Origin of the sequence: Phytohabitans sp. LJ34 (genome assembly GCF_052068095.1) — a bacterium.
Classification (GTDB): domain Bacteria; phylum Actinomycetota; class Actinomycetes; order Mycobacteriales; family Micromonosporaceae; genus Phytohabitans.
On the sequence record NZ_JBQHDG010000022.1, the window covers coordinates 57,672 to 113,421 of the forward strand.

Consider the following 55,750-nt stretch of genomic DNA (forward strand, 5'->3'; position numbering starts at 1 on the left):
CTCGACCGGCACCTTCACGGTGCCGGCGCGCAGCGTCGCGGTGTTCGTGCGTTCGTAGCCGGAGCGGTGCCTACGGGAGGCGGGGTCCGCCCGCCTCCCGCTGGGCGGCCAGCCACGTCTCGACGTCGGCCGAGCGCCTCGGCAGGCCGTCGGAGAGGACGACCGCGCCCTCCGCGGTGACCAGCACGTCGTCTTCGATGCGGACGGCGATGCCGCGCAGCTCGGCGGGCACGAGTTCGTCTTCGGGCTGGAAGTACAGACCGGGCTCGACGGTCAGCACGTTGCCCTCGTCGAGCTCGCCCTCGCGGTACTTCTCCTTGCGGGCCCGCGCGCAGTCGTGCACGTCGATGCCGAGCATGTGCCCGAAGCCGTGCAGCGACCACCGGCGGTAGAGCGTCGAGTCCTTGTCCATCGCCTCGTCGACGCTCACCGGCAGTACGCCCAGCGCGTGCAGGCCCTCGGCGAGCACCCGCATGCAGGTCAGGTGTACGTCACGGAAGGCGACGCCGGGCTTGATGAACTCGATGCCGGCCTGCTGCGACGCGTACACGATGTCGTAGACCTGCCGCTGGAGCGGGGTGAACGTGCCGGAGACCGGGACCACGCGGGTGACGTCGGCCGTGTAGAGGTGGTGGCCCTCCACGCCCATGTCCATCAGCAGCAGCTCGCCGGGGACGGTGGTGCCGTGGTTGCGGATCCAGTGCAGGATCGTGCCGTTCGCGCCGGCACCGACGATCGAGCTGTAGCCGACGCCGTTGCCGTCGTGGCGGGCGCGCAGGCCGAAGACGCCCTCGACGAGCCGCTCCGAGACGCCCCGGTCGGCCGGGAGGATCCGGGCGACGTCTTCGAAGCCGCGGACGGTCGCGTCGATCGCCGCGCGCAGCTGGGCGATCTCCCACTCGTCCTTGACCAGCTTGAGCTCGGAGATCACCCGGCCCAGCTCGGCGTCGCGGGCGCCGGCCTCCTCGGTGTCGTACGGCAGGACCGCCGCGTCCACCACCGGGTCGAAGCCGCGCAGCACGCGGGTGCGCCCCGGCGGGCAGTCGGCCAGCGCGGCCGTCAGCTCGGACAAGGGCGCGGTGCGGATGCCCAGCTCGGTGGCCTTCTCGTCGAGCGTCTGGCGGCGCCCGACCCACAGCTCGCCGTCGCGGCTGCGGAAGAACTCGTCGCTTTCCCGAGGTGCGCGGATCTTGGTGTAGAGGACCGCGTCGCCGCTCGGGTGCAGGATCAGCACGCTGCCGGGGTCGTAGTCGCCGGTCAGGTAGGCGAAGTCGCTGCCAGGCCGGAAGGGGTAGTTGCTGTCGTTCGCCCGCACCCGCTCGGGGCCGGTCGGCACGACGATGATCTCGCCGGGGAAGGCCGCGGAGACGGCGGCCCGGCGGCGGGCGTGGTGGGCGGCTTGTGGCCGCTCGGGTACCGGCACGGCGTCGTCGCGCCAGCCGGTGCGCATGAACTCCAGGAGCTGTTCCGGATAGTCCGGGTCGTGTGATTCCGTCCTCGGCTTCTCGTCGCTCATCTCTTGACTCTCCCGTAATCCCGGATTCCCAGCGTCTGACGTTACCCGGTGCCAGAATGGTGCATATGTGTGGAATTCTGGCCTTCTTCTCCACCCGGGGCGATGCGGGCGCCCACCGGGACGCTGTCGCGGGCGCGCTGGAGTGCCTACACCATCGCGGGCCGGACGAGACCGGCGTCCAGGTCGTGGACGACGACGCCGTCTTCGCCCACAAGCGCCTGTCGATCATCGACGTGGAGTCGAGCCACGAGCCGCTTCCGTACGCCGACGGCCGCTACCTGCTGACCTTCAACGGCGAGATCTACAACTACCTGGAACTGCGCGAGGAGCTGATCCGCGACTGCGGCGCGATCTTCAAGACCCAGGGCGACGCCGAGGTGGTCGTCGCCGGCTACCACCACTGGGGCGAGCGGGTGCTGACCCGCCTGCGCGGCATGTTCGCGTTCGTGATCTGGGACCGCCTGGCCGGGAAGGCGTTCGGCGCCCGCGACTACTTCGGCATCAAGCCGATGTACTACATGGACACTCCGGACGGCGTCTACCTGGCCTCGGAGAAGAAGGCGCTGCTGGAGCTGGCCGGCCCGCTCCCCGTCGACGCGGCCAGCCTCTCGCACTACCTCACGCTCCAGTACGTGCCCGAGCCGCGCACCCTGCACGAGGGCATCCAGCGGCTCGGCTCCGGCGAGCTGTTCCGCTTCACGGCGGCCGGTGGCGTCGAGGTGGAGCGCTGGTACCGGCCGGTGTTCCGCCCGGCGCCGGTCGACGAGGAGCAGAAGGTGTACGACCGGATCCGCGAGACGCTGCGCGACAGCGTGCGGGTGCACATGCGGGCCGACGTGCCGGTCGGCGCGTTCCTGTCCAGCGGCATCGACTCGACCGCGATCGTGGCGCTGGCCCGCGAGTTCAACCCGAACATCCTGACCTTCACCGTGGGCTTCGACGTGGACGGGTACTCGGAGATCGGCGTGGCCCAGGACTCGGCCCACCACCTCGGTGTCACCACGATCCCGACGGTGATCGGGCCACAGGACATGATGGACGCGCTACCCAAGATCGTCTGGCATCTGGACGACCCGGTCGCGGACCCGTCGCTGGTGCCGCTCTACTTCGTCGCGAAGAAGGCGGCCGAGCACGTCACGGTGGTGCTTTCCGGCGAGGGGTCGGACGAGTTCTTCGGCGGATACACGATCTACCGCGAGCCGCTGTCGCTCAACTCGGTCCAGCGGCTGCCCGACCCGATGCAGCGTGGCCTGCGCGCGGTGTCCCGGGTGATCCCGCAGGGGGTCAAAGGCAAGAGCTTCCTGGAACGCGGGACGACGCGGATCGAGGACCGGTACTACGGAAACGCCCGGATGTTCGCCGAGGCGGAAAAACGCGAGCTCATGCGCCGTAACGACGGCTCGGTGCGGTACACGGACGTGACGGCGCCGATCTACGCCGAGTGCACCGACCTCGACGACGTGACCAAGATGCAATACGTCGACCTGCACACCTGGCTACGCGGAGACATCCTGGTCAAGGCGGATCGGATCTCCATGGCGCATTCGCTGGAGGTGCGCGTGCCGTTCCTCGACAAGGAGGTCTTCGAGGTCGCGTCCACGCTGCCGGTCGAGCTCAAGCTGCCGCCGCGCTCCACCGCCACGAAGTACGCGCTGCGCCGCGCGCTCGACGGCGTCGTGCCGCCGCCCATCGTCAACCGGCGCAAGCTCGGTTTCCCCACGCCGACCCGGGTGTGGCTGCGCGGCGAGATGTACGAGTGGGCCCGGCACCTGCTGGCCACCTCCGGCGCGGGCGAGCTGCTTGATCTTGGCTACGCGCAGAACCTGCTGGAAGAACACCGCCGCGGCGAGGCCGACCACTCCCGCAAGGTGTGGACGGTGCTGGTCTTCTGCGTCTGGCATGGCGTCTTCGTCGATCGGTCCATCGACCCGGGCATCGAGCGGAACCCGTCCGCCCTCCTCGCGAAACCCGCCCTTCGAGCGACGGTCTAGGGGCGTGTGCTTAGCTCCGTCTGGCTCAGACCGCAATTTGGCGGGTTCTGAGGTTTCATCTCCAGGTAGTACGGTGAAAGTTTCCCTAGGTTCCCATAGAGGAGAGTCGAGTATGGAGGCACCGGCGGTTCGCCGTGCCGAGGACCGGACCTTGATCAATTCAGGGTCCACCACGGACGACCAGACGCGGGTCAGCAACAGCGAAGCGCCGTGGGACGAGTTCGACGCCGACGCATATTGGGAAAACAACTACAGCACGCTTCGTGACGACGACGAAGACATCCTCAAGCGGGTCGCGGCCTACTTCGCGGCGAACCCGCCGGTGGGTGCCCGGCTCGGGCCGGTTACGCGACTCTGGCACCGGCTCCGCCGCCGCCCGGCTCCGGTCACGGCCGTCGGCCTCGACGTCGGTCCCGGCACCAACCTCTACCCCGCCCTCGCGATGTTGCCGTACTGCCGGCGCATCACTCTGTGGGAGTACTCCGCCGCCAACGTGCGGTGGCTCCGCAGGGAGCTGCGATCGTTCCGGTCCACCTGGGACGTCTTCTGGAAGCACGCGATCCGCACGCGCCGGCCGTCCGGCGGCGCCGGGCCGGTCCCCGTCGTCGACGACCCGCGCTCCGCGCTCACCCGGCGGGTCGACGTCCACAAAGGCAGCATCTTTGATCTGCCCAAGGCGCGCTTCGACGTCGGCACCATGTTCTTCGTCGCCGAGTCGCTGACCACCGACCAGCGCGAGTTCGAGCAGGCGACGCGGGCATTCCTCACAAGCCTCAAACCCGGCGCGCCGTTCGCCGCCGCCTTCATGGAGGGTTCTGTCGGCTACCAGGTAGGCGCATGTCATTTTCCCGCGGTTCCCGTTACCATCGGACAAGTCAAGGAGTTCTTGACCGGCCTGGCTCCTGACCTCGAGCTGCATCAGGTTCTCAGTGAAAAGCCGCTGCGTGAGGGCTATCACGGCACGATGATCCTTGCTCTGGGTACGGCGTCGAAAAGCTGACGGATACGCCCTGCGGGACGGTGGTCGCGACATATGAGGATGCAGCCGCGGCAGCAGCTACTTGAGGTGTGGCGGGCGACCGCGCGATCGTCCCTCCAGGACGGTAAGTGGACATGGGGCGGTCGTGACCGGGCCAATTCGATCAGCGACGCGGAGCAGTTGCTCTGCCTGATGACACCGGCCACCTCGGTCGAGTCGTTCGGCATCGACCAGCCCAACGCGACCGACGATGACGTCGCCACGGCGCTGCGCCTGCTCGGCGACCCGGTCGAGGTCCCGCAGCGGCTGGTCCGTGTCCTGACCGACTACATGGAGCGCTATACCGATCCGGCCGGCACGCCCATCTTCTCCGGTGACAGCTACTTCCGCAGCTCGGCGCCGGACCAGGAGCCGACCCACGCGCAGGCGGCCCTCGACGTGGTCGACTCGTTCGCCATGTCGGTGACCCTGGCGTTGGCCACGATCGGTTTCCTCCGGGTGTTCCGTGCCGAGTTGCTGCGCCGGGAGGATATCCGCGGCGAGGTCGACGCGCTGGAAAAGCTGGCCAGCACGCGGCTGACCGCCGCGATGGTGGGGTTGTTGCGCAGCTTCACCGTTTCGGTGTTCGACGCCGACTCCAGGGCCGGCCGTGCACTGGTCCGCACGGCCAACCAGACGGGCCTTCCCAGCCGCCAGGTCGTCGACTCGGTGCGGCGAGCCCTCCGCCAGGTCAGCGCCACACTGCGCGAGGTCACGATCGGTTCCGGTGCCCAGCAGGTGCTCGACCTCGACAACCCCAACCGTCTCTTCGAGTGCGGCTGGTCCTGGGGCATCGTCGCCAACGCGCCGAAGATCAAGCTTGACGATCCCGACGTAGACATCGGCGAGCAGGCCGACGGCGTCGCACAGGAGGCCCCCTACCTCTACTTCACGGTGGTCGCCCTCGACGGCATCGCGGCCCTCTTCTCCGAGCGCACCCGCATCCTGGGCCTGCTCAACGAAGAGCAGCAGCGGCTGTCCCGGGCGCTACAGATCCGGTGGGACCTCACCCAGCAGTACTGGGCGACGATCGCGTCGTTCGATCCGGTGCGCTGGCCGCTGGAGGACATCCCGTGGCGCACCACGGACGAGATGGAAAACGACTACCTGAGTCTCCTGGTAAGCGCGGTGACGGTCCAGGAGCTGGAGAGCCGGCGGGGGTCCGATGTGGATCTCGAGCGGGTCGGCCGGGTCCTGGAGGAGTTGGCCAACCGGGGTCGTGTCACGCGACGGCCGCTGGCGCGCGATGCGGCGGTCAGCCTGCACGCACCAGGCTTCACCTTCGAGCTGGAGGGGAGCGAGGAGCTGGGCGGGCCCCGGCTCACCTGGCTCGCGTCCGACTACTCGCCGCTGCTGCTCAAGCGCACGCTCCAGGTGGCTGGTCTGGTCCGCGACCCCGACCTGCGTGGACGGCTGCTGGCCCAGGCCGACATGGTCTGGGATCACCTGGTCAAGCGGCGCCTCACCGACGGCAACGGCCGTGACCTGTGGGACCGGCCGGCCGGGGCGTTCGAGTCGGTCACCGGCGGCGACGACGCCCCTTCGTGGTACTACACGGAGCGCGTCGTCGAGTGCTTGGTCACCGCGGCCAACCTCGTCAGTCGTTCACCGCTGCGCAGTGAGCGGCTCACCGAGTTGGCAGGTGAGCTGCTCAACGAAGCAGACCACCTCTTCGACCAGGAGCTCATGGGTGGTGGCGGTGACGCCGGCCCCGCGTTGCGGCACGCACTGCAAAACGCCCGGGCCAGCCTGCGCCGGGCCCGCCAGCTGCTCAGTGACCGGCCGGGCACGGCGTACGTGCTCGCCAGCGACGTGCTGCGCGAGCTCGACCGACTCGCGGCCGCGCGGCAAAACGTGTTCGAGGCGGACTGAGTGCTTGTCTTCGCGACCTCCGACAAGGGCGGCACCGGGCGGTCGGTGACCAGCAGCAACGTCGTGTACCGGCGTTCGCTGCAAGGCAGTGACGTCTGCTACCTCGACTTCGACTTCGGCTCGCCCACCGCCGGCACCATCTTCAACGTCGACGGCGCCATGCGCGGGGTGCGGACCGGAAACGGGCTCCACTCGTACATGCTGGGTCGTGTCTCGGACCCGCTGGCGCTCGACATCTGGACCGACTCCGACCGGCCCAGCCTCCGGCACCGCCCGCCCGGCGCGGGGCGGTTGGTGCTCTACCCCGGTGACGCCGGCGGCAGCGAGTTCTCGATCGACGGCGACGTCGTCAAGCGGTGCATCCGGCTGCTCCGCCGGCTCGACGAGGAGTTCGACCTCTGCCTGCTCGACCTGAGCGCCGGCCGGTCGTACGCGACGGAGATGGTGCTCGCCGCGACGGCGGCGCCGGAGATGCAGTCGGTGACCGCCCGCTGGCTGGTCTTCCACCGCTGGACTCGGCAGCACATCATCGCGGCCAACGGCCTCGTCCACGGGCAGCGGGGGATCATCGAGGTGGGGCGCGACCGGGGCCACGACCCGCAGCGGCTCAGCGACGCGATCCGCTACGTCCGCACGGCCGTCGTCGATCCCAACTCCGAGGAGCTCGCCGGCCTCCGTTCTTCCCAGGTGGCCTGGCTCCGCGACTGCAACCGCGACCTTCAGGAGTTGGCCAGCGCGCGCAAGGTCGGACGCACCACGATGCTCGGCGCGATCCCGCTGGATCCGGTGCTTCAGTGGCGCGAGCAGCTGATCTCCGACAACGACGTGTACGCCCGGCAGATCGCCAACCGGGATACCGTCGACGCGTTCGAGACACTCGCGAAGCGCCTGACCGAAGATGCGGCTTGGGTGACACTCTGATGTCCGCCGACGCCATCTTCCGGGAGGCAGCGGCGGAGCGGCGGGTCAAGCGGGTGCCTCTCTCGCACCTCTCGATCGAGCTCGGTCACCTCTACATGGAAGACTTCGTGCAGGGGCCGGAGCGGCTGCGCGAGCTTTTCCGCCGCGTCGTCCCGTGGACCGCCGCCGCGCGCCAGACCTGCGCCGACAGCCTGCCCGGCAAGCGACCCCGGATCAGCACCTGCTTCCTCGTCGACGACTATTTCACCCGGTTCAGGTCGCCGGCGGCCGTCGTGCCGGATGTGCTCGAGCTGGCCAGGGAGAGCGGCCTCGAGATCGACTACCTGGCGCGCGAGTCAGGCTGCGCCAAGGCCGACGGCGTGCCGCTCGCGCGCCTGGTCGAGGGGCGAATCGTGCCCGATCCGCCGCCGGACACCAACGGTGCCCGGCCCCCCATGACCGAGTCGGGCTGGCTTTCCAACGGTCAACGGTCGCCGGTCAGCGGCTCGCCGGAGGCCATGGGGAGCGTCATGAAGTGGCATCCGCCGGTGCAAAACGCGGCCAACCGCCATTCGGTCTTCGTCGACATCGAGCTGTGGGACGAGGGCCGGGGCGGTCGCACGTGGTCGTGCTCGTTCCTCGCGGCGGTGTGGCAGCTGCTGCGTCTCGGCATGCTCCGCAACGAGGGCGAGCCGGTCGCCGTGCCGCAGCCGTGGACCGAGGAGTGGCCGGACGACTGGGACGAGCTGCCCGCGGTGATCAAGGTCAATCCGACCGCGGCGCCGTTCAGCGCCTACGCGACCATGTCGGTCCTGTCCAGTCGCTTCCTGCCGATCGAGATTGGCGTGCGGACCATCCTCAGCCAGGTGTGGCCGGATCAGGACGTCATCCGGCAGCTGCGCGAGTCGGCGGAGCGAGACGGCGTGCGGCTACCCGCCAACCTGGTCGACCGCCTCTCCTACGCCTTCACGTGACCGGCTCGGCCGCCAGCCACAGCTCCTCGAACTGCTTGATCAGGTCGTTGACCCGGCTGACCCGGCGCACCAGCCGGGTGTTGACGATCGTCGGCTTGGAGTCGCCCTCCATGCGTGAGGCGGGCGTCGTCTCGTAGCTGATCACCCGGTCGAAGAGGACGAAGTCGAACAGGGAGCTCTTGCGCAGCCGCGGGTTGGCCGACGGGTCGAGGATCCGCACCTGGATGCCGATCTCCTCCTGGCGGGCACACACGGTCCGGAGACCTGAGTCCTTGGTCAGGCCGGGTTGGTCGACGATGAAGACCCGGCGAACCGCCACGTCGCGGCGGATCGCGTCGCGCTGCGCCTCCAGGTAGCGCTGGCCCAGGTCGCTGTGCCAGAGGCCGTCGTCGGTGAACCGGGCGCCCCCGGCGTCCACTGTGGTCAGGCTTGTGGCATCGATCGTGGAGTTGGCGGTGCGGGCCAGGCCGAGCAGCCAGTCGCGGTCCTCCCCGTCGTATGTGACGTCGGAGCCGGCACCGAACTCCCGCAGGAACGCCGACATCCGCGCGATCTCCGACTGGGCGAACTCGTAGACGATCGCCGGGGAGGTGACGTCGATTCGTGTGGAGTGGCGCACCAGTTGCGTCACGAGGTCGGTGCGGATAGCGGACGCCTCGACAAGGCCGAATAGCTCGGTCGCTTCGTTGATCTTGGTGAACTTCTCCTCGACCGTCCGCGCGACCGCGGTGAACCGCTCGCGGACCGACGACTCGGTCTCGGACGCGTGGCGGGTCAGCCCCGCCTCGACCGCGGAGAGCCGGTTGTCGAACTCGACCAGGAAGTCGACGACGAGGGTGACCCCACCTACGAACGCGCCCAGCAGCACCGCGTAGATGTCCGGCTGGTCGGCGAGGTTGGTCACGAAGTAGGCGATGCCACTGGTGAGCAGCGTGAGCCCCACTTTGCGCAGGATCCGCCCCCGGACGTCGCCCCTCGTCATGAGCTACCCGCGCCCGCCACCGATTCGCTCAGCATGACTATCGTGCCGGCCGCCAGCTGGTCGCGGATGCGGTTGACCGAGGCCACCCACTGCCGGGTCATCCCCGGTCGTCGCTCCAGTGCCTCCCAGACGTCGCGATCGACCCGCGCGGCCGGCATCCACAGGTGGAGCAGGTGGTCGATGGCCGGGCCGAACTTGCGGACCACCTGGGCCCGGTCGACCGCGCCGATGTCGCTCCCTTCGATCAGCGACTGGAGGCAGGTCAGGAGCCAGTCGTGTAGCGCGATGTCCGCACACACCTCGGCGATCGCGGCGGTGTCGCGGCTGTCGCCGCGCAGGCGCAGGGTGCGCAGGCCACGCTCCTCGATCGCGAACAGGACCAGGTGCTCGTCGTCACCGTCGATCGCGGCCCAGCGCAGGTGCGTTCGCTGCGTGCGAAGCGGCGCCTTCTGGTCCAGTTCGGACGATGTCTGCACCTGATGCATGACCTCGGTGCACATCGCGCCAAGGTCGAGGCTGTCCGGCGGATACGCCTCCGAGAGGAAGCCGTCGGCCAGGTCGGTGGAGTCCACTTTGCCCAGCGCCTCCACGATGCCGGGGCGGGTCAGGTAGTGCGGCCACGAAAGGCGGCGGTCGGTCTCGCTGCAAATCACCCTGGTGAACGCGGAGCCTTGCAGCACGTGCCCCCCGGTGATCGCGGCGCGGGTGACCACGGTGCCGATCGCGCGGTGTCGGGCCTTGGACGCGGCCACGAGCTTGCAATCCACGCCGCGAAGCACGTCGGGAGAGACCGCGTACGGCAAGGGGCGGGCCGATCGTCGGACGCGCTCGCCCTCCACGAGGCGGAGCACGTGGGCGGATCGGCCTGGCGATACCGAAGTGGAGTTTCGCAAGAATCCGGTGTGGACTTCGCCGAGGGTCAGCATCGCGCCTCCAGCGACCGGGGGACGATGCATCGATTGGACCGCACGTTGTGCGGTTTGCGCAACCTAATGGGCACTCTGCGTATTCCTCGATCGAGAGATGACGGTTAATGTCGAACGGTGACCCCACGCCAGGCAGACGTCCTCGTTATCGGCGCCGGCGTCTCGGGCCTGACGACCGCCGTGTGTCTGGCCGAGGCCGGCTACATGGTCCGGGTCCGCGCCACCCGGCCCCCGCTGCACACCACCTCTTGCTCCGCGGGGGCGCTCTGGGGACCGTACCTCGTGGAGGACGACCGGGTCCTCACCTGGTGCGAGGAGACCCGGCGAGCGATGGAGCGGCTGGCGGGGGAGGAGACCGGCATCCGCATCGCCACCGGCGTCGAGGCATCGAAGACCACAATGGACCCTCCGGCCTGGGCGCGGGCCCTCGACGGCTTCGCGATATGCGGGCCCGATGACCTTCCCGAGGGCTACCTGACCGGGTGGCGATACACGGCGCCGACCGTGGACATGCCTACCTACATGGCCTACCTCACCCGGCGTTTCCTGGAATCCGGTCGCGGCGCGCTGGAGACCGGTGTGCTTCGCTCGCTCGCCGACGCGGCCACGCTGGCGGAGGTCGCGGTCAACTGCACAGGTTACGGCGCGCATCAGCTCGTGCCGGACGCCCAGGTCACGCCAGTTCGTGGCCAACTCCTCGTCGTCGACAACCCGGGCATCGAGCGGTTTTTCGCCGAAGCCGAGGTGGCGGTCGACGGTGCCGACCCCACCGAGCTGACCTACATCCTCCCGCATGGCGACCACGTGGTGCTCGGGGGCACGGCGGTCCCGGGGCGGCACGACGTCAGCGAGGACGAGGCGGCCGCCGAAGGCATCCTGCGGCGGTGCGTGGCGGTGGAGCCTGCCCTGGCGGGAGCGACTGTCCGCGCCAGCCGGGTGGGCATCAGGCCGAGCCGCCGGCACGTAAGGGTCGAGCGGGTCGACGTCGACGGGGCACACGTAGTGCACAACTACGGGCACGGCGGGTCGGGTGTCACCCTCTCCTGGGGATGTGCCGCCGAAGTGCTGCGCCTGGTTCGGGAGGTCGACCGCAAACCGGGCCCGGTGCCGAACTCGGCGCCGGGCCCGGACGGTGAAGCGGTGGTTACGCCACCGAACAGCTGAGTGTCGGTGCCGTGTTGGGCCCGTTGGCGGTGAAGCCGAACGTCGTCGACGCGCTCGCGTTCAGCGCGCCGTTGTAGTTGGCGTTCCGCACCGTCAGGTTTGGTGCCGTGCCGGACAGCGAGCCGTTCCAGACGCTCTGGACGCTCTGGCCCGACGCGGTCGTCATGCCGACGGACCAGCCGGAGATGTTGGCCGTGCCGCTGTTGCGGACGGTGACCTCACCCTGGAAGCCGCCGTTCCACGAGCTGACCGAGCGGAACGTCGCCGAGCAGGCGCCGGTACCCGGACCGGGGCCGGGGTTACTGGTGGTCGGGCCGGGCGTCGGGGTGTCCGGCGGGCCGGTGGTGCCCTGGCCGGGGCCGATGCCGGTGACCTGGCCGTTGCCGCCGTCGAAGGTGACGTCGGAGCAACCGAAGAAGTTTTCGGCGCTGTCCGAGCGGACCCAACGCGAGTAGATGATGTGGCGGCCGCTCTTACCCGACGGCAGGTTGCCGGAGAAGTAGTAATGACCGTCGTTGGTGCCCACCGCACCGCGCTGGGGCGGGTTGGTGACCGTCAGGAACGGCGTGGACTCCAGGTCGCTCCAGGCCAGCGGACGCGTGGGGCTCCAGTTGTTGTTGGTCACGTAGAAGTAGAACGTGCCCGGGTGGTGCGCCCAGTTGCTGTACCGGAACTCGATGTTCGCGCCCGCGGTCAGGTGGGTCAGCGGCCAGTCGTTACGCGCCAGGTTGTACGCCGAGAAGGTGGAGTTGCCACCACTGCACAGCTGCCCGTCCGGCACGAAGCCGGTCGTGCGGCCGGCCGCGTCGGAGCGCAGGACGCTGAACCAGTTGTACAGCGGGTTGGCGCCACCCTGGTTGACCGCGGCGGTACAGGCCGGGTTGTTGGGGATGATCTGGCCTGTGGACGAGAGGCCGTCCTTCCAGCACAGGAAGGTACGACTGCCGGGCACCATCGCGGCGCCGTGCGCCTGAGCCGCGCCGGGCGTGATAACTGTGACGATGCCAGCGGCAACCACAGCGACGGCGGCGGCAGCCGCTGCCCTGCGTAGAAGTTTCACCTTGGTCTCCCTTTCATTGCGGGTTCCGGTGACGCGTGGTGGCGGGCACCGGATTCGGGAGAGATGCAGACGGAACGCGCGGCAGGTCGGCTCGACGCACCCGTCCGATCTCGGACGCACACGCGCCTCTCACATGACCCAACCCGGCAACCGGCCCGGCGCGTGTCAGCCCTGCGCCGCCCGGCATCGACATTGCACCATGAATCGATATCCAGGGCAATAGCCGCCCGTCGATGTCGTCGCCGCTAGGCTCCCGGGTGGGCGGCCGCGGCCGCGCGGACCAGCTCGGCCACCGTGGCGAGGTCTACGTCGGACAGGCGCTTGATGCGGACGCAGCTGCGGCCGATGTCCGCCTTCGGGAGGCGGTCGCGGTAGGTCTCGGCCAGGTAGCGGTCGCCGTCGGAGGCGCTGACGTAGAGCGAGATGTAGGCGCGGCGGCCGGCCAGCCCCACCACGAACCAGTCGCCCTCGCGGCCGCTGTCGTAGCGGTAGTGGTAGGTGCCGTAGCCGACCATGCCCGACTGCATGTGTGGCTCGAGCTCGGGCGCCTCGCGGCGGATCAGCTCGTGCAGCACCCGCACCTCGTCCCGGCGTGACTCCGGGAGCGTGGCGATGTATTCCTCGGGTGTCTTGACCTCGGCGTCCATGGCACTCGCGCCCATTCTGTCAGACCCTGCTGCCACTCTGTGTGCCATGACGAGGTCACACGATGCGGTGATGGCTTACTGGGCGGCGGCCGAGGCGCGCGACTGGGCGGGCTTCGCCGAGCTGCTCGCCGCCGACGTGGTCTACGAGCTGCCGCAGACGCGGGAGCGCATCGTCGGCCGGGAGCGCTACCTCCAGTTCAATGTGGAGTACCCGGGGGATTGGCACCTCACGGTGGAGATGGCGGTCGGTGAGGAGCGGCACGCGGCGACGTGGGCGCGGTTCACGGTGGGCGGGGAGGAGCAGCAGGCGCTTTCATTCTTCGAGTTCGACGACGCGGGCCTGATCACGAAGGTCACCGACTTCTGGCCCGAGCCCTACGAGCCGCCGGCCGGGCGCGAGCACCTGGTGGAGCGTTACTGAGCGCGGCCCGACAGCTCGGCGTAGCCGCGGCGTACGGCGACGCGGGCGGCGTCCGGGCCGAAGGGGGCCTTGGCGGCGACCGACGCCACCGGGGCCCCGTCGCGGTGGCCGTCGCGGATCAGCCAGTCGAGCGCGGTCAGCTCTTCGTGCTGGCCCTTCACGAAGTGGGGGCCGACCGGGGCGCCGTGGCCGGGCACGACCACGGTCTCGGGGGTGGTGAGCCGCAGCAGCGCGGCCAGTGCCTCCGGCCACTCCAGGGGGTAGGCGTCGCCGAAGGACGGGGGTGCGCCCTCCTCGACCAGGTCGCCGGCCACGATCACGTCGGCGTCGGGTACGTGCACGACCAGGTCGCCGGCGGTGTGGCCGCGGCCCAGGTGGCGCAGCACGACCCTGCGGCCGCCCAGGTCCACGGTGGACTCCTGGTGCACGGCGCGGTTGGGCGCGAGGATAGGCGCCTCGGCCAGCTCGCCGGCCAGGTCGGGGGCGAGCCGCAGCGCCTCCTCGTACGCTTCGCGCCGCACCGCCTCGGGGCGCGAGCGCAGCAGCGACACCGTCTCCTCGTGCGCCCAGATGTCGCACGGCGCGTCGCCGGCCAGGGTCGCGTTGCCGAAGGTGTGGTCGAAGTGGTGGTGGGTGTTGACCAGCGCCCACGGCGCGGCGGTCACCTGGCGGGCGGCGGCGGCCAGCTCGGCGGCCTGCGCGGGCGTGGCGAGGGTGTCGACGATCAGGGCCACGCCGTCGCCGAGTATCAGGGTCGCGTTGACGTCGAGCACCGGGTAACGGAGCACGAAGACGTCGTCGGCGACCTCCGCGAAGCTACTCACCTGGCCCACCTCTGGCTCACTCGCTACGCTCGCTCACTCACCGAAGGCGCGCTCCACGAACTTGTGCCGGTCGACGAGCACCCGCTCGACGCGGCCCTCGGCGACGGTGGTCGAGCCGTCGGTCACGGTCACCTCGAAGAGCAGGCGGCGACCGTCGACCTTGGCCAGCTGGGCCTGTGCCACGACCGTGCGGCCGACCGGAGTCGGCGCCTTGTGGTCGAGCTCGACCCGCGTGCCGACCGTGGTCATGCCGGCCCGCATCCGCTGGGCCGTCGCCACCACCGTGGCGGCCTCGACCAGTGCGAGCACGCGGGGCGTGCCGAGCACCGGCACGTCGCCCGAGCCCAGCGCCTGCGCGGTGTCGGAGTCGGTGACGGTCAGCTCCACCCGGGCGGTCAGCCCCGGTGCGAACCCGGGGCCGAGCTGGTCGGCGCTCGCTCCGCTCACGCTGGGACCCGGGGGACGGCTCCCGCCGTCCTCGTCGCTTCGCTCCTCGGGCCGGCGGTCGCCCGCCCCAGGGTCCGGCTGCTGCTCCATGCCGCATAGCGTAGGCGCTCCGGAACCGGACAGACCACGTATCCGCGTACCGAACGCGCCCACCGGCCATTCGGCGTACCACCATGGTTAACCTGGAACCCGATGGCCGTGACGATCTCTCCCGCGCCCGCCGATTCCCCGCCTCCCGTGCGCGACCGGCGGCGCCAAGTGATCGCGATGGGCCTCTGGGCGGTGCTCTTCGTGGCCGGCTGGCTCGTCATCGGCCTGCCGACCGACCCGCTGTACGCGTTCGGCTGGCTCTGGACCGCCACGATCGCCTGGCGGATCGAGCGGCCGTGGCGCTCCCACCTGGGCTTCGCCCGCGACTGGCTGCCGGTGGTGCTGCTGCTCGTCGGGTACAACCTGTCCCGCGGCTTCGCCGACAACGGCGCCACCCCGCACGTGCTCGAGCTCGTCGCGGCCGACCGGTGGATGTTCGGCTGGGCGACCGGCGGCGAGGTGCCCACGGTCTGGCTCCAGCAGCACCTCTACGACCCCGATCGGGTCCACTGGTACGACGTGCTGGTCAGCTGGGTGTACTTCTCCCACTTCGTCGTCTCGCTCACCGTCGCGGTGGTGCTGTGGCTGATCGCGCGGCCGCGGTGGGCGGCGTTCATGCGGCGGTGGGTGTTCCTCTCGCTGGCCGGCCTCGCCACCTACTTCCTCTACCCGGCCGCGCCGCCGTGGTGGGCCGCCCGCTACGGCCTCATCGAAGACGTCGTCCGCATCTCCACCCGGGGCTGGAAGGCGATCGGCATGCACGGCGCCGGCAACATGCTCAACGTGGGCCAGGTCGCCGCCAACCCGGTGGCCGCGATGCCGTCGCTGCACACCGCGTTCGCGCTCTTCGTGGTGGCCTTCTTCCTCAACTCGGTGCGCAAGCGCTGGTGGCCGCTGCTGCTCGCGTACCCGCTCGCGATGACCTTCACCCTCGTGTACTCGGGCGAGCACTACGTGATCGACGTGCTGGTCGGCTGGGCGTACGTGGGGCTCACGTTTCTGGCGGTGGGGCTGGGTGAGCGGTGGTGGGCGCGGCGGAAGGCTGCCGAGCCGCCCGCGAACGCTCCGCCAGTGTCGCCGCCAGCTCCCACGCCTCACTGACGTCCCGGTCACGGGCGGCGGCACTCGGCCCGCCGGCGGTGTCCGCGTAGACGGTGGCGAGGCCGAGGCGCCGCTGGAGTGGCCCGCGCACCACGCGCACGCTCTGGATCCGGGCGAATGGCACGACGAGCACCTCGCGGGTCAGCAGCCCTTCCCGGTGCGCGACCACCCGATCGGTCAGCGCGGAGCCGAGCACCCGCCAGGCGAGCGGGTGCAGCCAACGGGCCCGCCGCGAGGGCGGCGTGAACGGGATCTCGTCGAGCGCGACGCCGGGCAGTGCCTCCGCGAGCACGGACCTGGCGGTCTCCGGGGTGCCGACCGGCAGCAGCCGCCCGCCGCCGGACTCGTCGCCCGAGGTGGGCGCGGCGACGCCGGCCACGTGCGGGCGCAGCCGCAGCCACCGCTTGCCCCGCCACAGCAGCGGCCAGGTGGCGGTGACCGCCTGGAGCCGGTCGAGCGGCACGGTCTGGCTGCGCGTCTCCAGCAGGCCGCCGCGCAGGCGCAACGAGCTGTCCTGGCTGGCCAGCCGGAAGTTCCAGTCGGCGAGGATGCGGCGCACCGGCTGGAGCAGCACGCCGGCCATCGCGGTGAGGGTGCTCGCGATGCCGATGAACGACCAGGTCGCCTCCGACACGAACTGGATGACCACGAACGCGACACCGAACGGCAGGAACACCGTCTGCGGGGTGAGCAGTTGGCTGACCAGCAGGTCGCGGTTGGCGACCGCGTGGATCGGCCGCTCGGCGTGGGCGGTGGGTGCCGGCTCGCCCTCGGCCACCTCGGCGAGGACGGGCGCGCTCGCCTTGCCGGCCAGCACGAGCAGCCGCTCGCGCAGCGTGCGGGCCTCGTCGGCGGTCAGGAACGCGAGCGGCGCCTCGGTCTTGCCGCCGCCCACCACCTCCAGCCGCAGCTCCGCCAGGCCGGTGAGCTGGGCCAGCAGCGGGCGGACGACCTCGACCGACTGGAGCCGCTCCAGCGGGATCGCCCGGGTGCGCCGGAAGACGAGCCCCTCGTGTATCCGCAGCTCGCGGCCGACGACCTGGTAGCCGGTGAAGTACCAGCTGACCGCGGAGAGGACCAGCTGGCCGATGAGGGCGGCGACCACCATGGCGGCGAACCAGCCCAGACCGACCCGCCCGAGCGTCTGCCAGGAAAGCGCCGCGATGATCACGGCGAGCGCGCGGGCACCCTTGAGCCACGGCGTCAGCGGGTGCAGCCGCCGCCTCGGCTCGGCGGCGACGGCGGTGGTGGCGTGGGGCTCTCCGGCGGTGCGGCTCGCGGCGGGTGGCGGCCCTGAGCCTGATGGCTCGCTCACAGGCCCTCCGCGCGGTCCTCGCCGAGCGCGGTCAGGCGGTCACGCAGGCGGGACGCCTCCTCCGGTGGGAGGCCGGGGACCTTGGCGTCGGAGGCCGCCGCGGCGGTGTGCAGCTGGACGGTGGCCAGCCCGAACGCCCGCTCCAGCGGCCCGGCGGTGACGTCGACGAACTGCATCCGCGCGTACGGGACGATCGAGAGCCGGCGCACCAGCAGCCCGTGGCGGACCAGCAGGTCGTTGTCGCGCTCGGCGTACCCCCAGGCCTTGACCGCCCGGAAGATCACGATGACCCGCCAGACGGCCTGGACCACGGAGAGGGCCAGCGCGAGGCCGAAGAGCCAGTGGCCGGTCAGCGCCCAGCCGATGCCCAGCCCGCCGAAAACGAAGATCATGAAGATGCCGTACTGGATCAGCTCGACCCAGATCAGGTTTCGCGAAACGGGCCGCCAGTCGACGGTCTCCGGCCACGGCTCCAGCGCACTGGTGGGGGCGGTCACGCATCCAGGCTACGGTCAACCTCGCGCAGGAACCCACGCGCGGCCAGGAAGTCGCTCAGGTGCTCGCGGTGGGCCTCACAGGCAAGCCACACCTTGCGCCGCTCGGGCTGGTGGATCTTGGGATTATTCCACCGCAGGGCCCACTGGGCCTGCTCCTGGCATCCGCGCGCTGAGCACAGCATGATCAGAAGTTTACGGGCACGGAAAGAATAAGAGCGCCGGGCGGCCACGGGGGAAGCCGCCCGGCGACGGCTGAATCGTACACACTGAAAACCCCCTCATGTCTACCCGTTCGTCGTGCCTCTTTGGCGTCTGGCCGTAAGCCGTAGCGGCGGCCGGACGTTCGGTGGCCGCGAGCAGCCACGACGTGCGGGACGGACCGGATTTCCGGCGCTGCGACCCCGGCTGGTTAGCTGGGCGTGTAAGGCTTGGTGCGGCAGCACCTCGCCTTAATCTCGATGACGCCGCACCGCACTGGAGGACCGGTGGCCAACGCGACCACGCCAGAACAGCCCGACGCGCCGGTTGACACGCCTCCCGCGGGCAGCACCCCGGCACAGGACGCCACGCTGCTCGAACGCGCGTTGTTCGAGGTCAAGCGGGTGATCGTGGGTCAGGACCGGATGGTCGAGCGGATGTTCGTGGCGCTCCTGGCGCGTGGCCACTGCCTGCTGGAGGGCGTGCCCGGCGTCGCCAAGACGCTTGCCGTGGAGACGCTGGCCAAGGTTACCGGCGGCACGTTCGCTCGGATCCAGTTCACGCCCGACCTGGTGCCGGCCGACATCATCGGCACCCGGATCTACCGGCAGTCGAGCGAGAAGTTCGACGTCGAGCTCGGCCCGGTGTTCGCCAACTTCCTGCTCGCCGACGAGATCAACCGCGCGCCCGCCAAGGTGCAGTCGGCGCTGCTGGAGGTCATGTCCGAGCAGCAGGTCTCGATCGGCGGCGAGACCCACGAGGTGCCCCACCCGTTCCTCGTCATGGCGACCCAGAACCCGATCGAGCAGGAGGGCGTCTACCCGCTGCCCGAGGCCCAGCGCGACCGCTTCCTCATGAAGATCATCGTCGGGTACCCGACGGACGCCGAGGAGCGCGAGATCGTCTACCGGATGGGCGTCAGCCCGCCCGAGCCGTCGGCGATCTTCACGCCGGGTGAGCTGATCGCGCTCCAGCGCAAGGCCGACCAGGTGTTCGTGCACAACGCGCTGGTCGACTACTCGGTGCGGCTGGTGCTCGCCACCCGCACACCGGCCGAGCACGGCATCCCGGACATCGCGCCGCTCATCCAGTACGGCGCCAGCCCGCGCGCCTCGCTCGGCATCGTGCGCGCCACGCGGGCGCTCGCGCTGATGCGCGGCCGCGACTACGCGCTCCCGCAGGACGTGCAGGACGTCGCGCCCGACATCCTCCGCCACCGCCTGGTGCTCAGCTACGACGCGCTCGCCGACGACGTGCCCGCCGACCACATCGTGGCCCGGGTGATGGCCTCGGTGCCGCTGCCGACGGTCGCGCCGCGGCAGAGCGCCAGCCCGACCCCCGCCCCCGCCTCCGGCCCGCCGATGGGTGCCCAGCCCGCTCCCGCCGGTGCGTGGCCCAACCTGCCATGAGCCCGCCGCTCGACGCGCAGACCACGGCGCGGGCGGACGCGGTCCTCTCCCGGCTCCAGCTGCTCGTCACCCGCAAGCTCGACGGGCTGCTCCAGGGCGACTACGTGGGGCTGCTGCCGGGTCCGGGCAGCGAGGCGGGGGAGTCGCGCGAGTACCGCCCGGGTGACGACGTGCGGCGCATGGACTGGCCGGTCACCGCGCGCACCACGTTTCCACACGTGCGGCAGACCGTCGCCGACCGCGAGCTGGAGACGTGGATGGCCGTCGACCTGTCCGCCAGCCTCGCCTTCGGCACCGCCAAGCACCTCAAGTCCGAGCTGGTGATCGCGGCGACCGCGGCGCTCTCCTACATCACCGTCCGCGGCGGCAACCGGATCGGCGCGGTGGTCGGCACCGGTGCGCAGATGCAGCGCCTGCCGGCCCGCCCCGGACGCAAAGAGGCGCAGGGGCTGCTGCGCGCGATCGCCCGTACCCAGATCAGGCCCGGACGCTCCGACCTGGGTGCGCTGATCGACATGCTCAACCGCCCACCACGCCGGCGGGGTGTGGCTGTGGTGATCTCCGACTTCCTGGCTCCGGTCGAGCAGTGGGCACGCCCCGTGCGCAAGCTGAGCGTGCGCCACGACGTGCTCGCGATCGAGGTGGTCGACCCGCGCGAGCTGGAGCTGCCCGACGTGGGTGTGCTCACGCTCGTCGACCCGGAGACCGGCGCGCTGCACGAGGTGCAGACCGCCGACCCCAAGCTGCGCAGCCGGTACGCGGAGGCGGCCGGCGCGCAGCGCGCGGCCATCGCACAGGCCCTGCGCGCGGCGAACGCCGCCCACCTGCGCCTGCGCACCGACTCCGACTGGCTGCTCGACATGGTCCGCTTCGTCGCCGCCCAGCGGCACGCACGCACCCGAGGGACGACGCGATGATCCGCTTTCTCGAGCCGTGGTGGCTGCTCGCGCTGCTGCCGGTGGTCGCGATCGCGGCCGTGTACGTGTGGCGGCAGTTCCGCCGCAAGCAGTACGCGGTCCGCTTCGCCAACCTCGACCTGCTGCGCACCCTCGCGCCCAAGGGCCTCGGCTGGCGCCGCCACGTGGCGGCCGGCACCTTCCTGCTCGCGCTGCTCGCGCTGGCCACCGCGATGGCCCGCCCCTCGATCGATCGCGAGGAGCCGCTCGAACGCGCCACCATCATGCTGGCGATCGACGTGTCGCTGTCGATGGAGGCCGACGACGTGGCGCCCAGCCGCATCGAGGCGGCGCAGGAGGCGGCGAAGCAGTTCGTGACCGAGCTGCCGCCGACCTACAACCTGGGGCTCGTCTCGTTCGCCAAGTCGGCCAACGTGCTGGTGCCGCCCTCGAAAGACCGGCTCGCGGTGCAGCAGGCCATCGACGGCCTCACCCTGGCCGAGGCCACCGCGACCGGCGAGGCGGTCTTCACCTGCCTGGAGGCGGTGCGCTCGGTGCCGGCGGACGGCGCGCAGGGCATCCCGCCCGCGCGCATCGTGCTGCTCTCCGACGGGTACCGCACGTCCGGCCGCTCGGTCGAGGAGGCTGCGTCGGCCGCCGCCGCGGCGAACGTGCCGGTCTCCACGATCGCCTTCGGCACCGACGCCGGCGTGGTCGACATCGGCGGCCAGCTCCAGCCGGTGCCGGTCGACCGGCTCGCGCTGGCCGAGCTGGCCGAGACCACGCAGGGCTTCTTCTACGAGGCGGCGTCGGTGAGCGAGCTCAAGCAGGTGTACGAGGACATGGGCAGCTCGATCGGCCACCGGGTCGAGCCGCGTGAGGTAACGCAGTGGTACGCGGGGATAGCGCTGCTCTTCGCGCTGGCCGCGGGAGGCATGAGCCTACTGTGGACGTCCCGCCTGCCGTAGGCCGCAACGCGGGATGCACGAGCGTCCGTGGCGATTTCTGGCCCCTGGAGGGGCCAAAACTCGCCACGGACGCTCAGTTTGGTCTCCAACCGGCGGCTATGAGGGCGGCGCGCAGGTCGGTGAGCACCTCTTCGGGACACTGGCGCAGCGCCCAGCCCGGAAAGCGCAGCAGCCGCTCTCCGGCGATCGCGATCTCGTTGTGCTGCCGCATGTCCGCGTACCACGCCTTCACGTCCATGTGCTGCGCACCGTCGATCTCGACGTGTACCGCCCAGGGGTCGAAGTACACGTCGCGATAGCGGCGGCGACCGGACCGGTCGGTGCGGCTGACCTGACGCGACGGCTCGGGTAGCCGGGCACGGCGGCACAGCCGGGCAAAGTCGATCTCCAAGATGGACTCGGCGCCGCCGGCCGCGTCCGTGATCGCCGCAACGATGACCTTGCGTCGGCCCACCCTCGGCATCCGGGCCAGCGCGGGTTCGACGTCGACGAGCCCGACCAGGCGCTGCTGGAAGCATGCGGCGATGATCGTGACGGCTTCCCGGTCCGTGCGGGCCCACTGGGCCGCGTCGATCATCGAGCGGGCCGGCATCGTGCAGGGCGGGTTTCCCGCCGGGTGCCGGTCCTCGACCGCGACGTGCCGCGTGCGGTGCACGACCACGCCGGGAGGCGGATCGGTGTCTCGCCGCTGCGCGCCGACAAGCACGTGGATCGGGCGGACGGCGAATCCTCGAAGGCCGTGCACCGCGAGTGCGGACAGCCCGGCCAGCGGCGCGACAAGCCCGCGGCCCACGGCGAGCGCCGCGATCCAACGGCGCTGGTGCTCGCTGACCGCTCCCGTCCGCGCGAGGTAGACCCCACGGTGTGCGGCCAACCAGCGCCCAGTGGTGAGCCTATGCCGGATCGCCTTGGCGGACAGGTAGCGAAGCGCCTGGCGGCGACTTATCACCCCGTCCTGACGAAACAGCAGGAACTCGAGATCCCCCGCCTCGTCGGGCCGAAACGCGCGGATGTCGTCGACACGTTGATACCCAGCCACGGTCCACCAGTGTCGGGGTGGGGTCCGACAAGTTCAGGTGGGGCGGTCCAGGCGGTACACGACGACGGGCGTGCCGGTGAGTTCGGAGGTCTCGCGGTCGAGGTGGAAGCCCAGCCTGCGGGCGAGGCCGATGCTGGCCGCGTTGTCGGGGTGGATGACGGCGGTGACGTGGTCGTTGGGGAGGTTGGCCCACAGCCAGGCGAGCCACGCCTCGCTGGCCTCGCGGGCGTAGCCCTTGCGTTGCGCGTCGCGGGCGATGACGTAGCCGAGCTCGAGCATGCCGTCCGGCCAGTAGTGGAGGCCGGCGCGGCCGATCAGGCGGCCGGTGGTGCGTTCGATGACGGCGCTCTGGCCGTGGCCGTGTTGGCGCCAGATGGTCTGGAAGCGGGCCACCTGGAGACGAGTGCCCTCAAAGGACAGTCGGGAGCCGCCGATGTACGCCGCCACCGCGGGGTCGGCGTAGATGGCGGCCAGGGCCTCGGTGTGCGTGGCGTCGAGCGGCGGGAGGTCCAGCCGCTCGGTGCACAGCACCAGGTCTCCGGACAAGGAGCCTTCAGACGAGGACGAAGAGGACGACGACCCAGACGGCGGCGAGGGTGAAGCCCAGCGGGGCAGCGTAACGGTTCATGGCGGTTCTCCGGTGGCGAGTTACGCGCGGCGGCGCGCCCGAGGCCGTGACCCGGGCGCGAAAGGGAGAGGAGAGACCGGTCAGCTCAGCTGACGCGTGGCCCGGCTATGACTAGGGGGATCGCTATCTCGCACAGCGATCACCTCCATAGGTAGTCCGGGCTCAGAACCGTCCGTCATCGTACACCCCGGGCACCCGCCGCACCTACTTGGCCGATCGGTCGGCGTGCGGTGTCCACCCGGCCGGCCACGGCCGGGAAGACCGTGCACGCGGTGGCCAGAACCGTTGCGAACACGGGGAACCAGAGCATCCGCGCACCTACCCAGGTCAGGCTCTCCGGCGCGGTGTGCAGACCGGGTACGGGCCGGCCGGCGGTGAGCCACGCCATGCCGGCCACCACGGCGATGAGCGCGCTCTGGTGCCACAGGTAGATGGGCATCGCGGCGCGGTTGAGCACCGCGACCGGGCGAGGTGTGGGGCGGCTGTCGAGCCACGGGCGGACCAGCAGCGCGACGCCGATCTGCGCGGTGCCGAGCGCGATCGTGAACAGTGAGGGGGGCGACAGGTTGGAGCGCCCGTCGCCGGGTACGCCGACCGCGCTCATCGGATAGTCGAGCCACCGGATCAGCACGGCCATCGCCACCGCGCCGCCCACCAGCATCGCCAATCCGGTGCCGCGGCCGGTCAGGCGGCCGGCGGCGAGCGCCATGCCCAGGGTGTACGGCACGAGCCAGGCCGCGAGCACCGTCAGCGGGAGCCAGCCGAGACCGGCGTCGGCGAGCGCGACCACGGCCACCGCCGGGATGGCGGCGGCCGGTCCGGCGCGGCGCAGCGGGGCGGTCAGCGCCAGCAGCGCGACGAAGGGCAGCAGGAACCACAGTGGACTGACGACGAGCGTGCCGACCGTGTCCAGGGTCACGCCGGGCACGCCGGCCATGGCGGCGACGACCAGCGCGAGCGTCCACAGTGCACCGAAGCCGGCCACCGGCAGGACCAGCCGGGGCAGGCGCCGGTGGAGCGGGCGGCGGGAGCGGGCCGCGGCGTACCCGCCGGCGAAGAAGAACAGCCCGAGGGTTTGCAGCACCCACGTCACGGGTGCGAACGACGGCAGCGCGCTCAGTGGGCTGGCCTGGTCGATCCCGCCGCCGGGGCCGAGGACGAGCCCGGTCACCAGCCAGTGCCCGAGGACGACGCCGGCGATGGCGACGGCGCGGATCGTGTCGACCGCCCGGTCCCGGGGCTGGCTCGACCTGGAGCTGGATGCGGAGCGGCCAGCTCGGTTCGAAACGGCGGCCGGGGCCGAAGCGAGCGGAGCGAGCCAGCCAGCAGAGTCCCGGTCCGCGTTCACGAGTCCACCGCCACGATGCCGGCGACGGCGGTGAGCGTGGCTGAGCCGTCGGTCAGGTACTCGGGATGGCCGTCCACCCCTTCCGTCGGGAGCCGCCGCGCGCCGAACGAGGAGTCGGCCGGGTGCGTGCCGAGGCCCAGGTCGAAGAGGCGGATGCCGGGTACGAAACGGATCCAGTCGTGCGGTGACTCGGCGGCCCATACGCGGGCGGTGGTGTGCAGGTCCGCCGCGCGGTCCGCGCCCATGCCCGGTGCGCCCAGCGCGACGATGTCGGTCACCTGCGGCGGCAGGTGCGCCGCGGCGTAGCCGATGACCAGCGCGCCGTAGCTGTGGCCGATCAGCGTGATCCGTGCGTGCGGATGGCCGGCCACGAGCGCTTCGACGTAGCGGATGAGCGCCTGGGCACCCGCCTCCGCCGAGGTCGAGCGGGCCGCCTCCAGCCCGAGCCCTTCCGGCGGCCGGTAGCCGAGCCAGGCCACGACCGCGACCTCGCCGGGTTCCGTGCGCGGGGCGGCGGTGGCGTACAGCGCGCGGGCCATCGCGCCGGTCGTCCGGGAGAGGTTCGCCGAGTTGGTGCCGACGCCGGGCACCAGGACGGCGATGCGGTCCGCTGTGGACGGTTGGCCGACCACGTCGACCGCGGTGGTCGCCGGGAGCGCGGCGCCGGCGTCGTGCGGCGGCGCGACGAGCACGGCGCCGAGCAGCGCGGCGGTGGCGGCGTACCGGATCCGGTTCATGCCACGAAGAGTGGGCCGGGGCCCACGCTCCACGCGTCAGACCGGGGTTTGCTCTTACCCTTAGGACCGGGGTACTACTCCCCGGCGGCGACCAGACCCGTCTCGTACGCCAGGACGACCGCCTGCGCCCGGTCGCGGAGGTTGAGCTTGGCGAGGATCCGCCCGACGTGGGTCTTCACGGTCTGCTCGGCGACCACGAGGTCGTCGGCGATCTCCCCATTGGACCGTCCACGTGCGATCAGCCGCAGCACCTCCGTCTCCCGCGGGGTGAGCGCGGACAGCACGGTCGGGCGCGGGCGGTTGCGGCTGGGCCGGGCGGCGAACTCGGCGATCAGCCGCCGGGTCACCGAGGGCGCCAGCAGCGCCTCGCCGCCGGCCACCACGCGCACCGCCTGCACCAGGTCGGCGGCGGGCGCGTCCTTGAGTAGGAAGCCGGAGGCGCCCGCGCGCAGCGCCTCGTAGACGTAGTCGTCGAGGTCGAACGTGGTCAGGATCAGCACCTTCGGCCGTTCGCCGCCCTCCGGCCGGGAGCCGATCAGGCGGCGGGTGGCCTCCAGGCCGTCGAGCACGGGCATGCGCACATCCATGAGTACGACGTCCGGGTCGAGGCGGCGGGCGGCGGTGACCGCGTCGGCGCCGTTCGCCGCGTCGCCGACGACGAGCAGGTCGGGCTGGGCGGCCAGCAGCGCCCCGAACCCCTGCCGCACCATCGCCTGGTCGTCGGCGATGAGCACGCGGATCACTCGCCGCTCCCGGGCTCCGGCTCAGGGGGCGGCGCGTAAGGCAGCCGGGCCGCCACGGCGAAGCCGCCGTCCGCGGTGGCGCCGGCCGCGAAATCCCCGCCCAGCAGCGTCACCCGCTCGCGCATGCCGGCGATCCCGTGCCCCTCGCCTTGTGGCGACTCGGGCGGCGCCGTCGGGGGGCCATTGTGGACGCGCAGGCTCAGGTCCGCGAGCCACGGCCGGATCTCCACCCGCACGGCCGCCCCCGGCGCGTGCCGGCTCGCGTTGGCGAGGGCTTCCTGCACGATCCGGTACGCGGCGAGCCCGACCGCCTCCGGTGGCGGCTCACCCTCGGCGACGTCGAGCGAGGCGTCTACACCGGCCCGCTGCGCGCTGGTCACCAGCTCGGGGATGTCGGTGAGCCCGGGCTGGGGCGCGATGAGCCGTTCGCTGTCTTCGCTGCGCAGCACGCCGAGCAGGCGGCGCATGTCGGTGAGCGCCTGGCGGGCCGCCATCGCCATCGACGTGAACTCGGCGCGGGCGGTCTCGGGCAGGTCGGGGAGGCGGTACGGCGCGGTCTCCGCCTGTACCGCGATCATGGACATGTGGTGGGCGACCACGTCATGCATCTCCCGCGCGATCCTGGTGCGTTCCTCCAGCACCGTACGCCGTGCCTTCTCCAGCTCGCTCACCTCGGCCTGCTCGGCGAGCTGCTCGCTGAGGCTGCTGCGGCTGCGCGCGATCCGGGCGATCACGTCGGCGACCAGCACCACGACGACGAAGAGCAGCGACACGCCGGGGAGGTCGGCGGGCGGCACGAAGATCCAGACCGCGAGCAGGCTGAACGCGAGCATCCACATCAGCACCGCGCGGTCGACCCGGGCGCCCACGACGAGCAGCACCAGCAGGATGACGAACACGTGGCCAGGGCTCCACGGCCAGGTCTCGTTCCCGCTGTTGAACGTGCCGAAGAGCATGCTGACGAACATCAGCCGCCACGCCCAGAGGGGCCGGGAGAGGAGGAACGGCAACGGCAGCACCGTGAGGATGGCGATGAGCCAGCCGCTGATCGGCGGCAGCTCGCGGGCGTCGATCAGGTACGCCGCCGTGCCGACCGTGACGCCGACGAGCGCGAGCACGGCCACGGTGGGCGCTACCAGCCGGAGGCGCGGCCACGGCAAGGGCACGGTGACCGGCGGGTAGTCCGGTCCGCCGAAGAGGCGCTTGAGCGCGTTCCAGGCGCCGCGCGAGGGGGAAGCCACGTCTCGCAGGTTACGGTGTGTGATCAATCGCGTCGTACCGCCGTGGTGTGATCCTCGGTGTCATACCCCGGTAGTGTCTGGGCCGTCGGCGCAGCCGCGACGAGGAGTGGAGGAGCCACGATGGCCCGCACCGTGCTGGTGACCGGGGGCAACCGGGGGATCGGCCTGGCGATCGCGCAGGCGTTCGCGAAGCAGGGGGACCGGGTGGCCGTCACCCACCGCGGCAGCGGGGTGCCGGGCGACCTCTTCGGCGTGCGGTGCGACATCACGGACACGGCTGCCGTCGACGCGGCGTTCTCCACCATCGAGGCCGAGCTCGGCCCCGTCGAGGTGCTGGTGGCCAACGCCGGCATCACCGACGACACGCTGCTGCTGCGGATGTCGGAGGAGCAGTTCACCCGGGTCATCGACACCAACCTCACCGGGGCGTACCGGCTCGCCAAGCGGGCGGCCTCGAAGATGCTGCGGGCCAGATGGGGCCGGATGATCTTCATCTCCTCGGTGGTCGGGCTCTACGGATCGCCCGGCCAGGTCAACTACGCGGCGAGCAAGGCCGGCCTGGTCGGCGTCGCCCGCTCGATCACCCGCGAGCTCGGCACCCGTAACATCACCGCGAACGTGGTGGCGCCCGGCTACGTCGAGACCGACATGACCGCCGCGCTGCCCGAGGACCGCAAGGCGGAGTACCAGAAGCTGATCCCGGCCGGCCGCTTCGCCGCACCCGACGAGGTGGCGGGCGCGGTGACCTGGCTGGCGAGCGACGCCGCCGGATACATCTCCGGCGCGGTCATCCCGGTCGACGGTGGCCTGGGAATGGGCCACTGAGAAAGAAGGGTCGTACGTGTCTGGACTCCTCGCCGGCAAGCGGCTGCTCATCACCGGCGTCATCACCGATCAGTCGATCGCGTTCTCGACCGCGAAGCTCGCGCAGGAGCAGGGCGCCACGGTCGTGCTGACCGGCTTCGGCCGGCTTTCGCTGGTCGAGCGGATCGCCAAGCGGCTGCCCGAGCCGCCGCCCGTCATCGAGCTCGACGTGCAGAACTCCGAGCAGCTCGCCGGGCTGGCCGACAAGGTGCGCGAGCACGTGGACGGGCTCGACGGGGTGGTGCACTCGATCGCGTTCGCGCCGCAGAGCGCGCTGGGCGGCGGGTTCCTCGACGCCGGGTGGGACGACGTGAGCACGGCGCTGCACGTCTCCACGTACTCCTACAAGGCCCTCGCGATGGCCGCGCTCCCGCTGATGAGCCGCGGCGGATCGGTGGTCGGGCTGACCTTCGACGCGCAGTACGCCTGGCCGGTGTACGACTGGATGGGCGTGGCGAAAGCCGGCCTGGAGTCGGCCTCCCGCTATCTCGCGCTGCACCTGGGCAAGCAGGGCATCCGCAGCAACCTCGTCTCCGCCGGCCCGCTGCGCACGATGGCGGCCAAGTCGATCCCCGGCTTCGAGCAGTTCGAAGACGAGTGGGTGAAGAAGGCGCCGCTCGGCTGGGACCTGGGCGACCAGCAGGCGGCGGCCAAGGCGATCCTGATGCTGCTCTCCGACTGGTTCCCCGCCACCACCGGCGAGATCGTGCACGTGGACGGCGGGTTCCACGCGGTAGGAGCCTGAGGTGTACGACGCTCTGCTCCTGGTTTCCTTCGGCGGGCCCGAGCACCCCGACGACGTGTTGCCGTTCCTGGCGAACGTCACGCGGGGGCGCGGTGTGCCCCCCGAGCGGCTGGCCGAGGTGGCCGAGCACTACCAGCACTTCGGCGGGGTGTCACCGATCAACCAGCAGTGCCGCGCGCTGATGGGGGCGATCCAGGAGGGCACCGACCTGCCGGTGTACTGGGGCAACCGCAACTGGCACCCGATGCTCGCCGACACCGTGGCGCAGATGCGCGACGAGGGGGTCAAGCGCGCGCTCGCGTTCGTCACCAGCGCCTACGGCGGATACTCCTCGTGCCGCCAGTACCTGGAGGACATCGCGGCCGCGCGGGCGGCGGTGGGCCCGACCGCGCCGGCGATCGACAAGCTGCGGCACTTCCACGACCACCCCGGCTTCGTCGAGCCGCACGCCGACGCGGTGCGCGCCGCCCGGGCCACGCTCCCGCCCGGCGGTGACCTGCGGGTGGTCTTCACCGCCCACTCGATACCCACGTCGATGGCCGCGACCGCGGGCCCGGACGGCGGTCGCTACGAGGCGCAGCTCAACGAGACCGCGGCCCTCGTCTCCGCCGCCGGTGCGCCCGACCTGCCGTGGGACCTCGTGTGGCAGAGCCGCAGCGGCCCGCCGCACGTGCCGTGGCTCGAACCGGACGTCAACGACCATCTCACCGCGCTCGCCGAGCGTGGTGTCACCGGTGTGGTGGTGAGCCCGATCGGCTTCGTCTCCGACCACCTGGAGGTGATCTGGGACCTCGACAACGAGGCCGCCAGCACCGCCAAGCGGCTCGGCCTCGACTACGCGCGCGCCGCCACGCCCGGCACCGACCCGCGTTTCGTGGCGATGGTGCACGATCTCGTGCGGGAGCGTGTTAACGCGCCGGAAAGTGTCCGGCGATCTCGGCTGGGTACCCTTCCGCTCTGGGACACCTGTCCCGTGGGCTGCTGTCCACCACCGCGCAGGGGAGCCGCTCAGTGAGTGACCGCGGCGCCGCGCTCCGCGCGGGCCGCCGATCAGGAGGCGCACCATGACGGACCGGAAGCCGATCGAGTCCTGGCTCACCGATATGGACGGTGTGCTGGTGCACGAGGGGCAGCCGATTCCCGGCGCGCCCGAGTTCATCAGCCGGCTGCGCTCGTCGGGCAAGCCGTTTCTGGTGCTGACCAACAACTCGATCTACACCCCGCGTGACCTGCAAGCCCGGCTGACCCGGATGGGCTTCGACGTGCCCGAGCAGTCGATCTGGACGGCGGCGCTGGCCACCGCCCAGTTTCTGGCGGACCAGCGGCCGGGCGGCACGGCGTACGCGATCGGCGAGGCCGGCCTCACCACGGCGCTGCACGCGGTCGGATACATACTGAGCGACTTCGCACCCGACTACGTGGTGCTGGGGGAGACCCGCACGTACAGCTTCGAGGCCATCACCAAGGCCGTGCGCCTCATCAACGACGGCGCCCGCTTCATCTGCACCAACCCCGACCCGACCGGCCCGTCCGTCGAGGGCGCGCTGCCGGCCGCCGGCTCGGTGGCGGCGATGATCTCCAAGGCGACCGGCGTCGACCCGTACTTCGTGGGCAAGCCCAACCCGATGATGATGCGCTCCGCGCTCAACACCATCGAGGCGCATTCGGAGACCACCGCGATGATCGGCGACCGCATGGACACCGACATCCTGTGCGGCCTGGAGGCGGGTTTGGAGACGATCCTCGTGATGAGCGGGATCAGCACGCGCGCCGAGACCGAGCGGTACCCGTACCGCCCGTCCCGCATGGTGGAATCGGTCGCCGACCTGATCGACGAGATCTGACGCGCTATCGGGTTGACGGAGGTGGCGGTGGTGTCTAACCTCGAATGTGCCTAGTGCAGTAGCGCTTAGGAAGTGGACCCGGTAGCCCTCCGGACGGTGGGCGGGCCGGGTTCCGCGCTTTCTGGACGTTACACTTTCCGCACGTCGGTGACGATCTCGTTGACCCGTGCGCGCCAGTGGCCCCCCTTAGCCCACGACCACGCGATCGCATCGGGGATAGCGAGGAGGCTCTCTTCGTAGGCGCGCATATGTGCATATTGCAAAGCGTTGCCGTCGCCCCCTGAATGTAGCTGGGCAAAGATGAGTGCCTTGTCGCTCTTGAGGGCGCCTTCCTCGGTTTCCAGGATCAACCGCTCCACATCGAGGTTGACGAGATCTTTGACGAGCCGGGCGAGGCACGCGTCTCGTGCGGGTTTGTTGGCCGTATGCCGGCGTCCATCGTAGACGATCGCCTCGACGCCAAGGGTGGCGATGGTGTCGAGGATCTGCTTTCTGCGCCCGTTGCTTTCCTTCTGGAAGTGGATCCGGCGCTGACCGGGCATGACCAATGCCTTGATCGATTGACGCGCCGGCGCCAATTTCGCCGGCGGGAGAAGGGCGGCGACCATGATGTAGCCGTGCGCCTTGGCCTCGTCTGTGAACGCGTGTAAGGGCACCGTCCATCCGCCTCTTGTGGGCTAACACCGCGGGAACTCATGATTGGTAGCACACAAGAGACGGCCGCGCTGACCCTGAATTATTCGAAGAATCGATCAAGGACGAATAGTCGCCCTATTGTTTGTCCTTGATCGACGGAGCGAAAAGGCTAGGGCCTTAGTGGGGCATTGCATGCCGCCACCAGTGCGCGGCGGCAGGCTGTCGTGAGTGGACGGAGGGCGGCGTCGCGCTCCTGCGCCTCGTATCCGTTGACCGCGCCGCCCGGTGCGGCGTGCTCGGCCAGCGCCAGCACGCGATCCAGCACGCTCGCGCGCGCGAAAAGGCGACGGGCCCGCGGATCGAAGCCGGGTGGGAGGTCGATGCCCGCGTCGGGACGGCGAAGCGCGGCCAGCGCGCCGGCGAGCTCCGGCCGCCACTGGGCCACGTCGAGCCGGGCGAGGCGCGCGGTGGCCTCGGCCAGCGCGGCGGACAGGTCGGACTCGGCCTCGGCGGTGCCCGGCTCGCCGCCGGACCCGCCCACCGCGGGCAGCGGATAGACCCGCCAGAGCAGGGTCTCGAACGTCACGCCCGAGCCGGACGTGTGGCTGCGCACCTCGGGGATGAAGCCCAGATCGCCGGCGACCACCGCCTCGCCCGCGACGAGCGCCGCGCCCGCGAACGGCCCGGGGCCGGGCAGCCCGCGCGGGTCGCCGGGGGCCGGCAGCACCAGCCGGATCTCGTCGGGCGGCAGCTTGGAAAGCGTGGGCAGCGCGTCGCGCAGCGGCACGTCGGTCCAGGTGCCGGGCGCGTCCGCGACAAGGTGCTCCTCGTCACCGGCGATCTCGTCGGCGACCTCGTCATAGGGCACCAGCCCGGCGCGCCACGCGCGGACCCACGCCACGAACCGGCTCGACCGGCGCGCCGCGAGGGTCGCCGCGCCTGCTGCGGGAGACATGCGGCAAGAGTACGTGCTGGCCGCTGCCCTGTCTCGGGTGCGGCGCGTCTGCGTGGCATGCCGCACGCGCGCGGCTAGCGTCCGAGAGCATGTATGGGGAGGACGTACTAGCCGGGAATTGGCGCCGCCGCAAGGTGGTGCCCGAGGTCGACGCGGAGGTCGACCTGGTCGTGGAAGACGCCGACTCCGGATTCTGCGGCGCTGTCGTGGGATTCGAGTACGGCGCGGTGGTTTTGGAAGACCGGCACGGCAAGCGCCGCAACTTTCCCTTGGCACCGGCCGCGTTCCTGCTCGACGGCGCGCCGGTGACATTGCGAAAGCCCGTGCGGAGCGCCGCGCCGGCCGCCCGCCGCCGCACGGCGTCGGGTTCGATCGCCGTCCAGGGGGTACGCGCACAGGTCGCCAAGGCCAGCCGCATCTGGGTCGAGGGTGTCCACGACGCCGCGATGGTGGAACGGATCTGGGGCGACGACCTGCGTATCGAGGGCGTCGTGGTGGAGCCGTTGGACGGGATCGACGAGCTCGCCGACGCGGTGCGCGCGTTTCAGCCCGGCTCTGAGCGGCGGCTCGGCGTGCTCGTCGACCATCTGGTGCCCGGCTCGAAGGAGAGCCGCGTCGTGGCCGCCGTGACGTCGCCGCATGTGCTGGTGACCGGCCATCCGTACGTGGACATCTGGCAGGCGGTCAAGCCGGAGCGGTTGGGCATCAAGGCGTGGCCGGTGGTGCCGCCGGGCCGGCCGTGGAAGGAGGGCGTGTGCGCCGCCCTCGGCGTGGCCGACCCGGCCGACATGTGGCGCCTGATCCTGTCCAAGGTAGACACGTTCCACCATGTGGAAACCCCGCTGATCGGCGCGATGGAACGACTCATCGACTTCGTGACGGTCGAGTCACCCTAGGACGATCGAGTTCCCTTCCACCGTGATCGTCTGAGCGGGGAGCGGGGAGGTGGCGGGGCCGGCCAGCACCGAGCCGTCGCTGGTGGAGAAGGCGCTGCCGTGGCAGGTGCAGACGATCTCGTTCCCCCGCACCTGGGAGACGAGGCAGCCCTGGTGGGTGCACTGCGCGCTGAAGGCCTTGAAGTCGCCCGCCGCCGGCTGGGTGACCACGACCTGCTTGTCGGCGAAGATCGTGCCGCCGCCGACCGGAATGTCCGAAGTGCTGGCGAGCGCGTCGGCCGGGGAGCCCGTCGAGGAGCCCGCCGAGGAGCTCGTCGACGGAGATGGCGCCGCGCTGGTGGGCGTCGAGGCCGCCGGCTCCTCGTCACTGCCGCAGGCGGCCAGGAGGCCGACCGCGCCCACGCCGACCGCCCCCGCGGCCAGTACGTTGCGTCGACTCGGCAAATTTGGTTGAGCGTTCACCTTCTGCATGGGCGCCAGCATGTCCGGCATGACTGGATGAGTCCTGTGGCGAACCTGTGGATCCGCTGAATTAGCCGAGCTGGCCGGCGTCTCTGGTGAAGATGAACGTCGCGATGTCGAGCGCCGCCACCCCGCCGGCGGGGTCGCGCCGCACCACGAGCGTCTCGCCGTCGTTGGCGCCCGAGTGGCAGCGCCACCGGTCGGTGCCTTCGACCGTGAAGCGCCACGGGTCGCGCCCGGCGCGGGTGAGCACCAGCTCGCCGTTTTCCCAGGTGGCGTCGTGTGCCAGCCCCATCCACCACCAGCGGCCGCACAGCTCGACGGCCTCCGGCGGGGGCGGTGCGGCCGGGCGCCACGGTGCGGGTGGCACCGGCTCGCGGTCGAGCACCTCCAGCAGCGCCGCGAAGGCGAGCTGGCCGATCGGAAAGCCGTAGGCGTTGGCGTACCCGACGACGCCGGTGCGGGACGGCCGGTGGACGGCGATGACGGAGACGTACCCCGGCATGGAGCCGCCGTGGCCGACCAGGACGCGCTCGCCGCGGCGATAGAGCTCGATCCCCAGGCCGTGGCCCCCGCTCCAGGTCTCCGGGTCGCTGATGGCGACCGGCACGCACATCTCGGCGAGCGTGTCGGGGGCGAGCACCTCGGGCGCCGGCTCGGCGAGGAACGCCGCCCACCGGCCCAGGTCGGCGAGCGAAGACCACAACTGCCCGGCCGGGGCCATCGCGCCGGTGTCGGTGCGCGGCTCCTCGTTGAGCGTGCCGTGGAGCGGGTGCACCACGTAGCCGGGCGCGAAGGGCTCGTGCGGGTGGTATGTGGTGCGCAGCATCGACAGCGGCGCCAGCACCTGCTCGGTCAGCAGCTCGATCCACGGCTTGCCGGTGACCCGCTCCAGCACGGCGCCGAGCAGGCCGTACGCCAGGTTGGAGTAGTGGTACGTCCGGTGTGGAGGGTGGGCGAGCTTTTCCGGGGTGAGGCCGGCCAGCAGCGTGTCGACGTCGGTGCCCTCGGTCCGCTCCCACCACCCGGCGCTGTCCGGCTCGCGCTGGAGGCCGGAGGCGTGCCCGAGGAGCTGGCGGAGCGTCACGCCGCCCACCGGGGTGCCAGGCAGGTGCCGGTAGAGCAGGTCGTCGAGGGTCAGCCGCCCCTCGTCGCGCAGCCGCATCACCAGCGTCGCGGTCATGGTCTTGGAGATCGACCCGATTCGGTACTGGGTGCCCGGGTCCGGCAGGGGGTGGTCACCGGCTCCGGCCACGTACGCCAGCCCGCCGTCGCGCACGATGCCGAGCACCACCGAGGGCGCCCGGCCGGTGGCCTGGGCCTCGGCGGTGAGCACGTCGAGCCGGCGGGTCGTGTCGGGTAGCAGCGCCACGTTCGTACCTCCCGATCGGGGTCAACGGAACAGGCGCCCAGACGTTACCGTCCGGCGACTCGCCGCACGTGCGGTGACGTGCCACGATCGAGGGGTGGATGCGGTTCTCTGGATCGTTCTGGGGGTTTTGCTCGCGGTCGCCGAGATGTTTACGTTCACGTTCGTCCTGATGATGCTCTCGGCCGGAGCCTTCGCCGCCGCGATCGCCGCGGCGCTCGGTGCGGGCGTGCCGGTCCAGGCGGCCGTCTTCGCGATCGTCTCCGCGCTCTCGCTGGTGGCCGTGCGGCCGGTGATCCGTCGCCATCGGGACGCACGGTTGCAGAGCGACGAGACGCCGATGGGGGTGGACGCCATCTCCGGCTCCACCGGCCTGGTGCTGGAGCAGGTCGACGCGGAGCACGGGCTCGTCAAGATCGACGGAGAGCTGTGGACCGCCCGGTCGTACGACGCCACGCAGGTGCTGGAGCCCGGCGAGCGTGTGCGGGTAATCGAGGTCAAGGGCGCCACCGCCATGGTCTGGCGGGATTTCTGAACCGGGGTTGGGGTAAACAATGGATGTTGTCATCGCGATCGTCGTGGCTTTCGTCGCACTTTTTGTGGCGATCACCCTTATTCGTGCGGTGCGGATCGTGCCGCAGCAGCGCAACTTCGTGGTCGAGCGGCTGGGCCGCTACCAGCGCACCCTCCGGCCGGGGCTCAACCTGCTGGTCCCGTTCATCGACTCGGTCCGTACCAAGGTCGACCTGCGCGAGCAGGTGGTGAGCTTCCCGCCGCAGCCGGTGATCACCTCCGACAACCTCGTGGTCTCCATCGACACGGTGCTCTACTTCAAGGTCGTCGACCCGGTGCGCGCCACGTACGAGATCGCCAACTTCCTCCAGGCCATCGAGCAGCTCACGGTCACGACGCTGCGTAACGTGATCGGCTCGCTCGACCTGGAGAAGGCGCTCACCAGCCGCGAGGAGATCAACCGGCACCTGTCCGGCGTGCTCGACGAGACCACCGGCCGCTGGGGCGTCAAGGTGACCCGCGTCGAGATCAAGGCGATCGAGCCGCCGCCGAGCATCCGCGACTCGATGGAGAAGCAGATGCGCGCCGAGCGCGAGCGGCGAGCGACGATCCTGACCGCCGAGGGGCAGAAGCAGGCACAGATCCTGAGCGCCGAGGGCGACAAGCAGGGCGCGGTGCTGCGTGCGGACGGTGACCGGCAGGCGCGCATCCTCCAGGCCGAGGGCCAGGCGAAGGCCATCCGCACGGTCTTCGACGCGATCCACGCCGCCAATCCGAGCCAGAAGGTGCTGGCGTACCAGTACCTCCAGGCGCTGCCGCAGATCGCCAACGGCACGGCCAACAAGGTGTGGATCGTGCCGGCCGAGCTCACCAAGGCCCTCGAAGGCCTCGGCGGCGCGCTGGGTGGCCTCGCCGGGATGGTCGGTGACGAGCCCAAGGTCGCGGTGGACGCGGCTGCCGTCGAGCGGGAGGCGGCCGAGGCCGCCCAGGCCGCGGCGGCCGCCGCCGAGGAGGTACAGCAGTCGGTGCAGGAGGCGGAGCGGCAGGTCTCCGGCGACAGGCCGCGCGGCCTGCCCGCGCCCGAGCCGGTGGCCCCGTCCGACCTGCTCGACCAGACCGCGGCACAGGAGAGGGAGCGCGCCTGATTCGTCGGAATCGTCCTCCCGGCGCCCCGGCTGCTGCCATGATCGATCCAGCATGGTAAGTGCCGGGGCGCCGGCGCGTTCCGGCCGCAGCGGGGGAAAGGCGGTTGGCCATGACGAACGCCACGAGACACACGCGCCCGGCGGGGTCGACGGTGCGGTCGGCCCCGGTGAAGGTGGTGTCCCGGACCGACGCGGGGGTCGCGGTCGTCGCGGCCGCCGCCCCGGAGCGCTCGGCCATCGGCCCGGTCACCAACGCCACCTGGGCGTGGTCCGTACGCCGCTTCGCCCGGGGCCTGATGTGGACGCTCCCGGGCTACGCCGTCGCCTACGGCGCGGTGACACTCGGCCGATGGGACGGCGGAGCGCCGATCCCGTACCTGGAGAACGGCCGCGTGCTCCACCTCATCGGCTGGGTGGTCGCGATGTGGCTGGGCCTGATGGCGCTCGTCGCGCTCACGGGCCTGCTGGCCGCCGCGCGCAGCCGCCGCACCGCCGCGGCCGGCCTGATGGTCGGTCTCACCGGTGTGGTGCTGTGGCTGCCGTTCGCGGCGGTGCCCAGAGACACCGCCGTGTACGGCACGGACGCGCGCACGCTCGCGCTGGCCGGCGGCGCCGTCTACTCGCTGGGCTGGCTGCTGGCCGGGTGGTCGGTGGCGCGCAGCGGCCTGTTCGGCAAGTCGGACGGCCTGATCCTGATGCTCGCCGCGCCGATGCTCGGCGTCGCCGGCCTGCTGGTCGGTCCACTTCAGACGGTCGGTGCCATCTTCGTCCTCGCGGCCGGCATCGGCATGTCGTGGACCGCCGGCCACCTGGTGCCAGCCGTCCACAGTGGGCGGACGGCCGCGGCGGCCGCCGGCGCCAAGGCGGTGGCGGCCAAGGTGGCCACGACCGGCAGCGTCAACTGACCCGTTCCAGCCGTGGGGCGGCCGCCGTGGCCGCCCGGCGCTCGTCGCGCGGGCGCAGCCCGGACCAGATGAGGAACGCGCTGACGAGCGTCACGGCCACGTTGACGCTCAGCGCGAGCCGGATGCCGGTCAGCTCCACGCTCTGGGTCGCCGCGACCGCGCTCAGGATCGGTATGCCGACGGTGATGGCCACCTGTTGCGTCATCGAGGTCAGCCCGGTGGCCAGGCCCTGCTGCTCGTTGGGCAGACCCGACGTGCCCGTCACCGTGTAAGCCACGATGGCGGTCACATGGCCGAAGAAGCCGATGAACAGCGCGGGGACCAGGATCGCGAGCGCGGACCGGTCGGTGCCGAGAAACACCAGCGGCAGCGTGGCGAGGCCCTGCACCAGCACGCCGACGGTCAGCATCCGGCGGCTGCCGAAGCGCCCGATGGAGCGTCCGGCGAGGACCCCGGCGGCCACGGCGGCCAGGCCCGGCACGCCGAAGACCAGGCCGGTGGTGAGCGCGGAGAAGCCGAGGGTCTTCTGGAGGTACAGCGTCATCAGGAAGATCATGGCGGGCTCCATCAGGAAGATGACCAGCCCCGCGTAGTTGCCCCACTTCACCGTGGGCAGCTTGAGGATGCGCACGGGCGCGAGCGGCGCCGGGGAGCGCAGCTCGATCATCCAGAACGCGACCAGCAGCAGCACGCCGGCGGCGCCCCAGAGCAGGTGCTTCTCGATGATCCCGTAGAGCACGGCGAGCAGGCCGCCGGTCACGGTCACCGCGCCGGGCACGTCCAGCCTCGCCCGGTCGGGCACCCTGCTCTCGCTGATCAGAAACGGCGTGAGCAGCAGGATCGCGACGGCGACCGGCACGTTGACGAAGAACGCGGCCCGCCAGCTCCACACGCTGACCAGGGTGCCTCCGACGAGCGCGCCGAACGTGAAGCCGCCGGACAGCAGGGCGCCGTTGAGGCCGAGGATGCGAGCGCGCGTCGAGCCCTCGGCGAAGGTGGTGGTGAGCAGCGACATCGCCGCGGGGATCGTCATCGCGGTCGCGAAGCCCTGGAGCACCCGCGCGGCAAGGAGGGTCTGCGGGTTTGTTGCGAAGCCGCCGAGCAGCGACGACGCGGCCAGCAGGACCATCGCGGCCAGAAACAGCCGGCGGCGCCCGAAGAGGTCGGCCATCCGGCCGAACAGGAGCGTGAAGCCGGCCGCGGGCAGCGCGTACGCCGAGGTGATCCAGGGCAGCCCGGTCACGTCGAGGCCGACGCCGGCGCCGACCTCCGGCAGTGCCACGTTCAAGATCGAAAAGTCGACGGACAGCATAAAACCGGCACCGAGGAGGACGAAGAGGATCAACCGTTCCCGGCCACTGAGCATTTCGGCTCCCATATAGCAACTGACTGGTTGCTACTCAACTTATAGCAGCCAATTGGTTGCGTCAACCCGGGGCGGGAGAATGCCACCGTGGAGCTGATCACCGATCCGGACGACGAGCGGATCGCGGACTACCGGGCGCTGACCGACGTCGAGCTGCGGACGCGGTGGGAGCCGCCGCACGGGCTGTTCATCGCCGAGGGGGAGCTGGTCCTGCGGAGGGCGCTGCGGGCCGGCTACCGGGCCAGGTCGTACCTGCTCGACGAGAAGCGGCTCGAGCAGTTCGGCGATCTGGTGGACGCCCCCGTCTACGCGGCCAGCCAGGAGGTGCTCGAAAAGGCGACCGGCTTCCACGTGCACCGCGGGGTGCTCGCCTCGTTCCACCGCAAGCCCTTGGCCGACCCTGCGGACGTGCTCGGCGAGGCGCGGCGGGTGGCGATCCTGGAAGACGTCAACAACCACACCAACCTCGGCGCGGTCTTCCGGGGCGCGGCGGCGCTCGGCGTCGACGGGGTGCTGCTCTCGCCCTCCTGCGCCGACCCGCTCTACCGGCGCAGCGTGCGGGTGAGCATGGGCGAGGTCTTCGCCGTGCCGTACGCGACGCTGGAGCCGTGGCCGGCCGCGCTCGACCGTGTGAAGGCCGCCGGCTTCACCGTGCTGGCGATGACGTTGTCCGCCGACGCGACGCCGATCCAGAGGGTGGGGAAAGCCAAAAGGACGGCCCTCCTCCTCGGCGCCGAGGGGCCCGGCCTGTCCCGCAAAGCCATCGAAGCCAGTGACAAGCGCGTCGTCATCCCGATGCGGCGCGGGGTCGACTCGCTCAACGTGGCCGCGGCGGCGGCTGTCGCCTTCTGGGAGCTGGGTCGGGAAGACTGAGCCTGTGTTCCCTACTGTCCGTGAGGTCATCGCCCTCGACCCGGTGCGCCACGGGGAGCCGCGCGTGGTCGCGGGGGAGAGCGGGCTCGACCGGCCGGTGCGGTGGGTGCACGTGGCCGAGGTGCCCGACATCGCCACCCTGCTGCGCGGCGGCGAGCTGGTGCTCACCACCGGCATCGGGCTGCCGGTCGACGACGCGGGCATCCGGGCGTTCGTCGCCGACCTCGCCGACGTGGGCGTCGCCGGGCTCGTCGTGGAGCTCGGCCGGCGGTACACGGGGAGTGTCCCGAGGGTGATGGCCGCGGCGGCGCAGCGGCGCGGGATGCCGCTGGTGGAGCTGCGGCGGGCCACGCCGTTCGTGCGGATCACCGAGGCCGTGCACGCGCTGATCGTCGACGCGCAGCTGACCGAGCTGCGGGCGACCGAGGAGATCCATCAGCGCTTCACCGAGCTCTCGGTCGAGGGGGCGGAGCCGGCCGAGGTGGTGCACCAGGCCGCCGCGCTGGCCGGCTGCCCGGTCGTGCTGGAAAACCTGGCCCGCCAGGTGCTCGCCTACGACACCGCCGGCGACAGCGCGGAGCTGCTGCTGGACGCCTGGGAGCAGCACTCGCGGCGGATCCAGCCGGCGGGGCGCACCGCGTACGACGCCGACGCGGGGTGGCTCGTCACCAACGTCGGCGCACGCGGGCAGGACTGGGGCCGCCTGCTGGCCCGCTGGGCGGGCGACGGGCCGCCGCCGACCCGGCTGACCATCCTGCTCGAACGCGCCGCGTCCACGCTCGCCCTCGGCCGCCTGATCCGCCGCGACGCCGCGGGCCTGGAGCACCAGCTGCACCGCACCCTGCTCACCGCGCTGCTCGACCACACCCGCCCGGTGGACGAGGTGGCGCTGCGGGCGCGGGCGCTGGGGGTGCCGCTGGATCGCCGTCACCTGGTCGGCGTGGTGGTGCGCCATCGCGGTGAGGAGCCCGCGCCCGACGCGGCCCGCCTGCGCGACCTGGCGGAGGCGGTGAGCCACGCGCTGCGCGAGGCCGCCCTGGCCGGGCTGGCCGGCCCGCTCGACGACCACGCGGTGGGCGCGCTCGTCGCGCTGCCCGCGGTCACCGACGAGGAACGGTCGCTCTCCGCGTTCGCCGCCGCCTTGCACCGGGTACGGGGAGCGGCCGCGCCCGCCGTGGTCGTCGCGGCCGGCTCGCGGGTCGACTCGCTGCGCGACGCGCGTCGCTCCCTTGTGGAGGCCCGGCAGGTGGCCGACGCGGCGCGGCACGGGCGGCGGGACCTGACGGTGTTCCGCCTGCCGCACGTGGGACTGGCCGGCCTGCTGCACCTGCTGCGCGACGAGCCGCGGCTACAGACCTTTGTGGAGCGTGAGCTGGGTCCCCTGCTGGCGTACGACGCGCGGCACCCCAAGGAGCGCCTGCTCGGCACGCTACGGGCCTATTTGGACAGTGGCCGCAACAAGTCGGCCGCGGCCGCCGCGGCGCACCTGTCGAGGCCGGCTCTCTACGAGCGGCTGGCCCGCATCGAGCGGGTGCTCGACGCCGACCTCGACGCGGTCGACACCTGCCTCTCCCTGCACGTGGCGATCCTGGCGCTGGACGCGGTGCGGGAGCAAAATATGAAACATTGACGCGTTTCCCGATATCCATTTTACTGGGCGGTAACATTCACCGTCCTCGAAGGGGCGCGTCATGAGAAAGACTTCCCTGGCGGCCACGACACTCCTGCTCGGCGCACTCGCGGTCGCGCCGTCCACCGCGAGCGCCGCACCCGCCGCCCTCCGCGAGGTGCTCCTGGTCGGCAACGCCTACGGCGGCACGGTCAGCTTCGTCGACGAGCGGACGTTCGAGGTCCTCGGCACGCTCGACGTCATCCCCGACCTCCAGCAGCGCCTCGACGAGATGAACCTCGTCGAGCGCGCCGCGTACGAGGTGGTCCGCTCGCAGAACGGCGACAAGCTGGTCGACGACATGGCCGTCTCGCCGGACGGCCGCGTCATGTACGTCTCCCGCTCCAATCTGCCCGACGTGGTGGCCATCGACCTGGTCACGCACCAGCAGGTGTGGCGCTACAAGCTGGAGGGCTACCACGCCGACCACATGGCGATCTCGCCCGACGGCAGCCGGATCATCGTCTCGGACACCACCGTGAACAAGGCGCAGGTCATCAACGCGGCCACCGGCCGGGAAGTGGCCGAGTTTCCCACCGGCGCCTACCCACACGCCAACGACTACTCGCCGGACGGCACCCGCCTCTACAACTCCAGCATCGGCGCGATCTCCCTGCCGCAGTGGATGGAGTGGGCCAAGGGCGCCAAGCGGCTCACCGTCGTCGACCCGAACACGTTCCGGGTGACCCGCACCTACGAGTTCGACCACGGTGTGCGCCCGGCGGTCTTCACCCCCGACAACCGCACCATGTACGCGCAGCTGTCCTACCTCAACGGCCTCGTCGAGTACGACCTGGTCGCCGGGCGGATCGTGCGCACGGTCAACCTGCCGTTCAGCGAGGAGGGGCGGGCCACCCACCCGGACGACTACCCGGGCAACTCGGCCCACCACGGCATCGCGATGTCCGGCGACGGCACCAAGCTCTGCGTGGCCGGCACGATCGACGACTATGCGGCGATCCTGTCCCGGCCGGCCCTCACCACCAACCAGATCGTGCCGGTGGGCGACATCCCGTACTGGGCGCAGAGCAGCTTCGACGGCCGCTACTGCTACGTGACGCTGAGCGGCGACGACGAGATGGTCGTCCTGTCCTACGCCACGGGCGCGGTGGTCGCGAGAGTCCCGGTCGGCGACTTCCCCCAGCGCGAACGCAACGCCAAGCTCGCGCCGGAGGCGATCGCCGCGCTCCCCTGACCTTCCGCCCCCCAAGAGGGCTGCCCTCTTGGCACGCGGGCGCGCCCTTACGGGGTGACCAGCGAGGCGAAAGCCGGTGGCACGTAGTTGGTGCCGCCGGGCGTGAAGACGTCGGAGTTGGCGGCCGCGGTCCACGCGGCACCGGGGATCGCGGCGGCCAGCTCCGACACCACCCGCGCGTCTGTCCACTCCGGACTATCCCGCAGCAGGCTCAGCGCGACGACCGACTCCTCGACCTCGCCCACGCACTCGAAGGGCTTGTGGCCGTCGAGGCCCAGCAGCTCCTTGTACCCGGGGATCTGGGTCTCGTCGGCGAGCAGGTCGGCGCCGAAGATGGCGACGAGCCGGGCCCGCGGCATGAACGGGGCCATCGCCAGGAAGACGAAGCGGCACTTTGGACAGTGGCCGCACCACCGGGCGCTCGCGTCGCGCAGCTTGAAGGCGGCGTTGCAGCTCGTGACCACCTCGTCGTACTGGGTGTGCGCCGCGAACAGGCGCGCGATGTGCAGCTCGGAGAGCGGCCGCAACAGCGAGAAGTACGCGTCCGCGAGCCCCGCGTGCGCGGCCAGCGCCCCGCGCAGCAGCCCTTCCGCCTCGACGCCCTTGGACCACTGGTGGTTGATCTCGTGCTCGTTCCAGACGAGGTTGGGGTCGGAGGCGGAGCGCTCGTTGGACATCACCACCGGGCCGAGGCCGTGCAGCGTGGCGGTGGCGACCGCGATGAGCGAGTTGATCGCGGTGACCGGGATGTGGCCGTTGAGCGCGCCGGCCGCGTTGAGGTCGAAAAGCTTCGGGTCGATCTTGCGGCGGGCGACCAGTGGGGTCAGGCCGGAGGCCGAGAAGACCGCCTGGATCACCCAGTTGGGGTTGACCGCGAACGGCACCGGGTCGAGCCCGCCGCGCCGCAGCGCCTCCAGCGTCACGATCGAGTCCTTGCCGCCGCCGACCGGGCTGAGCGGCCGCTTGCCGGCGACGGAGACCGGGGACTGCGGTGACGCGGCCGGCGCCGAAACGCTCAGCGAGAGCACGTGCGGCAGTTCGTTGCGGTACGCGTACTCCGCCATGCCCTTGGTGTAGACCGCGTCGAGCAGGGCCGTGGCGGCCGGGCTGAGCGGCGTGGCGGTCGTGATCTCCGGCGGCGCGCCCACCTTGAAGTAGCTCACGCCCGCGACGAGGTGCAGCAGCTCCAGCACGCGGTGGAAGGCGGCCGGGACCGGCCCGGTCGGCACCGGGAACGTCACCGTCTCGATGAACTCGAGCTCGTCCAGCGCGTAGGGCAGCCGCGCCTCGCCCGACGCGGGGTCGAACGTGAGCGCGGGGAAGGACAGCCGGCGGAACTGGGTCTCGAGCACCCCGCAATACTAGGGCGCATGCGCCTTTCTGACCTGCGTGGCCGTTCCGTCGCCGTCTGGGGCTCGGGACGTGAGGGGGTGGCCGCCGCCGCGGCGATCGCGGCGCACGGGCCGGCCCGCCTCGTCGCCGTCGACGACACGGTCAACTTCCTCTCGCTCGACTGGTCGGAGAGCAAGGCGAAGGACGTGCCGCTGGTCACCGGCGACGGCTGCCACGACGCGCTGATGGGCGCCGACGTGATCGTGCGCTCGCCGGGCGTGCCGCAGACCCATCGATGGATCCTCGAAGCTCGCGAACGGGGCATAACGGTCACGGGTGGCACCGCCCTGTGGATGGCCGACCACGCCGCCGCGACCGTCGGCGTGACCGGCAGCAAGGGCAAGAGCACCACGTCGAGCCTGATCAGCCACCTGCTGAGCGCCGCCGGGCGGCCCAACGTCTTCGGCGGCAACATCGGCGTGCCGCTGCTCGACCTGCCCGACAGCGAGCAGTACGTGCTGGAGCTCTCCAGCTACCAGTGCAGCGACCTCACCGACTCACCCCGGGTGGCGGTGGTGACCGCGCTCTTCCCCGAGCACCTCGACGCGCACGGCGGCGAGCGGGAGTACTACCGCGACAAGCTCAACCTCATCGCGCACGACCCGGAGACCGTGGTGGTCAACGGGCTCGACGAGCGCCTCGCGGCGGAGATCGGCGACCGCCCAGCGGTGCGGGCCGGCCTGCCCGACTCGTACCACGTGCGGGACGGGATCGTGTACCGGGCGGAAACCCCGCTCTTCGAACGGGCGGTGCTGCCACTGGTCGGCCGGCACAACGAGCGCAACCTGTGCGTCGCGCTCGCGGTGCTGGAGGCGCTCGGCATCGACACCGTGGCCGGCGCGGACACGCTCGCCACCGCCGCCAAGAGCTTCGCCGCGCTGCCCCACCGGCTGACCGAGATCGACGACCCGTCCGGGCTGACGTTCGTCGACGACACGCTCGCGACCAGCCCGTACGCCTCGATGCACGCGATCGACGCCTACGACGGGCGGCCGCTGACCGTCATCGTGGGCGGCACCGACCGGGGCCTCGACTACGCCCCGCTGCGCGCGCACCTGGCCGGCCGCGAGCTCACCGTGATCGGCATCCCGGACAGCGGCGCGCGCATCGTCGCCGCGCTGGACGGGCTGCCCGGCGTGCGTACCGAGGTCGCCGACGACCTCGTCGACGCGGTCCGGCGGGCCCGTGCGGTCACCCCCGCGGGCGGCGCGGTGCTGCTGTCGCCGGCGGCGCCGAGCTACGGCCGCTTCCGCAACTTCGAGCACCGTTCCGAGGTCTTCGCCCAAGCCGTGAGGGACACCGCCCCGCTCGCGTGACGCGACACGCCGGCCCCGGCCGGCCATATACAGGTGTGAGGATCGAGGTACCGCCGAGCGACACCCAGCTCCTGGCGGCCGGCACCGCAGGCGACGAGGCGGCGTTCGGGCAGCTGTTCGAGCGGCACGCCCGCGCGGTCTACAACCACGCGTTCCGGCTCTGCGGCTCGTGGAGCGTCGCCGAGGACGTCACGCAGACCACGTTCGTGACCGCGTGGCGGCGCCGGCGCGAGGTCCGCCTGGTCGACGGCTCCGTGCTGCCGTGGCTGCTGGTCGTGGCCACCAACGCGGCCCGCACCGAGCACCGGTCGCGGCGCCGCTGGCACGCCCTGCTGCGCCGGGTGCCGCCGGAGCCGGAAGGCACGTCCGACCCGGCCGACGAGGTGGCCGACCGGCTGCGCGACGAGCAGCGGATGCGGGACCTGCTGGCGCTGGTGCGCAAGCTGCCCCGCGCCGAACGCGAGGCGCTCGCCCTCTGCGTCTGGTCCGGCGTCGGCTATCCGCAGGCCGCCGCGATCCTCGGCGTCACCGAGGGCGCCGTCCGTTCCCGGGTCAGCCGCGCCCGGTCCCGCCTGGCCCGCATGGTGGCCGCCGACACCGAGGAGGAGCGATGAACGACATCCTGAACCCCCCCGCCGACCGAGACCTGCCCGCCGACCGCGCGGACCGCATCCGGGCCGGCGTCCTCGCCACGCTGGGCGAGCCGCCGCCCTCGCACACCGGCCGGCGGGTGGCGGTCCTGGCCGCCGTCGTGACGACCGTCGCGGCGGGTGTGGGCGGAGCCGTGCTGTGGCCGTCCGGCGACGGCGGTGGCCAGAGCACCCAGGCGCTCGCGATGTCCGCCGCCGAGCTGTCGCCCCCGCTGCGCGCGGCGGCCAAAAAGTGCCTGGCCTGGAATCGGGAACGGCACCCGGAGGTCCCCGGACACGCGATCACCGTCGGGATGGACGACCTGGTCGTGGCGACGGGGCACGGGCACCGGTCCGCCATGCTATTCCTGAAACCGGACGGGTACTACACCTGCGAGCTGGACGAGGAGCCGGGCGAGGAGATCAGCGGCGGCACCGGTTCGGACGAGTGGGGAGACCGCCGAAACTGGCTGCCCGGTCCGGTTCAGTGGCTCAGCCTGTCGTCCAGCGATGTGGACGGCGGCGACGTGATGGTCATCGGCCGGGCCAGTCACCGGGTGAGCCGGCTCGTGTTGGAACACGGCGACGGGCGCACCACCCCGGCACGCCTGAAGGACGGCGCCTTCGGCCTGGTCAGCCAGGGCGGCCCGGTCCGCGCCAACGCGCGCCTGGTCAGCTACGACGCCGACGGCAACGAGATCGGCCGTATGCCCCTCTTCGACAAGGACTACCCCGACCGCTGCTACGCCGACCCGGCCGGCAACGTGCTCTACCTCCCGCGCCCCGCGAAGAAGGACGCACCCACACCGGACCCCGCCACCTGCCTACCCACCGAAGCCTGGCGCCGCTAGCCCGGCACCCACCACGGCGGCTCAACCCCCGAGGGCGGCGACCAGCAGGCGCATGGAGCGGATCGCGGACCTGATCTCCTGGAGGTAGCGGCCGGGGGTGAGCACCGGCTCGGGCAGGGCGAGGTCGTCGGCGAGGCGGGGGTCGACGCCGATCGTGTCGACCGCGCAGCCGTACGGCAGGCCGAGGGTGCGCACCGCGTCGCAGTGCTGGAACGGCACGTAGATCGGCGCGGTCACCACCAGCACCCGGTCGCCCTGCGCCAGCGCCGCGCGCTTGGCCCAGAAGCGCTGGGTGTCGGCGGTGTGCGCGCGGCGTATCCCGGGCTCGGACGACGGCGCGGCCAGCACCGCGATCGGCGGGCCCTCCTCGGGCGCGTAGGTGCGCACGGACCAGGAGCCGTCCGGCGCGGCGTCGGCCTCGACCGGCTCGTCGACCTTGAACGCGCGCCGCACGCCGAGGTCGAGCACGTCGATCTCGCTGCGGCAGCCGTTGACCGGCGGGAGGGCACGCTCGGCCGGCGACAGCGGGCGGAAGCTGCCCAGCACGCCCACCCCCTCGGCGAACGTGCCGCGGTGCAGCAGGTGCGCGGCGTACGCGGTGCGCCGCAGGCAGGCGTGCGCGAGCCCGCCGAGCACGACCACGTGCTTGTAGTCGCGGCGAGGCGGTGGCTTCGCGCCGATCATGCCGAGCGCCTCGGCCGACGCTTCGACGAGCGTGGCGATCTCGGGGTCGAGGTCGGGCTCGCGGGCGTCCGGGCGCTCGGCGCCGGCGCGGAAGTCCCAGTGGGTGGCCGAGAACGCGTCCAGCCAGCCCAGCAGCGAGGGGCTGTCGCCGCCCGGCCACTGGCCGCCGAACGCGGTGACGAGGTCGCGCAGGGGCGCGGACGTGATCCAGCGAGCCACGCCGTCGAGCACGGCGGCCGGCTCGCCGGACGGGAGCGGGACCGGCTGCACGTGCACGGTCGGATCTTAACGGGGATGGCAGTTACACACTGTAGGTTGCCTCCGGGGCCGCGCCGGTGGGAGCGTGCGGTATGACCGATGACCTGCTCGCGCGGCACAGAGCCGTGCTGCCCAAGTGGATGCCGCTCTACTACCAGGAGCCGATCGAGATCGTGTCCGGATCGGGGTGCCGGGTCACCGACGCGTCCGGCCGCACGTATCTCGACTTCTTCGGCGGCGTGCTCACCACCATGATCGGGTACGACGTGGCGGAGATCCGCGAGGCGGTCGAGCGGCAGCTGCGCACGGGCGTGGCGCACACCTCGACGCTGTACCTGATCCGCCAGCAGGTCGAGCTCGCCGAGAAGATCGCCCGGCTCTCCGGCATCGAGGACGCGCGGGTCTTCTTCACCAACTCGGGCACCGAGGCCAACGAGGCCGCGCTGTTGGTCGCCACCAACCTGCGCAAGTCCAACCAGGTGCTCGCGGTGCGCAACAGCTACCACGGCCGGTCGTACGCGACGATCGGCATCACCGGGCACCGCAGCTGGTCGGCGAGCGCCCTCAACCCGCTCCAGGTGGCCTGGCTGCACTCCGGCGACCGGCTGCGCGGCGTGCTCGCCAAGCTCGACGACGCCGACCACATCGAGGCGGCGGTCGAAGACCTGCGCGAGGTGATCGCCACGCAGACCGCCGGCGACGTGGCCTGCCTGATCGCCGAGCCGATCCAGGGCGTGGGCGGTTTCGTGAGCGCGCCGGACGGGCTCTTCGCGGGGCTGAAGAAGGTGCTCGACGAGTACGGCATCCTGCTCATCTCGGACGAGGTGCAGACCGGCTGGGGGCGCACCGGCGAGCACTTCTGGGGCTACCAGGCGCACGGAGTGACGCCCGACCTGCTCACGTTCGCCAAGGGCATCGGCAACGGCTTCGCGCTGGCCGGCGTGGTCGGCCGGGCCGAGGTGATGAACGCGGTGGAGGCGATCTCCTTCTCCACCTTCGGCGGCAACCCGATCTCGACGGCGGCCGGCAACGCGGTGCTCGACTACGTGCTCGACCACAATCTTCAGGAGAACGCCCAGCGGGTCGGCGGCATCCTGTTGGAGGGGCTGCGCTCGGCCGCCGCGGATCACCCGATCATGGCCGAGGTACGGGGCAAGGGGCTGATGCTGGCGATCGAGTTCGTGCGGCCGGGCACGGTGGAGCCGGACCCGGCGGTGACCGCGCGGGTCTTCGAGCTCGCGAAGGAGGGTGGCCTGCTCGTGGGCAAGGGCGGCCTGTACGGCAACGTGCTGCGCATGGGCCCGCCGCTCACGCTCGGTGAGGACGAGGCGCGGGAGGGGCTGGCGATCCTGGTCGACGCCATCGGGAGGGCCGCCACGTAACGGTTCGGTGCCCAGGGGTTGCTGTCACCCACGACTTGTCGTAAGAATCCTTCAAAGCGTTAACAGCGACTGAAGGGAAGTGACGCGGCCCCCATGAATAGTACAAGGCGTGACATTCTCCGTCGTGGGGTCGTCGCCGGCGTCATGGCGACCCCCGCGGCCGGCCTACTGACCGGCTGCGCGACGAGTGGCGACGACGACTCCGGCGGCGACAGCGCCAACCAGGGCGAGAAGACCGCGGAAAACCCCTTCGGCGTGAAGGCGGACGCGCCGCTGGAGGTGGTCATCTTCAACGGCGGGTACGGCGAGGAGTACGCCAAGGCCCACGAGGCCATGTACAACGAGAAGTACCCGAACGCGAAGATCACGCACTCGGCCACCCAGGAGATCAGCAAGACCCTCCAGCCGCGCTTCGTCGACGGCAGCCCGCCCGACGTGGTCAACAACTCCGGCGCCGGCCAGATCGACCCCGGCGGCCTCGTGTCGCAGGGCGCGCTCGCCGACCTCGGCCCGCTGCTCGACGCGCCGAGCCTCGACGTGCCGGGCAAGAAGGTGCGCGACACGCTGCTGCCCGGCGTGGTCGACGTGGGCAGCTTCGACGGCAAGTTCCACGTGCTCAACATCAGCTACACGGTCTACGGCATCTGGTACTCGCAGAAGCTCTTCGCCGACCGCGGCTGGCAGTACCCGAAGACGTGGGACGAGCACATCGCGCTGTGCCGCACCATCCAGGCGGCCGGCATCTCGCCGTGGACCTACGCGGGCAAGCACCCCCGCTACATGAGCTGGCCCGTCATCTCCACGGCCATCAAGCTCGGCGGGCTCGACGTCGCGAAGGCGATCGACAACCTCGAGCCCAACGCGTGGAAGTCGGACGCGATGAAGCAGTCGGTCGACGCCTGGCACCAGATCGTCAAGGACAAGTTCATCCTGCCCGGCACGCCCGGCCTCGACCACGTGCAGTCGCAGACCGAGTGGTGCCGCGGCAAGGCGGCGTTCATCTCCTGCGGCTCCTGGATAGAGAACGAGCAGAAGGCGGTCACCCCCGCCGGCTTCAACATGGCGATCGCGCCGACGCCGAGCCTCAGCACCGGCGACAAGCTGCCGTTCGAGGCGATCCGGGGCACGGCCGGCGAGCCGTTCGTCGTGCCGGCCAAGGCGAAGAACGTCCCCGGCGGCCTGGAGTACTTCCGCACCGTGCTGTCGATGCGCGGCGCCAAGGACTTCACGCAGAAGGTCTCCGCGCTCAGCGTGGTCGCAGGCGCGGCCGAGGGTGCGACCCTCCCGCCCGGCCTGACCACTGTGGTCAAGGCGCTTGACGCCTCCGGCAGCAACGGCTTCAACTGGGTCTACAACAACTACTACCGCAAGCTCGAACGCGAGCTCGTCGACGCGGCGTGCGGGGAGTTCTTCAGCGGTCGCATCAGCCCGACCGAGTTCCTCGACCAGTGCCAGAAGGGCGCTGACATGATCGCGCAGGACAGCTCGGTCAAGAAGTTCAAGCGGGCCTGAGGGGGCAGGGGCGGCGCATGCGGCATGGCAAGTATCCCCTGATCATCACGTTCCTGGTGCCGCCCCTGATCCTGTACGGCGTCTTCGTGCTCTCGCCGTACCTTCAGGCGTTCCAGATCTCCACCACCGACTGGCTCGGCTACTCCACCGACGCCAACTCGGTGGGGTTGGACAACTTCGTCCAGCTGTTCAAGGACGACTACGTCTGGAACGCGATCAAGAACAACGCGATCCTGCTCGCCCTCGTACCGGTGCTGACGATCGCGCTCGGCCTGTTCTTCGCGACGATGCTCAACATGGGCGGGCGCGGGGGACGGGCCGGCGTGGTCGGCGTACGCGGCACCGCGGCCTACCGCCTCGTGTACTTCTTCCCCCAGGTGCTCTCGGTCGTCATCATCGCGGTGATCTGGCAGCAGGTGTACCACCCCAACGCCGGCATCCTGAACGCCGCGCTCGAGCCGTTCGGCATCGACGGGCCGAGCTGGCTGGGCGACCCGCGCTTCGCGTTCTGGTGCGTGTTGGCCGTGATGGTGTGGGCCAACGTCGGCTTCTACGTCGTCCTGTTCGGCGCGGCGATGCAGGCCATCCCGAGGGACATCTACGAGGCGGTGCTCCTCGACGGCGCCTCCCGCGCGGTCATGCTCCGCCGGATCACGATCCCGCTGCTGTGGGACACCGTGCAGGTCGCCTGGATCTACCTGGCGATCGCCGCCCTCGACGGCTTCATCCTCGTGCAGCTGATGACCAACGGCGGCCCCAACTTCTCCTCCGACGTGATCGGCCTGCGCATGTACAACACCGCCTTCGGCAGCGACACCAAGTTCGGGTACGCCTCGGCGATCGGCGTCGTGATGTTCTTCCTCACCCTCTCGGTGGCGGTGCTGGCGCTGCGCACGTCGCGGCGGGACCGGATCGAGTACTCATGACGGCCCTGGCTGATAAGGCGGTCGAGGCTCAGGCCGCCGCTCGCGCCGACAAGCCGTTGCGCCGCGAGTGGGGCGTGGCAAACGTCTTCTCGCACGGCTTCCTGCTGCTGTGGGCGCTGCTCACCACGCTGCCGCTGCTGTGGGTGGTGCTGAGCTCGTTCAAGGACGACAACGAGATCCTGACCGACCCGTGGGGCCTGCCCGGCGCGCTGCGCTTCGAAAACTGGCACCGCGCGTGGACCGAGGCGCACATCGGCCGCTACTTCCTCAACAGCATCATCGTCGTCTCCGGCTCGCTCACGCTCACGATGCTCTTCGGCGCCACCGCCGCGTACGTCTTCGCCCGCTACGACTTCCGCTTCAAGCAGGTCTTCTACTACCTGTTCGTGGGCGGCATGATGTTTCCCGTCTTCCTGGCGCTGGTGCCGCTCTTCTTCGTGGTGCGCAACGCCGGCCTCTTCGGCACCTGGCGGGGCCTCATCCTGGTGTACGCGGCCTACTCGCTGCCGTTCACCGTGTTCTTCCTGACCGCGTTCTTCCGCACGCTCCCGCAGGCGGTGGCCGAGGCCGCGCTCATCGACGGCTGCGGCCCGTTCCGGCTCTTCTTCCGCGTCATGCTGCCGATGGCGCGGCCCGGCCTGATCAGCGTGGGCATCTTCAACTTCCTCGGCCAGTGGAACCAGTTCATCCTGCCCCAGGTCCTCATGCAGGGCGACGACTCGAGGTGGGTGCTGGCGCAGGGGTTGTCGGCGCTCGCGGTGAGCCAGGGCTACCAGGGCGACTTCAGCGGCCTCTTCGCCGGCCTGACGATCGCGATGCTGCCGGTGCTGGGCGTCTACGTCCTCTTCCAACGCCAGATCCAGTCCGGCCTGACCGCCGGCCAGCTCAAGTAGTCTGGCCGGGATGGGAGTGACGGCACGTAAGGCGACCCCGGCGGACGCGCCCGTCATGGCCGAGCTGCGCTGGCGCTGGCCGACCGAGGAGCACGGCTACACGGGCACCGACCACGCGGCCTACGTCGAGTCGTTCGCCGCCTGGGTCGTCGACCACATGGCCACGCACATCCCGTTCGTCGCCGAGGTGGACGGCGCCGTCGTGGGCATGGCCTGGCTGATGCTCGCCGACCGCGTGCCGGGCCCCACCCGCCGCCACCGCCGCACGGGCGACGTCCAGGCCGTGTACGTGGCGCCGGAGCAGCGCGACAGCGGCGTGGGGGCGGTGCTGCTGGAGGCCCTGCTGGCCGAGGCCCGCGAGCTCGGCCTCGAACACGTCACCGTCCACTCCAGCGAGCGCGCCGTCCCCTTCTACGAACGCCGCGGCTTCACCCACGACCGCCAGTGGCTCTGGTGGCAGCCCACCTCACCCTGACCGCCGCGCTCAACCCGACCCCTTCGACGACTGGAACACCAGTGCTGTAAAACCGACCGGACAACAGCACTGGTGTTCCAGTCGTGCGTGACCCTTGGCCGGCGCAGCCGGCGGGGTGAGGGCGACCAACAGCGGACGGGGGAGGCCGCGGGAGCAACGGCACGGACCACGACGGACATCGCGGTAGCTCGATGGATTTGTCTACGGGAGCAGTCGCGTGTGGAGGGCGGCCGCTTCGACCGGGGTGAGCAGGGGGCGGGCGGAGAGCCAGGCCGCCGCCGCGGCGCCGTCGGAGGCGTGGGGGCGGGGGGCTTCGGGCCAGCGGGCGGTCAGCTCGCGCTCGACCGCCGGGGCCAGCGGTGTGTCGCCGGTCAGGAGGCCGCCGGCCAGCACGATCGGGCTCGTGTCGCCGGGCTCGCGGATGCGGGCGACGCTCTCGGTCAGCAGGCGGGCGGCCTCGGCCAGCAGCGCGGTCGCGGTGGGGTCGCCCTCCGCGTGGGCGGCGATGACCAGCGGGGCCAGCTTGGCCAGCTCCACCGGCGGGCGCCGGGTCACCCGCTGTACCAGCAGGTCGACCCGGTCCCGCGCGGAGAGCGTGCCCAGGTCCGCGCGGGCGGCGGTGGGTGTGTCCTCGGGCGGGCCGAGGAGCCGCGCCACCACGGCGCGGGAGAGGCGGCCCGGCGGGCGGCCGGCGTCCATGGCGGTCAGGGTCGCGCGGACGGCCTCGCGGCCCAGCCAGAAGCCGGAGCCGGCGTCGCCCAGCAGCCAGCCGTGACCGTCCGAGACACGGTCGAGGGCGAAGCCGCGGATGGTGCAGGCGATGGCGCCGGTGCCGGAGATGAGCACCGTGCCGTCCGGGCTCGCCGTGCCGGACGCGTACGCCACCAGCGCGTCGCCGATGATCTCGAAGGGGCACTGGAGGCCGGCGTCGACCCAGGCGCGGTCGAACGCGGCGCGGCTCGCCGGGTCGGCCAGCAGGCGGGCCACGCCGGCGAGGCCGATCGTGCCGGCGCGTACCCGCGCGGGGTCGACGGCGGCGAGTGCTTCGGCGAGCGCTTTCGCCAGCTCGGCCGCGGCCGCCTCGGCGCCGTGCGAGGTGGGGTTGCCGCCGCCCGCGGCGCCGGTGCCGACCCGGTCGCCGGCGAGGGAGGCGACCAGGGCACGGGTGGATGTGCCGCCGATGTCCAGCCCGATCACGAGTGCGTCCGACACCCGCTCATCGTGGTGCCGGAGCCGCGCTGATAGCGCTCCCAGACGGTAACAGTTTGAAAACTTCGCCCAACACCTTGACAAGGTAGCCCTGTTAGTAAGAACTTTTACCACTATCAGTTAACACTCCTTTCGAATGAAGATCCATAAGGAGGGCGGCGCAGGATGGACACCCCGGTGGCTGTGGACGGCGTGCTGCTGGCCGTTCGCGGCAAGCTGCCGGAGTTCACCGGCGCGCTCAAGCGGGTCGCCGAGCAGGTGCTGACCGACCCGGCCGGGGCGTCGCGGGCCACGATCGTCGAGCTGGCCGAGCGGAGTGGCACCTCGCCGGCGACGGTCACCCGGTTCTGCCGGGCGCTCGGCTTCGAGGGTTACGCCGAGCTGCGTCTCGGCATCGCCGCGGAGACCGGGCGGGCCCGCGCGGCCGGCTGGACCGTCGACATCGGCCGGGAGATCGAGCCGGGCGACCCCCTGGAGAAGGTGCTTCAGCAGATCATGGCGGCCGACACGCGGGCCATGCACGACACCGCCGGGCTGCTCGACCTGGGCGAGGTGGAGCGCGCCGCCGACGCGATCGCGGGGGCCAGCCGGGTCAACATCTTCGGGGCCAGCGGCAGCGCCCTGGTCGGCGAGGAGATGCAGTTCAGCCTGCACCGCATCGGTGTGGCCGCGTGGGCCTGGACCGACGTGCACAACGGCCTCGCCAGCGCCGCCCTGCTGCGCCCCGGCGACGTGGCGCTCGGCGTCTCCCACAGTGGACAGACGCGGGAGACCATCGAGATGCTCGCCGAGGCGGGCAGCCACGGCGCCACCACGGTCGCGCTGACCAGCTTCCCGCGTTCGCCGCTGGCCGAGCTCTCCGACATCGTGCTGCTCACGGCCACCCAGGCGACGACGTTCCGGCCCGACGCCCTCTCCGCCCGGCATCCCCAGCTGGTCGTGCTCGACCTGCTGTACATCGCCGTCGCGCAGCGCACACACGATCGTGCCCACGCCGCGTTCCAGCGGACGGCCCAGGCCGTCGACGGCCACAAGGCGGGCAAGGAGGCGGCCAGATGAGCGCCAGCCGCCTGGGGCGCCCAGCGAGCTTTGCGAGCGCATTCAGCACAGTCCCACCCAACACCCAACGAGGAGACGCATCATGTCCGTAACCCCCGACGGAACGTCGGATCTGACCCGCCGCAGACTGCTGGGCCGGGCTGCGGCCGCCGGTCTGCTCGCGACCCCGGCCGCCGGTCTGCTCAGCGGATGCCTGGGCAGCGGCGATGACGAGCCGGACAACCAGGCTGAGGGCGAGAAGAGCGCCACCAACCCGCTCGGCGTCGACGCCAAGGCTCCGCTGGAGCTCTACATCTTCAACGGCGGCCTGGGCACCAAGTACGCCACCGACGTGCACGTGCCGTCGTACAAGAAGTCGTTCCCCGAGGCCGACGTGAAGTTCAACCAGGCCGAGGAGATGGCGACCGTGCTCCAGCCGCGGTTCACCAGCGAGGACCCGCCGGACATGGTCAACAACGCCGGTTCCAAGCTGATGGACCAGGGCGCGCTGGTGCAGGCGGGCCAGGTGCAGGATCTGACCGACCTGTTCAACGCGCCGTCGCTGGACATCGCCGGCAAGACGGTCAAGGACACGCTGGTGCCGGGCACGATCGAGCAGGGCTCGTTCAACGGCAAGCCCTACGTGCTCAACTACGCCTTCACCGTCTTCGGCCTCTGGTACTCCGACAAGCTCTTCCAGGCCAACGGCTGGACCGCGCCGAAGACCTGGGACGAGTTCACCGCGCTGCTGGACAAGGCCAAGGCCGCCGGCAAGACGGGGTACGCGTACGCGGGC

57 protein-coding genes (2 of these 57 only partly in view) are annotated in these 55,750 nt (G+C 71.3%); 33 read left to right on the top strand and 24 right to left on the bottom strand.

All coding sequences use genetic code 11. From position 1 onward, the window contains the following. A protein-coding gene (pulA, locus tag ACTMTJ_RS33650; RefSeq protein WP_441222688.1) for a pullulanase-type alpha-1,6-glucosidase crosses the window boundary here: on the top strand, positions 1-58 show its final stretch. It extends 5,237 nt beyond the left edge of the window; the window shows 58 of its 5,295 coding nt (coding positions 5,238-5,295); its start codon lies beyond the left edge, outside the window; its stop codon occupies positions 56-58. Positions 59-70: 12 nt separating this feature from the next. On the opposite strand, the gene ACTMTJ_RS33655 is transcribed toward pulA, so the two are convergent. Further along, positions 71-1,516 (bottom strand): aminopeptidase P family protein, encoded by a 1,446-nt coding sequence (locus ACTMTJ_RS33655; RefSeq protein WP_441222689.1) that lies wholly within the window; start codon positions 1,514-1,516, stop codon positions 71-73. 65 nt (positions 1,517-1,581) lie between these two features. Here ACTMTJ_RS33655 and asnB point away from each other — a divergent pair, with 65 nt between their 5' ends. From asnB to ACTMTJ_RS33680, 5 genes are all read left to right on the top strand, one after another. Beyond that, positions 1,582-3,507, top strand: a complete 1,926-nt coding sequence (gene asnB / locus ACTMTJ_RS33660; protein WP_441222690.1) for an asparagine synthase (glutamine-hydrolyzing) — start codon at positions 1,582-1,584, stop codon at positions 3,505-3,507. A gap of 151 nt (positions 3,508-3,658) precedes the next feature. After that, the gene (locus ACTMTJ_RS33665) at positions 3,659-4,507 is read left to right on the top strand and encodes an SCO2525 family SAM-dependent methyltransferase (protein WP_441222691.1); all 849 of its coding nucleotides are present in this window, start codon (positions 3,659-3,661) and stop codon (positions 4,505-4,507) included. A 33-nt stretch (positions 4,508-4,540) separates the two neighbouring features. Further along, the gene (locus ACTMTJ_RS33670; RefSeq protein WP_441222692.1) at positions 4,541-6,397 is read left to right on the top strand and encodes an SCO2524 family protein; all 1,857 of its coding nucleotides are present in this window, start codon (positions 4,541-4,543) and stop codon (positions 6,395-6,397) included. Then, positions 6,398-7,318, top strand: coding sequence for an SCO2523 family variant P-loop protein (locus tag ACTMTJ_RS33675; protein WP_441222693.1), 921 nt, complete (start codon positions 6,398-6,400; stop codon positions 7,316-7,318). Continuing rightward, positions 7,303-8,271, top strand: coding sequence for an SCO2522 family protein (locus ACTMTJ_RS33680; protein ID WP_441222694.1), 969 nt, complete (start codon positions 7,303-7,305; stop codon positions 8,269-8,271). The genes ACTMTJ_RS33675 and ACTMTJ_RS33680 overlap by 16 nt, the downstream gene beginning before the upstream one ends. On the opposite strand, the gene ACTMTJ_RS33685 is transcribed toward ACTMTJ_RS33680, so the two are convergent. Both ACTMTJ_RS33685 and ACTMTJ_RS33690 read right to left on the bottom strand, forming a co-directional pair. Next, the gene (locus ACTMTJ_RS33685; protein WP_441222695.1) at positions 8,264-9,253 is read right to left on the bottom strand and encodes a DUF6879 family protein; all 990 of its coding nucleotides are present in this window, start codon (positions 9,251-9,253) and stop codon (positions 8,264-8,266) included. The genes ACTMTJ_RS33680 and ACTMTJ_RS33685 overlap by 8 nt on opposite strands. Next, complete coding sequence (locus ACTMTJ_RS33690) at positions 9,250-10,209, bottom strand: SCO2521 family protein (protein WP_441222696.1); 960 nt, start codon at positions 10,207-10,209, stop codon at positions 9,250-9,252. The genes ACTMTJ_RS33685 and ACTMTJ_RS33690 overlap by 4 nt, the downstream gene beginning before the upstream one ends. Positions 10,210-10,296: 87 nt before the next feature. On the opposite strand from ACTMTJ_RS33690, the gene ACTMTJ_RS33695 reads away from it, so the two are divergent. After that, on the top strand, positions 10,297-11,343 hold the full coding sequence (locus tag ACTMTJ_RS33695) for an FAD-dependent oxidoreductase (protein ID WP_441222697.1): 1,047 nt from the start codon (positions 10,297-10,299) through the stop codon (positions 11,341-11,343). Here the strand turns inward: ACTMTJ_RS33695 and ACTMTJ_RS33700 are convergent. Together ACTMTJ_RS33700 and ACTMTJ_RS33705 are read right to left on the bottom strand one after the other, a co-directional pair. Then, on the bottom strand, positions 11,324-12,403 hold the full coding sequence (locus ACTMTJ_RS33700; protein WP_441222698.1) for a lytic polysaccharide monooxygenase auxiliary activity family 9 protein: 1,080 nt from the start codon (positions 12,401-12,403) through the stop codon (positions 11,324-11,326). The two genes, ACTMTJ_RS33695 and ACTMTJ_RS33700, sit on opposite strands and share 20 nt — an antisense overlap. A 245-nt stretch (positions 12,404-12,648) precedes the next feature. Further along, positions 12,649-13,065, bottom strand: coding sequence for a DUF1801 domain-containing protein (locus tag ACTMTJ_RS33705; protein ID WP_441222699.1), 417 nt, complete (start codon positions 13,063-13,065; stop codon positions 12,649-12,651). 31 nt (positions 13,066-13,096) lie between these two features. On the opposite strand from ACTMTJ_RS33705, the gene ACTMTJ_RS33710 reads away from it, so the two are divergent. Beyond that, positions 13,097-13,471, top strand: a complete 375-nt coding sequence (locus ACTMTJ_RS33710; RefSeq protein ID WP_441222700.1) for a nuclear transport factor 2 family protein — start codon at positions 13,097-13,099, stop codon at positions 13,469-13,471. On the opposite strand, the gene ACTMTJ_RS33715 is transcribed toward ACTMTJ_RS33710, so the two are convergent. Beyond that, a complete protein-coding gene (locus ACTMTJ_RS33715) occupies positions 13,465-14,295 on the bottom strand; it encodes an MBL fold metallo-hydrolase (RefSeq protein WP_441222701.1) in 831 nt (276 codons plus the stop codon). The genes ACTMTJ_RS33710 and ACTMTJ_RS33715 overlap by 7 nt on opposite strands. Before the next feature lie 33 nt (positions 14,296-14,328). After that, a complete protein-coding gene (locus ACTMTJ_RS33720; RefSeq protein WP_441222822.1) occupies positions 14,329-14,742 on the bottom strand; it encodes a thioesterase family protein in 414 nt (137 codons plus the stop codon). A 192-nt stretch (positions 14,743-14,934) separates the two neighbouring features. Here ACTMTJ_RS33720 and ACTMTJ_RS33725 point away from each other — a divergent pair, with 192 nt between their 5' ends. Next, positions 14,935-15,933: a phosphatase PAP2 family protein gene (locus ACTMTJ_RS33725; protein ID WP_441222702.1), complete on the top strand. Its 999-nt coding sequence runs from the start codon at positions 14,935-14,937 to the stop codon at positions 15,931-15,933. On the opposite strand, the gene ACTMTJ_RS33730 is transcribed toward ACTMTJ_RS33725, so the two are convergent. The 3 genes from ACTMTJ_RS33730 to ACTMTJ_RS33740 are packed head-to-tail and all read right to left on the bottom strand — an operon-like array spanning position 15,824 to position 17,927. After that, positions 15,824-17,248 (bottom strand): PH domain-containing protein, encoded by a 1,425-nt coding sequence (locus tag ACTMTJ_RS33730; protein WP_441222703.1) that lies wholly within the window; start codon positions 17,246-17,248, stop codon positions 15,824-15,826. The genes ACTMTJ_RS33725 and ACTMTJ_RS33730 overlap by 110 nt on opposite strands. Further along, positions 17,245-17,745, bottom strand: a complete 501-nt coding sequence (locus tag ACTMTJ_RS33735; protein ID WP_441222704.1) for a PH domain-containing protein — start codon at positions 17,743-17,745, stop codon at positions 17,245-17,247. Before ACTMTJ_RS33735 ends, ACTMTJ_RS33730 begins: the two co-directional genes overlap by 4 nt. Beyond that, positions 17,742-17,927 carry an acetone carboxylase gene (locus ACTMTJ_RS33740; RefSeq protein ID WP_441222705.1) on the bottom strand — a complete coding sequence of 62 codons (186 nt, stop codon included), beginning with the start codon at positions 17,925-17,927 and terminating at the stop codon, positions 17,742-17,744. Before ACTMTJ_RS33740 ends, ACTMTJ_RS33735 begins: the two co-directional genes overlap by 4 nt. A gap of 303 nt (positions 17,928-18,230) precedes the next feature. On the opposite strand from ACTMTJ_RS33740, the gene ACTMTJ_RS33745 reads away from it, so the two are divergent. The 3 genes from ACTMTJ_RS33745 to ACTMTJ_RS33755 are packed head-to-tail and all read left to right on the top strand — an operon-like array spanning position 18,231 to position 21,216. Further along, positions 18,231-19,352 carry an AAA family ATPase gene (locus tag ACTMTJ_RS33745; protein WP_441222706.1) on the top strand — a complete coding sequence of 374 codons (1,122 nt, stop codon included), beginning with the start codon at positions 18,231-18,233 and terminating at the stop codon, positions 19,350-19,352. Then, positions 19,349-20,269 carry a DUF58 domain-containing protein gene (locus tag ACTMTJ_RS33750; protein ID WP_441222707.1) on the top strand — a complete coding sequence of 307 codons (921 nt, stop codon included), beginning with the start codon at positions 19,349-19,351 and terminating at the stop codon, positions 20,267-20,269. Before ACTMTJ_RS33745 ends, ACTMTJ_RS33750 begins: the two co-directional genes overlap by 4 nt. After that, positions 20,266-21,216 carry a VWA domain-containing protein gene (locus tag ACTMTJ_RS33755; protein ID WP_441222708.1) on the top strand — a complete coding sequence of 317 codons (951 nt, stop codon included), beginning with the start codon at positions 20,266-20,268 and terminating at the stop codon, positions 21,214-21,216. The genes ACTMTJ_RS33750 and ACTMTJ_RS33755 overlap by 4 nt, the downstream gene beginning before the upstream one ends. A gap of 73 nt (positions 21,217-21,289) precedes the next feature. On the opposite strand, the gene ACTMTJ_RS33760 is transcribed toward ACTMTJ_RS33755, so the two are convergent. The 6 genes from ACTMTJ_RS33760 to ACTMTJ_RS33785 all read right to left on the bottom strand — a co-directional run bounded on the left by ACTMTJ_RS33760 (position 21,290) and on the right by ACTMTJ_RS33785 (position 26,952). Continuing rightward, the gene (locus ACTMTJ_RS33760) at positions 21,290-22,255 is read right to left on the bottom strand and encodes a DUF559 domain-containing protein (RefSeq protein WP_441222709.1); all 966 of its coding nucleotides are present in this window, start codon (positions 22,253-22,255) and stop codon (positions 21,290-21,292) included. A gap of 33 nt (positions 22,256-22,288) precedes the next feature. Then, on the bottom strand, positions 22,289-22,801 hold the full coding sequence (locus ACTMTJ_RS33765) for a GNAT family N-acetyltransferase (RefSeq protein ID WP_441222710.1): 513 nt from the start codon (positions 22,799-22,801) through the stop codon (positions 22,289-22,291). Positions 22,802-23,058: 257 nt separating this feature from the next. Next, positions 23,059-24,231 (bottom strand): acyltransferase family protein, encoded by a 1,173-nt coding sequence (locus ACTMTJ_RS33770; protein WP_441222711.1) that lies wholly within the window; start codon positions 24,229-24,231, stop codon positions 23,059-23,061. After that, positions 24,228-24,968, bottom strand: coding sequence for an alpha/beta fold hydrolase (locus ACTMTJ_RS33775; RefSeq protein WP_441222713.1), 741 nt, complete (start codon positions 24,966-24,968; stop codon positions 24,228-24,230). Before ACTMTJ_RS33775 ends, ACTMTJ_RS33770 begins: the two co-directional genes overlap by 4 nt. Before the next feature lie 74 nt (positions 24,969-25,042). Continuing rightward, positions 25,043-25,711, bottom strand: coding sequence for a response regulator (locus tag ACTMTJ_RS33780; protein ID WP_441222714.1), 669 nt, complete (start codon positions 25,709-25,711; stop codon positions 25,043-25,045). Beyond that, positions 25,708-26,952 (bottom strand): sensor histidine kinase, encoded by a 1,245-nt coding sequence (locus ACTMTJ_RS33785; RefSeq protein WP_441222715.1) that lies wholly within the window; start codon positions 26,950-26,952, stop codon positions 25,708-25,710. The genes ACTMTJ_RS33780 and ACTMTJ_RS33785 overlap by 4 nt, the downstream gene beginning before the upstream one ends. 120 nt (positions 26,953-27,072) lie before the next feature. Here ACTMTJ_RS33785 and fabG point away from each other — a divergent pair, with 120 nt between their 5' ends. Genes fabG through ACTMTJ_RS33805 form a run of 4 tightly spaced genes read left to right on the top strand, consistent with a single transcriptional unit; the run spans position 27,073 to position 30,405 of the window. After that, entirely contained in the window at positions 27,073-27,777 is a 705-nt protein-coding gene (fabG, locus tag ACTMTJ_RS33790) for a 3-oxoacyl-ACP reductase FabG (protein ID WP_441222716.1), read from the top strand. 16 nt (positions 27,778-27,793) lie between these two features. Next, positions 27,794-28,561 (top strand): enoyl-ACP reductase FabI, encoded by a 768-nt coding sequence (fabI, locus tag ACTMTJ_RS33795; RefSeq protein ID WP_441222717.1) that lies wholly within the window; start codon positions 27,794-27,796, stop codon positions 28,559-28,561. Between the two features lies 1 nt (position 28,562). Further along, the gene (locus ACTMTJ_RS33800; RefSeq protein ID WP_441222718.1) at positions 28,563-29,576 is read left to right on the top strand and encodes a ferrochelatase; all 1,014 of its coding nucleotides are present in this window, start codon (positions 28,563-28,565) and stop codon (positions 29,574-29,576) included. 49 nt (positions 29,577-29,625) lie between these two features. After that, positions 29,626-30,405 carry an HAD-IIA family hydrolase gene (locus ACTMTJ_RS33805; protein ID WP_441222719.1) on the top strand — a complete coding sequence of 260 codons (780 nt, stop codon included), beginning with the start codon at positions 29,626-29,628 and terminating at the stop codon, positions 30,403-30,405. A 128-nt stretch (positions 30,406-30,533) separates the two neighbouring features. Here ACTMTJ_RS33805 and ACTMTJ_RS33810 read toward each other — a convergent pair whose 3' ends face one another. After that, positions 30,534-31,061: a hypothetical protein gene (locus ACTMTJ_RS33810; protein WP_441222720.1), complete on the bottom strand. Its 528-nt coding sequence runs from the start codon at positions 31,059-31,061 to the stop codon at positions 30,534-30,536. A 149-nt stretch (positions 31,062-31,210) separates the two neighbouring features. Next, positions 31,211-31,996, bottom strand: coding sequence for a hypothetical protein (locus ACTMTJ_RS33815; protein WP_441222721.1), 786 nt, complete (start codon positions 31,994-31,996; stop codon positions 31,211-31,213). Positions 31,997-32,085: 89 nt separating this feature from the next. Here ACTMTJ_RS33815 and ACTMTJ_RS33820 point away from each other — a divergent pair, with 89 nt between their 5' ends. Then, on the top strand, positions 32,086-32,892 hold the full coding sequence (locus ACTMTJ_RS33820; RefSeq protein ID WP_441222722.1) for a DUF3097 domain-containing protein: 807 nt from the start codon (positions 32,086-32,088) through the stop codon (positions 32,890-32,892). Here ACTMTJ_RS33820 and ACTMTJ_RS33825 read toward each other — a convergent pair. Both ACTMTJ_RS33825 and ACTMTJ_RS33830 read right to left on the bottom strand, forming a co-directional pair. After that, positions 32,884-33,363, bottom strand: a complete 480-nt coding sequence (locus tag ACTMTJ_RS33825; RefSeq protein ID WP_441222723.1) for a Rieske (2Fe-2S) protein — start codon at positions 33,361-33,363, stop codon at positions 32,884-32,886. The two genes, ACTMTJ_RS33820 and ACTMTJ_RS33825, sit on opposite strands and share 9 nt — an antisense overlap. 61 nt (positions 33,364-33,424) lie before the next feature. Next, entirely contained in the window at positions 33,425-34,726 is a 1,302-nt protein-coding gene (locus ACTMTJ_RS33830) for a serine hydrolase domain-containing protein (protein ID WP_441222724.1), read from the bottom strand. A 94-nt stretch (positions 34,727-34,820) separates the two neighbouring features. On the opposite strand from ACTMTJ_RS33830, the gene ACTMTJ_RS33835 reads away from it, so the two are divergent. From ACTMTJ_RS33835 to ACTMTJ_RS33845, 3 genes are all read left to right on the top strand, one after another. Then, entirely contained in the window at positions 34,821-35,258 is a 438-nt protein-coding gene (locus ACTMTJ_RS33835) for an NfeD family protein (RefSeq protein WP_441222725.1), read from the top strand. Positions 35,259-35,277: 19 nt separating this feature from the next. After that, positions 35,278-36,381 carry an SPFH domain-containing protein gene (locus ACTMTJ_RS33840; protein WP_441222726.1) on the top strand — a complete coding sequence of 368 codons (1,104 nt, stop codon included), beginning with the start codon at positions 35,278-35,280 and terminating at the stop codon, positions 36,379-36,381. A gap of 176 nt (positions 36,382-36,557) precedes the next feature. Beyond that, a complete protein-coding gene (locus ACTMTJ_RS33845) occupies positions 36,558-37,286 on the top strand; it encodes a hypothetical protein (RefSeq protein WP_441222727.1) in 729 nt (242 codons plus the stop codon). On the opposite strand, the gene ACTMTJ_RS33850 is transcribed toward ACTMTJ_RS33845, so the two are convergent. Continuing rightward, positions 37,279-38,652, bottom strand: a complete 1,374-nt coding sequence (locus tag ACTMTJ_RS33850; protein ID WP_441222728.1) for an MFS transporter — start codon at positions 38,650-38,652, stop codon at positions 37,279-37,281. The two genes, ACTMTJ_RS33845 and ACTMTJ_RS33850, sit on opposite strands and share 8 nt — an antisense overlap. A gap of 51 nt (positions 38,653-38,703) precedes the next feature. On the opposite strand from ACTMTJ_RS33850, the gene ACTMTJ_RS33855 reads away from it, so the two are divergent. From ACTMTJ_RS33855 to ACTMTJ_RS33865, 3 genes are all read left to right on the top strand, one after another. Beyond that, a complete protein-coding gene (locus ACTMTJ_RS33855; RefSeq protein ID WP_441222823.1) occupies positions 38,704-39,525 on the top strand; it encodes a TrmH family RNA methyltransferase in 822 nt (273 codons plus the stop codon). A gap of 4 nt (positions 39,526-39,529) precedes the next feature. Beyond that, positions 39,530-41,155 carry a PucR family transcriptional regulator gene (locus ACTMTJ_RS33860; protein ID WP_441222729.1) on the top strand — a complete coding sequence of 542 codons (1,626 nt, stop codon included), beginning with the start codon at positions 39,530-39,532 and terminating at the stop codon, positions 41,153-41,155. Between the two features lie 61 nt (positions 41,156-41,216). After that, positions 41,217-42,389, top strand: a complete 1,173-nt coding sequence (locus tag ACTMTJ_RS33865; protein WP_441222731.1) for a YncE family protein — start codon at positions 41,217-41,219, stop codon at positions 42,387-42,389. A gap of 47 nt (positions 42,390-42,436) precedes the next feature. On the opposite strand, the gene ACTMTJ_RS33870 is transcribed toward ACTMTJ_RS33865, so the two are convergent. Further along, entirely contained in the window at positions 42,437-43,741 is a 1,305-nt protein-coding gene (locus ACTMTJ_RS33870) for a hypothetical protein (protein WP_441222732.1), read from the bottom strand. Between the two features lie 18 nt (positions 43,742-43,759). On the opposite strand from ACTMTJ_RS33870, the gene murD reads away from it, so the two are divergent. The 3 genes from murD to ACTMTJ_RS33885 are packed head-to-tail and all read left to right on the top strand — an operon-like array spanning position 43,760 to position 46,577. Then, entirely contained in the window at positions 43,760-45,097 is a 1,338-nt protein-coding gene (murD, locus tag ACTMTJ_RS33875) for a UDP-N-acetylmuramoyl-L-alanine--D-glutamate ligase (RefSeq protein WP_441222733.1), read from the top strand. 35 nt (positions 45,098-45,132) lie between these two features. Further along, positions 45,133-45,711, top strand: coding sequence for an RNA polymerase sigma factor (locus ACTMTJ_RS33880; RefSeq protein WP_441222734.1), 579 nt, complete (start codon positions 45,133-45,135; stop codon positions 45,709-45,711). Next, positions 45,708-46,577 (top strand): hypothetical protein, encoded by an 870-nt coding sequence (locus ACTMTJ_RS33885; protein WP_441222735.1) that lies wholly within the window; start codon positions 45,708-45,710, stop codon positions 46,575-46,577. Before ACTMTJ_RS33880 ends, ACTMTJ_RS33885 begins: the two co-directional genes overlap by 4 nt. Positions 46,578-46,598: 21 nt before the next feature. On the opposite strand, the gene ACTMTJ_RS33890 is transcribed toward ACTMTJ_RS33885, so the two are convergent. After that, positions 46,599-47,537: a hypothetical protein gene (locus ACTMTJ_RS33890; protein ID WP_441222736.1), complete on the bottom strand. Its 939-nt coding sequence runs from the start codon at positions 47,535-47,537 to the stop codon at positions 46,599-46,601. Positions 47,538-47,611: 74 nt separating this feature from the next. On the opposite strand from ACTMTJ_RS33890, the gene ACTMTJ_RS33895 reads away from it, so the two are divergent. The 5 genes from ACTMTJ_RS33895 (at position 47,612) to ACTMTJ_RS33915 (ending at position 52,707) form a co-directional block, all read left to right on the top strand. Beyond that, positions 47,612-48,901 (top strand): aspartate aminotransferase family protein, encoded by a 1,290-nt coding sequence (locus ACTMTJ_RS33895; protein WP_441222737.1) that lies wholly within the window; start codon positions 47,612-47,614, stop codon positions 48,899-48,901. Between the two features lie 144 nt (positions 48,902-49,045). Beyond that, positions 49,046-50,413, top strand: a complete 1,368-nt coding sequence (gene ngcE / locus ACTMTJ_RS33900; protein WP_441222739.1) for an N-acetylglucosamine/diacetylchitobiose ABC transporter substrate-binding protein — start codon at positions 49,046-49,048, stop codon at positions 50,411-50,413. A 17-nt stretch (positions 50,414-50,430) separates the two neighbouring features. Then, positions 50,431-51,339 (top strand): carbohydrate ABC transporter permease, encoded by a 909-nt coding sequence (locus ACTMTJ_RS33905; protein ID WP_441222740.1) that lies wholly within the window; start codon positions 50,431-50,433, stop codon positions 51,337-51,339. Beyond that, positions 51,336-52,232: a carbohydrate ABC transporter permease gene (locus ACTMTJ_RS33910; protein WP_441222741.1), complete on the top strand. Its 897-nt coding sequence runs from the start codon at positions 51,336-51,338 to the stop codon at positions 52,230-52,232. The genes ACTMTJ_RS33905 and ACTMTJ_RS33910 overlap by 4 nt, the downstream gene beginning before the upstream one ends. A gap of 10 nt (positions 52,233-52,242) precedes the next feature. Continuing rightward, positions 52,243-52,707 (top strand): N-acetyltransferase family protein, encoded by a 465-nt coding sequence (locus tag ACTMTJ_RS33915; protein ID WP_441222742.1) that lies wholly within the window; start codon positions 52,243-52,245, stop codon positions 52,705-52,707. 201 nt (positions 52,708-52,908) lie between these two features. On the opposite strand, the gene ACTMTJ_RS33920 is transcribed toward ACTMTJ_RS33915, so the two are convergent. Further along, positions 52,909-53,919: an N-acetylglucosamine kinase gene (locus ACTMTJ_RS33920; protein ID WP_441222743.1), complete on the bottom strand. Its 1,011-nt coding sequence runs from the start codon at positions 53,917-53,919 to the stop codon at positions 52,909-52,911. Between the two features lie 162 nt (positions 53,920-54,081). On the opposite strand from ACTMTJ_RS33920, the gene ACTMTJ_RS33925 reads away from it, so the two are divergent. Both ACTMTJ_RS33925 and ngcE (ACTMTJ_RS33930) read left to right on the top strand, forming a co-directional pair. Next, the gene (locus tag ACTMTJ_RS33925; RefSeq protein WP_441222744.1) at positions 54,082-54,975 is read left to right on the top strand and encodes a MurR/RpiR family transcriptional regulator; all 894 of its coding nucleotides are present in this window, start codon (positions 54,082-54,084) and stop codon (positions 54,973-54,975) included. A gap of 82 nt (positions 54,976-55,057) precedes the next feature. Continuing rightward, on the top strand, positions 55,058-55,750 hold the 5' portion of the coding sequence (ngcE, locus tag ACTMTJ_RS33930; RefSeq protein ID WP_441222745.1) for an N-acetylglucosamine/diacetylchitobiose ABC transporter substrate-binding protein. 741 nt of this gene lie beyond the right edge of the window; only the first 693 of its 1,434 coding nucleotides appear in the window; its start codon is at positions 55,058-55,060; the stop codon falls past the right edge of the window.

Coding starts and splice junctions, on each gene's coding strand:
- ACTMTJ_RS33655 (WP_441222689.1), bottom strand. CDS start 1,516: ATGAGCGACGAGAAGCCGAGGACGGAATCACACGACCCGGACTATCCG.
- ACTMTJ_RS33925 (WP_441222744.1), top strand. CDS start 54,082: ATGGACACCCCGGTGGCTGTGGACGGCGTGCTGCTGGCCGTTCGCGGC.
- ACTMTJ_RS33805 (WP_441222719.1), top strand. CDS start 29,626: ATGACGGACCGGAAGCCGATCGAGTCCTGGCTCACCGATATGGACGGT.
- ngcE (WP_441222739.1), top strand. CDS start 49,046: ATGGCGACCCCCGCGGCCGGCCTACTGACCGGCTGCGCGACGAGTGGC.
- ACTMTJ_RS33850 (WP_441222728.1), bottom strand. CDS start 38,652: ATGCTCAGTGGCCGGGAACGGTTGATCCTCTTCGTCCTCCTCGGTGCC.
- ACTMTJ_RS33705 (WP_441222699.1), bottom strand. CDS start 13,065: ATGGGCGCGAGTGCCATGGACGCCGAGGTCAAGACACCCGAGGAATAC.
- ACTMTJ_RS33895 (WP_441222737.1), top strand. CDS start 47,612: ATGACCGATGACCTGCTCGCGCGGCACAGAGCCGTGCTGCCCAAGTGG.
- ACTMTJ_RS33755 (WP_441222708.1), top strand. CDS start 20,266: ATGATCCGCTTTCTCGAGCCGTGGTGGCTGCTCGCGCTGCTGCCGGTG.
- ACTMTJ_RS33670 (WP_441222692.1), top strand. CDS start 4,541: ATGAGGATGCAGCCGCGGCAGCAGCTACTTGAGGTGTGGCGGGCGACC.
- ACTMTJ_RS33775 (WP_441222713.1), bottom strand. CDS start 24,968: ATGAACCGGATCCGGTACGCCGCCACCGCCGCGCTGCTCGGCGCCGTG.
- ACTMTJ_RS33725 (WP_441222702.1), top strand. CDS start 14,935: ATGGCCGTGACGATCTCTCCCGCGCCCGCCGATTCCCCGCCTCCCGTG.
- ACTMTJ_RS33750 (WP_441222707.1), top strand. CDS start 19,349: ATGAGCCCGCCGCTCGACGCGCAGACCACGGCGCGGGCGGACGCGGTC.
- ACTMTJ_RS33915 (WP_441222742.1), top strand. CDS start 52,243: ATGGGAGTGACGGCACGTAAGGCGACCCCGGCGGACGCGCCCGTCATG.
- ACTMTJ_RS33740 (WP_441222705.1), bottom strand. CDS start 17,927: ATGCTGTGCTCAGCGCGCGGATGCCAGGAGCAGGCCCAGTGGGCCCTG.
- ACTMTJ_RS33690 (WP_441222696.1), bottom strand. CDS start 10,209: ATGCATCGTCCCCCGGTCGCTGGAGGCGCGATGCTGACCCTCGGCGAA.
- ACTMTJ_RS33865 (WP_441222731.1), top strand. CDS start 41,217: ATGAGAAAGACTTCCCTGGCGGCCACGACACTCCTGCTCGGCGCACTC.
- ACTMTJ_RS33825 (WP_441222723.1), bottom strand. CDS start 33,363: ATGCAGAAGGTGAACGCTCAACCAAATTTGCCGAGTCGACGCAACGTA.
- ACTMTJ_RS33685 (WP_441222695.1), bottom strand. CDS start 9,253: ATGACGAGGGGCGACGTCCGGGGGCGGATCCTGCGCAAAGTGGGGCTC.
- ACTMTJ_RS33910 (WP_441222741.1), top strand. CDS start 51,336: ATGACGGCCCTGGCTGATAAGGCGGTCGAGGCTCAGGCCGCCGCTCGC.
- ACTMTJ_RS33840 (WP_441222726.1), top strand. CDS start 35,278: ATGGATGTTGTCATCGCGATCGTCGTGGCTTTCGTCGCACTTTTTGTG.
- ACTMTJ_RS33820 (WP_441222722.1), top strand. CDS start 32,086: ATGTATGGGGAGGACGTACTAGCCGGGAATTGGCGCCGCCGCAAGGTG.
- ACTMTJ_RS33710 (WP_441222700.1), top strand. CDS start 13,097: ATGACGAGGTCACACGATGCGGTGATGGCTTACTGGGCGGCGGCCGAG.
- murD (WP_441222733.1), top strand. CDS start 43,760: ATGCGCCTTTCTGACCTGCGTGGCCGTTCCGTCGCCGTCTGGGGCTCG.
- ACTMTJ_RS33815 (WP_441222721.1), bottom strand. CDS start 31,996: ATGTCTCCCGCAGCAGGCGCGGCGACCCTCGCGGCGCGCCGGTCGAGC.
- ACTMTJ_RS33905 (WP_441222740.1), top strand. CDS start 50,431: ATGCGGCATGGCAAGTATCCCCTGATCATCACGTTCCTGGTGCCGCCC.
- asnB (WP_441222690.1), top strand. CDS start 1,582: ATGTGTGGAATTCTGGCCTTCTTCTCCACCCGGGGCGATGCGGGCGCC.
- fabG (WP_441222716.1), top strand. CDS start 27,073: ATGGCCCGCACCGTGCTGGTGACCGGGGGCAACCGGGGGATCGGCCTG.
- ACTMTJ_RS33885 (WP_441222735.1), top strand. CDS start 45,708: ATGAACGACATCCTGAACCCCCCCGCCGACCGAGACCTGCCCGCCGAC.